Genomic DNA, 57,671 nt, shown 5'->3' with positions numbered 1-57,671 from the left:
GAGCAGCCGCTCGAAGAGCTTGACATCGACAGCTACACCACCGAGTCCGAGGTCCCCGTCGAGGGTGAGTACACCTCGGAGTCCCTGGCCTCCCGCTTCGGCGAGCCCCAGCCGGCCGCCGGCCTGGGCCGCCGCAAGAACGCCATCGCCCGCGTCCGGATCGTTCCGGGCACCGGCAAGTGGAAGATCAACGGCCGCACCCTCGAGGACTACTTCCCGAACAAGGTGCACCAGCAGGAAGTCAACGAGCCCTTCAAGGTGCTCGAGCTGGAGGGTCGTTACGACGTCGTCGCCCGCATCGCGGGTGGCGGTGTGTCCGGTCAGGCCGGTGCGCTCCGTCTCGGTGTCGCCCGTGCGCTGAACGAGGCCGACGTCGACAACAACCGCGGCCCGCTGAAGAAGGCCGGCTTCCTCACGCGTGACGACCGTGCGGTCGAGCGCAAGAAGGCCGGTCTGAAGAAGGCCCGTAAGGCTCCGCAGTACAGCAAGCGCTAAGCTTCGCTGCCTGCTCGTACGTGGTACGGGCTTCGGCTCCGCGTACTCCGAACGCCCCGGCGGCACGCCATATGTGCCGTCGGGGCGTTCGTTTATCCCAGCCAAGGGCGTATAACGACACAAGACGCTCAGAGGCTTGTGTGATCGGATGCCGAGGCGTCTGCCACCCGACGCGGCACCCCTCCGCTTCCGACAATGACGTTTCCTCAGGAGGACAAGTGGGACGACTCTTCGGCACGGACGGCGTGCGCGGTGTCGCCAACGCGGATCTGACGGCCGAGATGGCGCTCGCCCTCTCGGTCGCCGCGGCGCACGTACTGGCCGAGGCGGGCACCTTCGAGGGCCACAAGCCGACGGCGGTGGTCGGCCGGGACCCGCGGGCGTCCGGGGAGTTCCTGGAGGCGGCGGTCGTGGCCGGCCTGGCCAGCGCCGGCGTGGACGTCCTGCGTGTCGGGGTGCTCCCGACCCCCGCGGTGGCGCATCTCACCGGCGCGCTCGGCGCCGACCTCGGCGTGATGCTCTCCGCCAGCCACAACGCCATGCCCGACAACGGCATCAAGTTCTTCGCCCGCGGCGGCCACAAACTCGCCGACGAGCTGGAGGACCGCATCGAGTCGGTCTACGAGTCCCACCGGCACGGCGAGCCCTGGCAGCGGCCGACGGGCGCCGGCGTGGGCCGTGTGCGGTCGTACGAGGAGGGCTCCGAGCAGTACATCGCCCACCTGCTGTCGGTCCTGCCCAACCGGCTCGACGGACTGAAGGTCGTCCTGGACGAAGCGCACGGCGCGGCCTCGGGGGTCTCGCCGGAGGCGTTCGCCCGGGCGGGCGCCGAGGTCGTCACCCTCGGTGCCGAGCCGGACGGGCTCAACATCAACGACGGCTGCGGTTCGACCGACCTGACCCAGCTGAAGGCCGCGGTCGTCGCGCACGGCGCGGACCTCGGTGTCGCGCACGACGGTGACGCCGACCGCTGCCTGGCCGTGGACCACACCGGCGCGGAGGTCGACGGCGACCAGATCCTCGCCGTCCTCGCGCTGGCGATGCGGGAGCGCTCCGCGCTGCGCGCCGACACCGTGGTCGCCACCGTGATGTCCAACCTCGGCTTCAAGCTGGCCATGGAGCGGGCGGGCATCCGGCTCGTGCAGACGGCCGTGGGCGACCGGTACGTGCTGGAGGAGCTGAAGGAGCACGGGTACGCCATCGGCGGCGAGCAGTCCGGGCACGTGATCATCCTCGACCACGCCACCACCGGCGACGGCACGCTGACCGGCCTGCTGCTGGCGGCGCGGGTCGCGGCGAGCGGCCGCACGCTGCGGGAGCTGGCGTCCGTGATGGAGCGGCTCCCGCAGGTGCTGATCAACGTGCCCGACGTGGACAGGTCGCGGGTGGGCACGTCCGCGGACCTCGCCGCCGCCGTCGCCGAGGCGGAGCGGGAACTGGGGGAGACCGGGCGGGTCCTGCTGCGCCCCTCCGGCACCGAACCGCTGGTCCGGGTGATGGTCGAGGCCGCGGACATCGACCAGGCCCGGGCGGTCGCCGGGCGGCTGGCCGACGCGGTGAAGTCGGCGCTGGGCTGAGGCCGGGCAGAGGTGCCGGGGACCGCCGCCGGCGGGCAGTGGTCCCCGGCACCTCTCAGGCCGGCTGGCCCCGCCGCCGCCAGAAGAACTTCTGGGCGAGCAGTGTCAGCGTCCCGGCGACGATGATGCCGAAGAGGTTCAGCAGCAGCTGTTCCGAGGAACGCGCCGCCTGGTGGGTGTCGCTGTAGACCAGGGCCACGGCCGCGTTCGCGGCGGCGGGCACGGTCGTCACCGAGATGGCGACGCCGACCAGGGCACCCGACTTCGCGGACGTCAGCGACAGCGTGCCCGCGATCCCGGCGAGCACCGCCACGACGAACGAGAACCAGTCCGGGGCGTAGATGAAGCCGGTGTTGGGCCGGTCGCCCTCCAGCTGGGACTTGTGGAACAGGCCGACCGCGTCCATGAACAGGCTGAACGCGGAGGTCAGCGCCATGGCCGCCGCGAAGCCGACCACCAGCGCGACCACCGACCGCCACGCCAGGCGTGGACGGCGCCGGACCAGGGCCGTGCAGATACCGGCCAGCGGACCGAACTCCGGTCCCACCGCCATCGCGCCCACGATCAGGATGGCGTTGTCCAGCACCACACCGCAGGCCGCGATCATCGTGGCCAGTGTGATGAACGCGACATAGGTGAACGACAGCGTCGACTCCTCGTGGGTGGCCTCGGTCAGGCCCTCCCACAGCACCGCGTCCGCGCCCTCGCCCGGCGCCGCCTCCTCCGCCTCGTCGGCCCGGCGGGACAGGGAGAGATCGATGTCGTCGACGGCGATCGAGCCGGTCTCGTCCAGACCCAGGCGCCGCAGCCCGGCGATGAGCCCGTCACCCGCCTCGCGGGCCACGTCGCACAGGACGACGTCCCCGGCCGGATCACGGGCGGCACCCGGCAGCACGACGAGGTGGGCGGTGCCGACCGTCTCCTCGATCAGACGGATCACCTCGTCGGTCCGCTCCTTCGGGGTGATCAGACGCAGATGCAGCATGCGCCCCATCTAACAGGGCGGCTCACAGCTTGCGCAGGCGCAGGCGCTGCACCGTGTGGTCCGCGCCCTTGCGCAGGATGAGTCCGGCCCGGCCGCGGGTCGGGGCGATGTTCTCCACCAGGTTCGGCTTGTTGATGGTCCGCCACAGCATGCGGGCGTAGTCCACCGCCTCCTCCTCGGAGACCTGGGTGTACTTGCGGAAGTACGACGACGGGTCCTGGAAGGCCGTGCGGCGCAGCTTCCGGAAGCGGTTGAGGTACCAGCGCTCGATGTCCTCGGCGCTCGCGTCGACGTACACGCTGAAGTCGAAGTAGTCGGCGAGACCGACCCGGGTACGGCCGTCCTTGCCGGGCAGTGCGGGCTGGAGGACGTTCAGGCCCTCCACGATCAGGATGTCGGGCCGGCGGACGGTGAGCTTCTCGCCGGGCACGATGTCGTAGATGAGGTGGGAGTAGACCGGCGCGGACACCTCGGCCTTGCCGGCCTTGATGTCGGCGACGAAGCGGGTGAGGGCCCGGCGGTCGTAGGACTCGGGGAACCCCTTCCGCGACATCAGGCCGCGGGCCTCCAGCTCCCGGGTGGGCAGCAGGAAGCCGTCGGTCGTCACCAGCTCCACCCGCGGGTGCTCGGGCCAGCGGGAGAGCAGGGCCTGGAGCAGCCGGGCGACGGTGGACTTGCCCACGGCCACCGAGCCGGCCACCCCTATGACGAACGGGGTGCCGGACTGGGAGCCCTTCTCACCGAGGAAGGTGTTCAGCGCCCCTCTCAGGCCGTCCGTGGCGCCGACGTAGAGGTTGAGGAGCCGGGAGAGCGGGAGGTAGATGTCCCGCACCTCGTCCAGGTCGATGACGTCGCCGAGACCGCGCAGCTTCTCCACCTCCTCGGCGGTGAGCGGCAGCGGGGTCTTGTCGCGCAGCGCGCTCCACTCGGCGCGGGTGAGGTCGACGTAGGGAGTCGCCTCCGGCCTGTGCCGGTGGGCGCTCCGGGGCATCGGGGAGACCGGTGAGATCACAGTCCATTGTTAACGGAGTCTGAACGGGGTGGCGGGGTGGGGTGCGTCACGTGGTAGCCGGGGTTCAGGTCTGCCCCGCACGGGTTCGCCGTCTCGCTCGCGCTGTCGTCCGCCCGCTCCCCACCGCAAGACGGTTCCCCTCCCATACGCCGGGAGGGGAACCGTGGAGGACTCGGATCAGCTTGTCGCAGCGGCGTCCTCGACGGCCTTCACCAGGCCGTTGGCGAGCTCGAACGCGTTCTCGCGGTAGAAGCCCAGCTGGGTGTTGAAGGCCTCCTCGGACGCGAACATGCTGTGCACGGACAGGAGGACCGCGTGCAGGATGTGCAGTTCCCCGAGCGAGAGGACCACTTCCTCACCACCGCGCAACTTGTGATGGAGCTGTTCGAGTCGCTCTCTGCCGCATCCCGCCCACACAGTAAGGGCGGGTTCGCCTTCCCGCCGATAGGCGAGCCACGGCAGCAACGCACCGATGAGAGCCCGTTGGGCTCCGACGAAGCGGACGACGAAGTCAGTTCCTTCCCGGCGTACGGCTGGTCTGGTCCTCATGGAGTGCCGCCCCCGGAATCCTTCAGGACGAACCGCCCCTCGTGCACCGCCTTCTCGAACTGCTCGACGGTGTACTGATAGGCGTGGATGTTGTAGGGAGTCTTCACCACCAGCACCTTCTTGGCCGTGTCGTAGACGACCTCGGAACCCTTCGTGGTGTCACGGTACGTGAATTTCCCGCGCCATCCGGCGAGGTAGTCACCGAGTGCTTTCAGATCGTGCCCGATCCCAGGGATCTGGTGGTCGAGGGAGTTCGCACTCCCGTCATGCATCCGCTTGGCGTTGTAATCGACGCCGTCGGCGATGTCGACGCCGTACCGGGCCTCGATCTCGTCATAGAGCGCGTCGCTGAGCTCGCCGTCACAGTTGTGGACGAGAACCGGCGTGGCGCCGGCGAGTACGTAGAAGGTGTGCAGGTCGTCGACCGTGAGGTCCCAGACGGTTTGTGGCGCAGCCACCTTCCGCAGGCCGACGACCGTCTTCGAGCCACCATGCCGAGTGCTGAGCCGGTCGCCTCGGCTCAGTTCCGACACGGTCACCCAGCCCTGCCCGGCCGCGTACACCCGGTGTCCGGATGTCGTGAGTACCCGCTCACCGCCTTCGAGCGTCAGCTCGGTGAGCTGGTCCGCCCGGTGGGAGAAGGTCGCCGTGACCGGCGCTGCGCGGGTTCGCCCCGTTCGCGGGTCGGCCGCGAGCAGTCGGTCTCCCTTGGTGATCGCGTCGATGGCCTTGTGAGAGCCATCGGCCAACAGGACCTGGGTGCCTGCCGGGAAGCTGTTCGTCGGGCAGCCTGTGGAGAGTTTTTCGGCTTCCTTCTTGCCGATGCCGGCGATGACGTCCTCATCGAGGCCGGATTCCTTGAGGGCCTTCCAGGCATCGGCGATTCCGATGCCCGTCTTCACGGACGCGTCGACGGCCTTGACCGCGTCGGCGACCGCCTTGATGATCTTGCCGTCGAAGAAGGTGGCGACGTCGAAGCCGGCCCAGGCACAGTCGCCCCAGCTGCCCCCGTTGCCCGTCAGCTTCTCACCGCACCCGATGAAGTCGCCGAGAAGGATGTCGACGGGATCGATGTTCGAGTTGAACTCGACCTCTGAGATGGTGCGCTTGACCGTCTCGTACTGGTCCGGGACGACCTGGGTCTTCAGCAGCATCGTTTCCGAACCCGGGCATCCCGTGGCGGGGAGCTCCGCCAGTGTGCACAGGTAGATATCCAGCTTCACGTTGAAGTGGATCTTCGCCGTGATGACACAGTCCCCGAAGTGCACGATCGGATTGCAGTTCTTCTTGTCGATAACCTCCGGCTCCCCGATCGGCTCGATCTTCTGGGTCCAGAACACGCTGCCTATGCCGGAGGCGGTCCCGTCGGAGATCCGCTTGGCGTTCTTCTCCTGTTCGGCCCTGTCGGCGGCCTCCTGGGCCTCCGTGGCGTACTTGTCGGCGTCCTTCGCCGCCTGTTCGGCCTCGGTGGCGGCGGTGTCGGCGCGGTCGGCCGCCGCTCGGGCGTCCTTGGCGTCCTGTTCGGCCTGGGCGGCCGCGGTACGGGCGGCTTCGGCGTCGAGTTCGGCGGCGTCGGCGGAGTCGCGGGCGTCCTTGGCGTAGCCCTCGGCGTTGCCGGCGGCCTTGTCCGCTGCTGCCGCGTCGTCGGTGGCCTGCTGGTCGTAGTCGATGGTGCGGGCCAGCGAGGCCTGCGCCGCTGACGCGGCCTTGGCGGCGTCGGCCGCGTAGCCCAGGGCCTCCTTGGAATACGTACGCGCGTCGGCGGCGTACTTGGCGGCGTTCGCCGCGTGGGTGTACGCCTCCTTGGCGTCGCCCTTCGCCTGGTCGGCGAGGTTCTGCGCCGCGTCGGCCTCGGCGGCGGCGTTCTTGGCGTGCACGTCGGCGACGGCCTGCTGCTGGTCGGCGATCGACTTCGACGCCTGTCCGGTCAGCACGACCAGGCCGGCGGCGGAGTCGGTGTCGACGTAGGGCGAGCCGAGCTGGATCGCGTCGTTGGCGGGGGCGGCGACCTTCTTGGCCGCTTCCCCGGCGTCCACGGCCGCCTGCGCGGTGACGTGGGCGAACCCGGCGGCCTTCGCCGCGGCGGCCACGGCCTTGCCGGCCTCCGTGTTGGCGGCGTCGGCCTGGGTCCTGGCGTCCTTGGCGTGCTGTTCGGCCTCGTCGGCGAGCTTCACCGCCGCCTGTGCCTCGGTCGCGGCGTCCTTCGCCGCGTTGATCGCGTCGGCCGCCGCACTGGTCGCGGTCTTCACCGCCGCGTCGGCCTTCTCCTTGTCGGCCTGGGCGGCGTCCGCGTCGGAGCGGGCCCGCTTGGCGGCCGCCTCGGCGCGGGTGGCCGCGGCGTCGGCATCGGCCGCGGCCTTGGTCGCGGCGTCGGCCTCCGAACGGGCGCGGCCCGCCGCGGTTTCGGCGGCGTCGGCCGCCTTGTCCGCGTCGTTCGCCGCGGCGCGTGCGGCGTCGGCCGCGTCACCGGCGTCGAGGGAGTCGGCGTAGGCCTCCTTCGCGTCGGCCTTTGCGCGGGAAGCCGCCGCCTTCTGCTCGGCGTCCCACGCGTCGTCACGCATGGCCTTGGCGTGGTCCTTGGCCTTGACCGCGTCGTCCCGGCGGTCGTCGGCCGTCTTCTCGGCGGCCTCGGCCCTGTCCTTGGCGTCCTTCGCCTTCGTCGCCTCGGACTCGGCGTTCTTCTTGTGCTCGGCGGCTTCGGCCCGCTTGGCCGCCGCCTTCTCCTTCTCCGCCTTGGCCGTCTTCTCCTCGGCCTCGGCGGCGAGCCGCTTGGCGTGCGCGTCGGCGGCCGCCGCCTTGGCGTCGCCCTCGGCCTTCACCGTCACGGCGAGCTTGGCCTGCGCGGTCTCCTTGTCCGTCTTCGCGTTGTCCCGGTGGATCTTGGCGGCGTCCGCGGCGGCCTTCGCCTGCAACTCGGCCGTCTCCGCGGCCTTCTTGCGGAACTCCGCCTTCGACTGCGCCGCCTGCGCGAGAGCACGCTGCGCGATGGTGGCGCTGTCCCCGGCGGCGGCACGGGTGGCGGCCTCAGCCGTCTCGCCCGCCTTCTCCAGGGCCGCGAGCGCGGCAGCCGCGCCCTGGGTCACCTGGTCCTTCTGCTGACCGACCAGCAGACCCCGGCCCCGCGGCGCGCCGTTGGTGTCGGCGATGCCGTAGGCGGCCTGGACGGCCGTGTCCGAGGTGGTCGCGGCCTTCTGCGCGACGGCGAGCTGCGCCTTGAGCACGGCCAGCTGGCTCTTCGCGCCGGCCTGCGCGGCCGCGAGACCGGACTTGGCCTTGGTGAACTGCGCCGTGTCCGGATAGTCGAGCTTGCCGTCACCGGTGTGCCCCTGCGGCACGATCCGGAACTTCTGCGCGGCGGAGCCGTTGCACGTCGACAGCACCGCGTCCTTGCTGTTGTCGAACGTCGGCAGGTGCACGCACTTGCCGGTGGCCGCGTTGCGCAGCTCGCCCGCCGAGCGGATGTCGAACTTCCACTGCTGAGCCTTGGCGTTGCCGCAGTCCCGGATCTGGATCTTCGTGCCGTCAGCACTGTTGCCGTTCAGCACCTCCAGACACTTCCCCGCGTTGGCGTTCCACAGGGTGTAGCCGCCGTCGTAGGCGCCCCACAGCTGCCACTTCTGGGCGGCGCCGCCGTTGCAGGTGTAGATCTGGACCGGGGTGCCGTTGGCCTTGCCGCCGCCGGCGACGTCGAGGCACTTGCCGGCAGCACCCGGCACCTGGATGACCAGCGGCGCGTCACCGATGTAGCCGATGCCGCCGGGGGACCAGTAGTCCTGCCAGCGGGTGAGGTGGTCGGCGACCCAGGAGTGGCCCAGCATGTCGGAGAGGGCCTTGGCGCCCTTGGACAGCGCGTCGACCGCGGACTTGTCGGCGTCGACGATCTGGTTGCGCTGGGCGGCCTGGGAGGAGACCTCCTGCTGCCACTCACCGGCCGCGGTGGACGTGATGCCGTCCAGCACCCGGTCCGGGTCGAGCGGGTCACGCCAGGCGCAGGTAGCGAACCGTGTCTTCATGTCCTCGACCGCGATGCGGTACTCCGGCGTGCCGGGCTGCGGCGCGGTACGCGGGAAACCACCGGAGGTGAGGAAGATCCGGGCGTCGTCCGCGCCCGCGTTGGCGCCGCCGAGGCCGTGCATCCACTCGAAGGCGTCGTGCTCGTCCAGTGCCCGGTTCCAGTCCGGCCGGGTCGGGTCCGGGTCCTTGCCGTACAGCGGGTTGCCCAGGTCGTCGAGCGCCTTGAGCGTCTTGTCGTCGGCCTTCGGTGTGGAGTCCTCGTAGAAGTCGCTGTCGGTCTTCCAGAACCGGTCGGCGACCCAGGTGCTCAGACCCGTCTGCTCGTAGAAGGTCTGCTTGCCGTCGCCCGGCGACCCGGGCGGCCAGTGGAAGTCCGCGTCGGAGATGCCGACCGGGGTGGTCAGGCCCACGAGAGGCTTCTGCCATCCGTCCCGCTGAGCGGCGAGATCGTCCAGCTGCTTGTCCGCCGCGTCCCGGTCCTTCTTGTACGCGACGGCGAGCGGCGTCTGCTCCCAGTTCTTGCGGTCCGCCAGGACATGCAGCTTGTCGGCAGGCTGGTTCAGCCCGTCCTGCGCTGTCGCGGCCATCGACGGCCCGCCCAGCCGCAGTACGTCCGCCATCAGGCACTGGTCCTGGCGCAACTGCTCGGTGGCGGTGTCCTCGTACCAGGGGTCCGAGTCACTGACGCCTTCGGCGTCGAGGCGGACCGCGGCCGGCTGGACGGCGAGGCCGGCCAGCACCGCCAGCGTGGCCACCGAGGTCACGGCGGAGGTGAGCGTGGCGGATCTTCGGGTTCCGGGCAGCCGGAACCATGGTCTGGAACGCAACGAGGCATTCCTTTCTCGTTCAGGGGTGCGTGGCCGGACGGGCCGCCGGAGAGCCGGAGGACGCGGAGCGGTGAAGCGCCGTCGTCCTCAGAGGGCTCGGGCAGGCGTGCCGGTGGCTGGACCGATGCGTACGGACGGCTGGGCCGATGGCATGACCAGGCACCTTTCCCCGTAGGCGACGGTGTTCCCCCGGTCGCTGATGTGGCATGCGTGAGGACGGGATGGTCAGGTACCCGTCACGCGGCGCCACCCTAGGCGCAGGTGAACGCCGTCGTACAGGGAGTTCTTCGGTGCGGGTGGGGGTGGCCGGAATGCATCGATGTCCCGGTCCGTCACCTCCGGCTCGCCGAGCCCGGTGTTTGTGGAGCTCCTGTGCGCGAGAGCGCAACCTTGGCGTACCTGGACCACAGGGAGATGGCTGATTCCCGCCTGCGGACGTCACCTGGCCCGGGCGTCCGACGGCTGCGCGCTCCCCGGTGGATTTCCGATTTCGGGCACGCGCCGACGGTTTCGTGCCGTCATCCGCCCGTAGGCTGCCGCTCATGTGCGGAATCGTGGGATACGTAGGGTCGCAGTCGGCGCTCGATGTCGTGATGGCCGGGCTGAAGAGGCTGGAGTACCGGGGGTACGACTCGGCGGGTGTCGCCGTGCCGGCGGACGGCGGGCTGGCCGCCGCGAAGAGGGCCGGGAAACTGGTCAACCTGGAGAAGGAACTGGTCGACCGGCCGCTGCCGGCGGGCTCGACCGGCATCGGGCACACGCGCTGGGCCACGCACGGCGGCCCCACGGACGCCAACGCCCATCCGCACCTGGACAACGCGGGCCGGGTCGCCGTCGTCCACAACGGCATCATCGAGAACTTCGCCGCGCTGCGGGCGGAACTGGCCGAGCGGGGGCACGAGCTGACCTCCGAGACGGACACCGAGGTGGTCGCCCACCTCCTCGCCGAGGAGTTCTCGGCGACCGCCGACCTGGCCGAGGCCATGCGGCTGGTGTGCCGGCGGCTGGAGGGCGCGTTCACACTCGTCGCGGTGCACGCCGACGAGCCGGACGTGGTCGTCGGCGCGCGCCGCAACTCCCCGCTCGTGGTGGGCGTTGGGGAGGGCGAGGCGTTCCTGGCCTCCGATGTCGCCGCGTTCATCGCCCACACGCGCTCCGCGATCGAACTGGGCCAGGACCAGGTGGTGGAGCTGCGCCGCGACGGTGTCACGGTGACCGGGTTCGACGGCCGCCCGGCCGACGTCCGCTCCTACCACGTGGACTGGGACGCCTCCGCCGCCGAGAAGGGCGGCTACGACTACTTCATGCTCAAGGAGATCGCCGAGCAGCCCAAGGCGGTCGCCGACACCCTGCTCGGACGCATCGACCCCGTCGGCTCGCTGACCCTGGACGAGGTGCGGATCAGCCCCTCCGAGCTGCGCGAGATCGACAAGGTCGTGATCGTCGCCTGCGGTACGGCCTTCCACGCCGGCCTGATCGCCAAGTACGCCATCGAACACTGGACGCGGATCCCGTGCGAGGTGGAGCTGGCCAGCGAGTTCCGCTACCGGGACCCCATCCTCGACGCGCAGACGCTGGTGATCGCCATTTCCCAGTCCGGCGAGACCATGGACACCCTCATGGCGCTCCGGCACGCGCGCGAGCAGGGCTCCAAGGTGCTGGCGATCTGCAACACCAACGGCTCGACGATCCCCCGTGAGTCCGACGCGGTGCTGTACACGCACGCGGGCCCCGAGGTCGCCGTCGCCTCCACGAAGGCGTTCCTGACCCAGCTGGTCGCCTGCTACCTGGTCGCCCTGTACCTGGGCCAGGTCCGCGGCACCAAGTGGGGCGACGAGATCCAGGACGTGGTCAGGGAGCTGTCCCGGATCTCGGTGGAGGTCGAGCGGGTCCTGGAGACCATGGAGCCGGTACGCGCACTGGCCCGCACGCTGGGCGACAAGAACACGGTGCTCTTCCTGGGCCGGCACGTGGGCTACCCGGTGGCGCTGGAGGGCGCGCTCAAGCTGAAGGAGCTCGCCTACATGCACGCCGAGGGCTTCGCGGCGGGTGAGCTGAAGCACGGCCCGATCGCGCTGATCGAGGAGGACCTGCCGGTGGTGGTGGTCGTGCCGTCGCCGCGCGGCCGGTCCGTCCTGCACGACAAGATCGTGTCCAACATCCAGGAGATCCGGGCGCGCGGCGCGCGGACCATCGTCATCGCGGAGGAGGGGGACGAGACGGTGGTCCCGTACGCCGACCACCTGATCCGCATCCCGGCCACGCCGACGCTGCTCCAGCCGCTGGTGGCCACGGTGCCGCTCCAGGTCTTCGCGTGCGAGCTGGCGACGGCCCGGGGCAACGAGGTGGACCAGCCCCGGAACCTGGCGAAGTCGGTGACGGTGGAGTGAGCGGGCGAGGGGCGAACGGCCGGCCGCCGTCCGCCCCTTGTCCGGCTACCCCGCGCGAGTCACCAGTTGATGCAGGACTTCGGGACCCAGCCGTTCTTCTTGTCGCCGCCGTAGTACCACAGGTTGCTCTTCTTGCCGCAGGCCGTGTACGAACCGCCCTTGTAGGCCTTGCCGTCGTTGCAGACCGCGCCCTTCTTGCCCTTGCCCCAGATGCCGACGGCCGTGGCCGTCGTCCTCGGCGAGGTGCGGACGTTGACGGTCTCCTTGGCCTTGACGTTGATGATCGCCTTGCTGCAGTCCCTCGGCAGCGTGGCCGCGGAGGCGGTGCCGGCGGTGGCGACGGCGCCGGTGAGGGCCGTGCCGATGAGGGCGACGGTGGTGAGCGCGGTGCCCAGAGACTTCAACTTCAAGGCGGATTCCTCCCGTTGTGCGCGATGGCGTCCGTGCGGACACGGATCACCGGACACCAGGAAGACTAAGGCCCGCGGACCCTTGTCATGATCGCGGGTTTTCAGTGCACCGAGAAGCCGCCGTCCACGTGGACCGACTGGCCCGTGACGTAAGCGGAGGCGCGGCTCGCGAGGAAGACGGCGGCGCCCTCGAAGTCCTCGGCGAGGCCGTTGCGGCCGGCCAGGGTGCGCGCGGCCAGCGCCGACACCTTCCCGGGGTCGGCCGACAGCCGGGCGTTGAGCGGGGTCATCACGAAGCCCGGCACGAGCGTGTTGCAGGTCACCCCGTACGGCGACCAGGCCTCCGCCTGCGAGCGCGCCAGTGACTCCAGCCCGCCCTTCGAGACGCCGTACGCGCCGCTTTGCACGAACGCCCGGTGTGCCTGCTGGGAGCTGATGTGGATGATCCGGCCGAAGCCCCGCCCGGCCATACCCGGCCCGAACCGCTGCCCCAGCAGGAACGGGGCCTCCAGGTTCACCGCCAGCGTGGCGTCCCACACCTCCTCGTCCAGCTCACCCATCGGCGGACGCAGGTTGATCCCCGCGGAGTTGACGAGGATGTCCGGCTCCCCGAAGATACCCGCCGCCTCCTCGGCGACCGCGCGCACGCCCTCCCGGGACCCCAGGTCACCGCTGACCCAGGCCGCCCGGCAGCCCTCGGCGGCCAGCTCGGCGACGGTCGCGGTCAGCTGTTCCTCCCCGCGCGCCACGACCACCACCCGGGCCCCGGCCCGTGCCAGCGCACCGGCAACGGCCCGGCCGATACCGGAACTGCCGCCGGTCACCAGGGCGGTGCGGCCGTCGAGGGAGAACAGCTCGGAGAGGTACGAGGGGGAGGAAGGCATGGCGGAAGCGTAGGCGAGCGCGGGGGAGCGGTGCGGCGGCCGGCTCGGGCCCGGATGGCCGGGCACGCCGTGCCGTCGCGGTGGACGGACCGGCGGGGCCGCGGTCGTAGGGTGCACGGCATGAGCATCATCGGGGTGGGCATCGACGTCGCCGAGATCGACCGGTTCCGGGCGTCCCTGGAGCGGACCCCCGGGCTGGCCGACCGGTTGTTCGTGGAGCGCGAGCTGCTGCTGCCCAGCGGGGAACGGCGGGGGATCGCCTCGCTCGCGGCGCGGTTCGCCGCCAAGGAGGCCCTGGCGAAGGCGCTGGGGGCGCCGCCCGGTCTGCACTGGACCGACGCCGAGGTGTTCGTGGAGGACAGCGGGCAGCCCCGGCTGCGGGTGAAGGGGACCGTGGCCGCGCGGGCCGCGGAGCTGGGTGTGCGGGCGTGGCACGTGTCGCTCAGTCATGACGCGGGCGTCGCCTCGGCCGTGGTGGTCGCCGAGGGCTGACCCGTGCGGCGCCCCGGGTGTGGGCGGCCGGGATTCCGGGGCAGACTCGGTGCCATGCGTACTGCGTACAGCGTGGAGACGGTAAGGGCGGCCGAACGGGTGCTGCTGGCGCGGCTGCCGGAGGGGGCGCTGATGCAGCGGGCCGCCGCCGGACTGGCCGCCGCCTGCGCCGCACTGATGGGACGGGTGTACGGCAGCCGGGTGGTGCTGCTGGTCGGCAGCGGGGACAACGGCGGGGACGCCCTGTACGCGGGGGCGCGGCTGGCCCGGCGCGGGGCCGGGGTCACCGCCGTACCGCTGTCTCCCGGACGGGTCCACCGGGCGGGGCTCGCCGCCCTGCGGCGGGCGGGCGGCGCGGTCGCCGCCGCCGAGGCCGCCGAGGACCTGATCCTGCGGGCCGACCTCGTCGTGGACGGGATCGTCGGCATCGGCGGCAAGGGCGGCCTGCGGCCCGACGCCGAGCGGCTCGCCGGGGTGGTGGCGCGGTCCCGGGCCGCCGTCGTGGCCGTGGACCTGCCCAGCGGGGTCGACGCGGACACCGGGGAGGTGCGGGGGGCCGCGCTCCGGGCCGACCTGACCGTCACCTTCGGCACGTACAAGCCGGGACTGCTGGTGGACCCCGCACGGGAGTACGCCGGCGTCGTGCGGCTCGTCGACATCGGGCTGGAGCCGCCCGCCGTACCCGAACTCCAGGCCCTGCAACACGCCGACGTGGCCCGGCTGTTGCCGGAGCCGGCGGCGGAGAGCGACAAGTACCGGCGCGGGGTCGTCGGGATCGCCGCCGGGTCGGCACGCTATCCGGGGGCCGCCGTGCTGGCCGTGTCCGGTGCGCTGCGCGGCGGGGCGGGGGCCGTGCGCTACGTCGGCCCGGCCGGGGACGCGGTCCTCGCGCGCTACCCCGAGACCCTCGTCTCCGACGCCGGTCCCGCCGGAGCCGGGCGGGTGCAGGCCTGGGTGGTGGGGCCGGGCGCCGGTGACGACGCGGCGACCGTGGCGGAGGTGCTGGCGACGGACGTACCGGTGCTGCTGGACGCGGACGGGCTGCGGCTGGCCGGGCGGGAGGCGGTACGGGGGCGTACGGCGCCGACGCTGATGACCCCGCACGCGGGCGAGGCCGCCGCGTTGCTCGGGGTACGGCGGGAAGAGGTCGAGGGCGCCCGGCTGGCCGCGGTGCGGGAGCTGGCGGCGCGGTACCGGGCGACGGTGCTGCTGAAGGGGTCGACGACGCTGGTCGCCGACTCCGGGGGCGGGCCGGTGCGGGTGAACCCCACGGGGACGCCGTGGCTGGCCACCGCGGGCAGCGGGGATGTGCTGTCCGGGCTGGCGGGGTCACTGCTGGCGGCGGGGCTGGCCGCGGTGGACGCGGCGAGCGCGGGCGCGTACCTCCACGGCCTGGCGGGCCGCCTCGCAGCCGGCGGCCCCCACCCGCACGGCGCCCCGACAGCCGCCCACGACATCGCGTCCCACATCCCCCAGGCCTGGCAGAACACCCGAACCTGACCCCCAGGGGCCCTGAGAACCGCACGCCCAGCCACGACGACCCCGCACCGGCCCACCCCCAGCACCCCCGCAAGCCCCCGCCCAGGCCCCCTGTCACGGCAGGCCCACCCTGACCCCGCCGGGGGCGCGGGGAACTGCGCGCCCAGCCACGACGACCCCGCACCGGCCCACCCCCAGCACCCCCGCAAGCCGCCGCCCAGGCCCCCTGTCACCGCAGGCCCACCCCGGCCCCGCCAGGGGCGCGGGGAACTGCGCGCCCAGCCACCACGAACCCGCACCCGGCACCGCACACCCCGCCCCGGCACCAAACCCCCCGCCCCCCGCCCGCCGCCAGGCGTCCGCGTCCGCGTCCGCCCCCCGGGTGACCCCCTCCGCGCGGCACCCCCATCTCCGCGGCTCCCCGCGTTTGGCTGATTGCATGATCAGCGGACGATTTGTGTACCGGGGTATCGCGGTGCTGCTCGCCGCCGGCACGGCATTCCCGGTGGCCGGCAGCCCCGGCACGGCCGTGGCCGCCGTAACCGCCGTACGCGCCGTACCCACCCCCCGCAGCCCGGACATCAGCCCGGCCGTCTCCCCGAAGCCACCCGCCCCCGGCCCCGCCCCCAACCATGCCGCCGCCCCCGCCTTCGTCCCCCTCTCCGACCTCGTCCCCGGCGTGCCGCCGAGCCCCGCTCAGCCCTGGCAGATCGACACGCCCGACCAGGCTCTGCCGCCGAGGGTGTACACACCCAGCGCGGCGGAGGACGCCGTGGAGCCGAGGGACGCGGCGCCGGGGACGTACGACCTCATCGAGTACGTGCCGCTGGGGGACGCCGTCGCCAAGGTCACGTGCACCAAGCGGACCGGCCCGTACCAGCGGCAGGTCGAACGGTGGCTGAAACTGAAGGTGGACGGCAGACAGTCCGCCTCCGACTGCAAGACGATCCGGGCGTTCCAGATCGCGTACCGGATCAAGCCGGCCGGCGGGTTCGCCGGACCCGTCACCTGGTCGACGATGATGCTGATCTCGGCGGGGAAGAACCCGAACGCCGCCGGGAAGTGCCCGGTGCGGTCCTACCGGGTCGCCTGTGTCGATCTGGACCGCCAGCTCACCTGGGTGCAGAAGGGCTCCCGGGTGGTGTTCGGTCCGGTGCCCATGCGCAGCGGAGGCAGGGGCCACGTCACCCGCAAGGGCTGGCACACCGTGTACTGGCGGCACAAGAACCACGTGTCGACCCTGTACGGCCAGCCCATGCCGTACGCCCAGTTCTTCGACGGCGGCGAGGCCTTCCACGCCGTGTACGGCAGCATCTACACCACCGTCGGCTCCATGGGCTGTGTGAACCTCAGGCTCGCCGACGCACGCACGCTGTGGGGCGTGCTGAAGAAGGGTGACCGCGTCTTCGTGTGGGGGCGCCGGGCGGGTACCTGACACGGCGCCCGGTGCCCGTACGGCACCCTCTGAGACACTGGGGGCGCCATGAGTGAGACTTCAGCTGTGCCGACCGCCTCCCTGCGGGCCCGCGCCGAGATCGATCTGGGCGCCCTGCGCGCCAACGTGCGGGCCCTGCGCGCCCGCGCGGGGGGCGCCGGCGTGATGGCCGTCGTCAAGTCCGACGGGTACGGCCACGGGGCGGTGCCCTGTGCCCGCGCCGCCCTCGCGGCGGGCGCGTCCTGGCTCGGCACGGCCACCGCCGAAGAGGCCCTCGCGCTGCGCGCGGCCGGGCTGCCGGGCCGGATCCTGTGCTGGCTGTGGGTGCCGGGCGGGCCCTGGCGGCAGGCGATCGAGGCGGACATCGACGTGTCGCTGAGCGGCATGTGGGCCCTGCGGGAGGTCACCGCCGCCGCCCGGGAGGCCGGGCGGGTCGCACGCGTGCAGCTCAAGGCCGACACCGGGCTCGGCCGCAACGGCTGCCAGCCCGGCGAGGACTGGGCCGCCCTGGTCGCCGAGGCGCTGCGTGCCGAGGCCGCGGGCCTGGTCCGCGTCACCGGCCTGTGGTCGCACTTCGCGTGCGCCGACGAGCCGGGGCACCCGTCCGTCGCCGCGCAGCTCGGCCGGTTCCGGGAGATGGTGGCGTACGCCGAGGAGCGGGGCGTACGGCCCGAGGTGCGGCACATCGCCAACTCGCCGGCCGCCCTCACCCTGCCCGAGTCCCATTTCGACCTGGTCCGCACGGGCATCGCCCTGTACGGGATCTCGCCCAGCCCCGAGCTGGGCACCCCGGCCGACCTCGGACTGCGCCCGGTGATGACGCTCAGCGCGTCGCTGGCCCTGGTCAAGCGGGTGCCCGGCGGGCACGGCGTGAGCTACGGCCATCACTACGTCACCCCGGGCCCGACGACGCTCGGCCTGGTGCCGGTCGGCTACGCGGACGGCATCCCGCGGCACGCCTCCGGCACCGGCCCGGTGCTGGTCGACGGCAAGTGGCGGACGGTCGCCGGGCGGGTCGCCATGGACCAGTTCGTGGTGGACCTCGGCGGTGACGAGCCGCCCGCGGGGGCGGAGGCGGTGCTGTTCGGGCCCGGTGACCGGGGTGAGCCGACCGCCGAGGACTGGGCGCAGGCGTCCGGCACGATCGCGTACGAGATCGTCACGCGCATCGGAACGCGCGTTCCCCGCGTCTATGTGAACGGGCGGCAACCCGGGTAACCCGTTCGGGAGCGGCGACCGGGACCGCCCGTCAACGGCGGTCCCGCGCGTCCTGCACCAGCACAGGGGCACCATCCGTTTCACCCCAACAGCGAACTGTCGTACGGCGAAGAGGAGCGGTACGTGAGCGAGAGCAGCGCGGAGGTCGTGGCCGACGTCCTCGCCTCGGCGGCTGCTGCCTCCGCCGCGGGGGCGGCCGGGAGCTGGCGCAGGGCGACCGGCGTCGCCGGCACCGCGATAGGCGTCCTCGCCGCGGGAGCGGCGGCCGGTGTCGCCATCGAGCGGATGACGGTCGGGCGCGGGATGCGCCGCCGGGCCCGGCTGGCGCTGGACTCCACCGGGCCGTACGGCACCCTGCGGGGCACCCCGGGCAAGGCGCACGCCGACGACGGCACCGAGCTGTACTACGAGGTCGACGAGACCGAGCCGGACGTGGGCCCGGACGTCTCCCCGCGCCGGCGCCGGCTCTTCGGCCGCAAGGCGCCCGCCCCGGTCACCGTCGTCTTCTGCCACGGCTACTGCCTCAGCCAGGACTCCTGGCACTTCCAGCGGGCCGCCCTGCGCGGGGTGGTGCGCACCGTGCACTGGGACCAGCGCAGCCACGGGCGGTCCGCGCGGGGCGTGGCCCAGACCCGGGACCGGGTGCCGCTGACCATCGACCAGCTCGGCCGCGACCTCAAGGCCGTGCTCGACGCCGCCGTACCGGAGGGGCCGGTGGTGCTGGTCGGCCATTCCATGGGCGGCATGACCGTCATGGCCCTCGCCTCCCAGTACCCCGAGCTGATCCGGGACCGGGTCGTCGCCACCGTCTTCGTGGGGACGTCGTCCGGGCGGCTCGGCGAGGTCAACTTCGGGCTGCCGGTGGCCGGTGTCAACGCGGTGCGCCGGATCCTGCCCGGGGTGCTCAGGGCGCTGGGGCAGCAGGCGGAGCTGGTGGAGAGGGGGCGCCGGGCCACCGCCGACCTGTTCGCCGGGATCATCAAGCGGTACTCGTTCGCGGGGCGGGACGTCGACCCGGCGGTGGAACGGTTCGCCGAGCGGATGATCGAGTCGACGCCGATCGACGTGGTCGCCGAGTTCTACCCGGCCTTCACCGACCACGACAAGACCGAGTCCCTCACCTCCTTCCGGGACATGCCCGTGCTGGTGCTGGCCGGGGTGCGGGACCTGGTCACGCCGAGCGAGCACAGCGAGGCCATCGCCGACCTGCTCCCGGACGCCGAGCTGGTGCTCGTGCCGGACGCCGGGCACCTGGTGATGCTGGAGCACCCGGAAGTGGTCACCGACCGCCTCGCCGACCTGCTCACCCGCGCGGGCGCGGTACCCGCAGGAGCTACCGTAAGTGGCTATGGAACGACCAGCAGCACCCGCGGCACCGCACCGAAGCACTGAGACCCGGCTGACGGTCACCTCGCCCGAGCAGATGCGTGAGCTGGGCCGCCGGCTCGCCGCGCTGCTGCGCGCGGGTGACCTCGTGATGCTCACCGGGGAACTGGGCGCGGGCAAGACCACGCTGACCCGCGGGCTCGGCGAGGGCCTGGGCGTGCGCGGCGCGGTCACCTCGCCGACGTTCGTCATCGCCCGGGTGCATCCCTCCCTCGGCGACGGCCCGCCCCTGGTCCATGTGGACGCCTACCGGCTCTCCGGCGGCCTGGACGAGATGGAGGACCTGGACCTCGACGTCTCCCTGTCCGACTCGGTGATCGTCGTGGAGTGGGGCGAGGGCAAGGTCGAGGAGCTGACGGAGGACCGGCTCCAGATCGTCATCCACCGTGCCGTCGGCGACACCACCGACGAGGTGCGGCACGTGACCCTGGCGGGGCTGGGGGAGCGGTGGTCCGGCGCCGGTCTGGACACGCTGTCCGGCTGAGGCCGGCGGACTTCCCGACAAGCTGTCGGCACCGTATTGCGCGGGACGTCCCGGGCGTGGTCACATGGTACCCAGCCCGTGGTTAGGTGTGCCTAACTGCGCCCGCCCCCGCACTCCAGGAGGCGTCCATGACCGCAGCCCGGCCCACGCACCGGCCCACCGTCCCCGCCGGGGTGTCCATGCGCGATCTGCTGGCGTCGTGCGCCGCCGCGGACGCCGTATCCCGGCCACCGCGGGACGCGGAACCGCGCCGGAAGCCGGAGCCCGTGGTCCTGCCCGTGCGCAAGGCGCGCCCCCGGGCGGCCTGAGCCCCCCGGCGGCCTGGAGCCCGCTAGCGGATCACGACCACCCGTACGCCGATCGTCGCGAACCGCCACATCGCGTCCCCGTCCTCCCGGTTCTCCCGGATGCCGCCCGTCTTCACGCCCGGGTCGGGCGCCGGACCGGTGCCGTCGCCCACCGCCGCGCTGAACCCGATCGCCACGCCCTGCACGCTGGTGAAGCGCACCACGTGCTCGACGGGGCGGCCGTCGGTCCCGGTGACCGCGTGGGAGCGGGAGGTCACCCAGTAGGTGCCGGGCGGCGGGTCCACGTTCCCCGGGCGCACCGGGAACGTGCGCTGCATCCGGCCGCGGTCGTCGACCAGCCAGACCCGGTCGTCGTCCACCGAGTACACCACCCGTTCACCCGTGCCGGAGCCGCCCGGCAGGGCTGTCGGGTTGTGCCGGTCCCGGGGTGCCTTGGACGCGGACGCCGAGGGGGACGCGTGCGCGGCGGGCGTGCCGCCCAGGGCCGCCGGAGCGGTCGTCTGGGCCCGGTAGGCGAGGAAACCGACCGTGCCGAGGGCCGCGGCGGTGAGGACGGCCACGGCTGCCGAGCTGGTCCCTGCCACGTGCGCCCACCTCTGCTTCATCCGATATGTCGTACTTCGTACAGACCGTAGCAGTCGGTGACCGTACGACCCGGACGGCCATGCGGGCGGCGCGGGCGCCGTAGGCTGTTCGCGTGCTCTTGCTCGCTCTGGATACCGCAACACCCGCCGTCACCGTCGCGCTGCACGACGGCACCGACGTCATCGCCTCGTCGAGCCAGGTGGACGCGCGCCGGCACGGAGAGCTGCTGCTGCCGGCCGTCGACCGCGTGCTCACCCGGGCCGGACTGAAACTGGAGGCGGTCACCGGGATCGTCGTCGGCACCGGTCCCGGCCCCTACACCGGCCTGCGTGTCGGCCTCATGACCGCAGACACCTTCGGCCTGGCGCTCGGCGTCCCGGTGTACGGCGTGTGCACGCTCGACGGCCTCGCCCACGCCGCCGGCATCGAGTCGGGCCCCTTCGTCGTGGCGACCGACGCCCGGCGCAAGGAGGTCTACTGGGCCACGTACGCCGACCCCCGCACCCGCCTGACCGGCCCGGCCGTCGACCGCCCGGCCGACATCGCCGGACAGGTCGCCGGGCTCCCGGCGGCCGGCGCCGGCGCGCTGCTCTACCCGGACACGTTCCCGGACGCCCGCGCGCCCGAGCACGTGTCCGCCGCCTCCCTCGCCTCGCTCGCCGCCGGGAAGCTGGCCGCGGGCGAGGAACTCCCGGCACCCCGGCCGCTGTACCTGCGCCGGCCCGACGCCCAGGTCCCCAAGAACTACAAGGTGGTCACCCCCAAGTGACACAGCCGGCAGCCCCCGTCCTGCGTGAGATGCGCTGGTGGGACATCGACCCGGTCCTGGTGCTGGAGAAGGACCTCTTCCCCGAGGACGCCTGGTCCCGGGGCATGTTCTGGTCCGAGCTGGCCCACTCCCGGGGCCCCGACGCCACCCGGCGCTACCTCGTGGCCGAGTCCGGCGGCCGCGTCGTCGGCTACGCCGGCCTCGTCGCCGCCGGCGAGCAGGCCGACGTCCAGACCATCGCCGTCGCCCGCGACCACCAGCGCACCGGCCTCGGCGCCCGCCTGCTCACCGAGCTGCTGCGCGCCGCGACCGCGTTCGAGTGCCACGAGGTGATGCTCGAGTGCCGGGTCGACAACATCCGCGCCCAGAAGCTCTACGAGCGCTTCGGCTTCGCCCCCATCGGCTTCCGGCGCGGCTACTACCAGCCGGGCAACGTCGACGCCCTGGTGATGCGCCTGACCACGGAACCCGGCAGCGGCTCCGCCGCGGGCTCCGCCCCCGTACAAGGAACCGATATCAATGACTGACGAACCCCTCGTCCTCGGCATCGAGACCTCCTGCGACGAGACCGGCGTCGGCATCGTCCGCGGCACCACCCTGCTGGCGGACGCCATCGCCTCCAGCGTCGACGAGCACGCCCGCTTCGGCGGAGTCGTGCCCGAGGTGGCGTCCCGGGCGCACCTGGAGGCGATGGTCCCCACCATCGACCGCGCGCTGAAGGAGGCGGGCGTCTCGGCCCGCGACCTCGACGGCATCGCGGTCACCGCCGGTCCCGGGCTCGCGGGCGCGCTGCTCGTCGGCGTCTCGGCGGCCAAGGCGTACGCCTACGCCCTCGGCAAGCCCCTGTACGGCGTCAACCACCTCGCCTCGCACATCTGCGTGGACCAGCTGGAGCACGGCCCGCTGCCCGAGCCGACGATGGCCCTGCTGGTCTCCGGCGGCCACTCCTCGCTGCTGCTGTCCTCGGACATCACCTCCGACGTCCGCCCGATGGGCGCGACCATCGACGACGCGGCCGGCGAGGCCTTCGACAAGATCGCCCGCGTGCTGAACCTGGGCTTCCCCGGCGGCCCGGTCATCGACCGGTACGCGAAGGAGGGCGACCCGCGGGCCATCGCCTTCCCGCGCGGCCTGACCGGCCCGCGCGACCCGGCGTACGACTTCTCCTTCTCGGGTCTGAAGACGGCCGTGGCCCGCTGGATCGAGGCCCGGCGCGCGGCCGGCGAGGACGTCCCGGTGCGCGATGTGGCCGCGTCCTTCCAGGAGGCCGTCGTCGACGTCCTCACCCGCAAGGCCGTCCGCGCCTGCAAGGACGAGGGCGTCGACCACCTGATGATCGGCGGCGGGGTGGCCGCCAACTCCCGGCTGCGCGCCCTCGCCCAGGAACGCTGCGAGGCGGCCGGCATCCGGCTGCGCGTGCCCCGCCCCAAGCTGTGCACGGACAACGGCGCGATGGTGGCCGCGCTCGGCGCCGAGATGGTCGCCCGCAACCGGGTCCCCTCCGCCTGGGACCTGTCGGCCGACTCCTCCCTGCCGGTGACCGACCCGCACGTACCGGGCCACGACCACGATCACGTGCACGAGGTCAGCAAGGAGAACCTGTACTCGTGACCGTCGCGCTGATGTGGGAGGCGCGGGCCGCCGAGGGCCGCGGGGAGGACCTGCTGGCCTGGGTCCGCGGACAGGCCCTGACCCCCGGGCCGGCGCGGCGCGAGACCTTCCGCGCGCCGCAGGACCGGGTACTGGTCGTCACGTGGTGGGACGCGCCGTACGACGCCCCGCTGCCCGAGCTGCCCGAACCGGACGCGGATCTGGTGAGCCGCGCCGTGCACCGCTGGCGGTTCGAGGCGGTGACGGACGGCGGCGCGGACGGCTGAGCGGCCGGGTTGATCCTTCCGGCCGGACTGCGCTATGATCATCACACAGCGAACGGCCGGAACACCGGCCCGGACGCAGTGCGTTGGTGGTCCAAGGAAAGACGTCCCGCTTCCTGCGGGGAGATGCAGGTGCAAGGCCTGCCCGGCGCTCCACTCGATACCCCGCCCCCGGATTCCCGGAGGCGGGGTATCGGCGTTACGGCGTCCCCGGCCGACGGTGTCCGCGCCGCCGGACCAGGTTGTCATGCTCAGGGCGGCCCGCCGGTAGCGGCCGCCGGGCCGTGATGCAGGATCGCCCCGTGAACACCAGCAGCAGACGCACCGTCCTCGCCTCCGTCGCCGCCGTGGCCGCGGGCCTGCCCACCCTCAACGCCGTGCTGGGCAACGGCGCCACGCCGGCCGCGGCGGCCGACCGGTACACGTCCAACACCGACCTGTACACCCGTACCGCGGCCAAGGAGGGGACCGACTGGTCGCGCCGGTTCCGCATAGGGGCGCCGGTGCCGGTCACGGACAACGTCCGCGGCACAAGCAGCCCCGTCACCAGCACGGCGGTGATCGCGCCGCACGGCGGCGGGATCGAGGCCGGCACGAGTGAGCTGTGCCTGGCCGTCGCCGGTTACACGCCCTTCGACGCGGGCACCGACCCGGCGAGCGCGGCGGTGCCGGGAGAGCCGCAGCGCGACTACTGGATGTTCGAGGCCCTGGCCAACTCCGCCGCGCAGCACGTCACCGCCACCCACTGCGACGACCCGGCCGCCCTCGCCGTCTGCGCCGGGAACCTGTACGCCGTCTCCCTGCACGGTTTCGACGACACGACCACGAAGAAGATCATCATCGGCGGCCGGGACGAGCGGCTCAAGCGCAACCTGCTCGCGGCCTTCACGAAGTACGGCCTCTCCTCCCCGGCGGCCGACGCCGACCGGAACGTCACCGTGGTCTTCGCGGGCGCCACGGACCCCATCAACGGCGACGACCCGGCCAACATCGTCAACCGCACCCGCACCGGCGCCGGTGCCCAGATGGAACTGTCCACGGCACTGCGCAAGGCGATGTTCGGTGACTTCTCCGGCGCCGCCGCACGCAGGGCGACGGCCGGTGTGCCGAGCGCCGACAGCCCCCACGCCGACCACTTCTGGAACGGCTTCGTGGGCGCCGTCCGTGAGGCCGTCAGGAACCACGAGCTGGGCCTCGACGCCCTCTAGGTCACCGCGCAGCGCCCGTCACCGCTCGTGACACCGGTAGGTGAACGCGGCGCGTTCCGTACCCTGGCGGCATGCGCATGCGCCCCACTCTGAGCTGGACCCCCACCGAGGACCTGCCCGCGGGCACCACGGACCCGGAGCCGGTCGCCGCCGCGCTGGGCACCGGCGGTGTGCTGGTGCTCAGCGGGGCGGGCATCTCCACGGAGTCGGGCATTCCCGACTACCGGGGCGAGGGCGGGAGCCTGAGCCGGCACACCCCGATGACCTACCAGGACTTCACCGCCGACGCCGGGGCCCGGCGCCGGTACTGGGCGCGCAGCCACCTCGGCTGGCGCACGTTCGGCAGCGCCCGGCCCAACGCCGGGCACCGGGCCGTGGCCGCCTTCGAGCGGCACGGCCTGCTCTCCGCAGTGATCACCCAGAACGTGGACGGTCTGCACCAGGCCGCCGGCAGCGAGGGCGTCGTGGAACTCCACGGCAGCCTGGCCCGGGTCGTCTGTCTTTCCTGCGGCACTCGCAGTCCGCGCCGTGAACTCGCCCGGCGGCTGGAGGAGGCCAATCCGGGCTTCGAGCCGGTGGCCGCCGGGATCAACCCGGACGGTGATGCCGACCTCACCGACGAACAGGTCGGCGACTTCCGCGTGCTGCCCTGCACGGTCTGCGGGGGCATCCTCAAACCGGACGTGGTGTTCTTCGGCGAGGCCGTTCCGCCCCAGCGGGTGGAGCACTGCCGGGAGCTGGTCCGGGCCGCGTCCTCGCTACTGGTCCTGGGATCCTCGCTGACGGTGATGTCCGGGCTCCGGTTCGTCCGCCAGGCGGCCGAGGCCGGGAAACCGGTGCTGATCGTCAACCGGGACCCGACCCGCGGCGACCGGCACGCCCTCACCCGGGTCGCGCTGCCGCTGGGAGCGACCCTCACCACCGTGGCCGGCCGGCTGGGCCTGCCCGTCGACGGCAAAGCAGCGGCCTGAACCCGCCATGGCCGGAGGCCCTGTCGTCGAATGTTTCTAACTCTGTAGCGAATGTTGCGAGGCTCCGTGCCGGGCATGACGCTTCGTCGCGGGGGGCCCTGGGGTTACGATCGCGGGCATGAAGCCTTCGAAGCCCGCAGAGACGCAGACGGCGACCCTCGCCGAGATCGCCCGTGAGGCCGGGGTGTCCGCTCCGACTGTTTCGAAGGTCCTCAACGGCCGGGCCGACGTCGCCCCCGCCACCCGCGCCCGCGTCGAGGAACTGCTGCGCGCCTACGGCTACCGGCGCCGGCGCGCCGAGGCCTCCCGGTCGCCGCTGATCGACCTCGTCTTCCACGAGCTGGAGAGCGCCTGGGCGATGGAGGTCATCCGGGGCGTGGAGAACGTGGCCCGGGACGCGGGTCTGAGCGTCGTCCTGTCCGAGTCGGCCGGGCGGCTCACCCCGGGCCGGACCTGGGCCGACCAGGTCGCCGCCCGCCGCCCGCACGGCGTGGTGCTGGTGCTGTCCGGGCTCGACGAGTCCCAGCGGGCGCTGCTGACGAGCCGGTCCATCCCGTTCGTGGTAATGGACCCGGCCGGCGACCCGGGCCCGGACGTGCCCTCCATCGGCGCCACCAACTGGCAGGGCGGGCTGGCCGCCACCCGGCACCTGGTGGAACTCGGCCACACCCGGATCGGCGCGATCAGCGGACCCTCCCGGATGATGTGCAGCCGGGCCCGGGTCGACGGCTACCGGGCGGCCCTGGAGACGGCCGGCGTGTCCGTGGACCCCTCGCTCGTCGTGACCGGCGACTTCCACCACGACGCGGGCTACCGCCTGGGCCTGGAGCTGCTGCGCCGCCCGGACCGGCCGACCGCCGTCTTCGCGGGCAACGACCTCCAGGCGCTCGGCCTGTACGAGGCCGCCCGCGAACTCGGTCTGCGCGTCCCGGAGGACCTGAGCGTCGTCGGCTTCGACGACCTGCCGGTGGCCCGCTGGGTGGGCCCGCCGCTGACGACCGTACGGCAGCCGCTGACCGAGATGGCCGAGGCCGCGGCCCGGCTGGTGCTGGAGCTGGGGCGCGCCGAGGGGGACCGGGCGGCGACCCGGGTGGAGCTGGCGACCAGTCTGGTGGTGCGGTCCAGCACGGCGGCGCCCGCCGCGGTCTGAGGGCCGCGACGTATTGACGGGTGCCGGGCACCACCCCACACTGCTCCGAGTCAATCGGTTGTTCGACCGAAACTTTCGGAGGCGCCCGCCATGAGATCCCTGAGGACCGGTTCAGCCCGCGCGTCCCTCGCATCCCTCGCATCCGTGCTGACCGGCGCCGCGCTGCTGTTCACGGCGCCCGCCGCGCACGCCGCCGACCCCCCGCTGCGCGACCTCGCGGCGGCGAAGGGCAAGGTCGTCGGCACCGCCGTCACCGGCTCCCGGCTCACCGGGGCCTACGGCGACATCGCCGGAGGCCAGTTCGGTTCGCTCACCCCCGGCAACGCCATGAAGTGGGAGACCGTCGAGCCCACCCGGGGCGGCTTCGACTGGACCGAGGCCGACCAGATCGTGGCCTTCGCCCAGGCCCACGACCAGCAGGTGCGCGGTCACACCCTGGTCTGGCACAGCCAGAATCCGGGCTGGCTCACCAACGGCACCTGGACCCCCGCCCAGCTCGGCAGCCTGCTCCAGAACCACATCAGTACCGAGGTCGGCCGCTACAAGGGCAAGATCGCCGCCTGGGACGTCGTCAACGAACCCTTCAACGAGGACGGCACCTACCGCTCCGACCTCTGGTACGACGGCCTCGGCCCGGACTACATCGCGAACGCCCTGACCTGGGCCCACGCGGCCGACCCGGACGCCAAGCTGTACATCAACGACTACAACGTCGAGGGCGTCAACGCGAAGTCCACCGCCCTGTACAACCTGGTGAAGTCCCTCAAGGCGCAGGGCGTTCCGATCGGCGGCGTCGGCCTCCAGGCCCATCTGATCCTCGGCCAGGTGCCGTCGACGCTCCAGCAGAACATCCAGCGCTTCGCGGACCTCGGCGTCGACGTGGCGATCACCGAGCTGGACGTCCGCATGCAGCTGCCGGCCGACAGCACGAAACTCGCCCAGCAGGCGGCCGACTTCAAGTCCGTCGTGGCCGCCTGCGCGGCCGTGGCCCGCTGCGTCAACGTCACCGTCTGGGGCTTCACCGACGCCGACTCATGGGTGCCGAGCACCTTCCCGGGCTACGGGGCGGCGACCCCGTACGACGAGAACTACCAGCCCAAACCGGCGTACCACGGCATCGCGGAGGCGCTCGGCGGCTCCACCACCACCCCGCCCCCGGGTCCCGGTGCCTGCACCGCCGCGTACACCGTCACCAGCCAGTGGAACGACGGCTTCACCGGGCAGGTGAAGATCTCCTGCTCCGGCGCCTCGCTGTCCTCGTGGAAGGTGAGCTGGAACTACGGCGCGGGCCAGCGGATCACCCAGGCCTGGAACGCCGCCTGCACCCAGTCCGGGACGGCCGTATCGTGCGCCAACGCCTCCTACAACGGCGCCGTCCCGGACGGCGGTTCGGTGACCTTCGGGTTCAACGCCTCCTGGAGCGGCGGCAATCCCGTGCCGGCGGTGACACTGGGATGAGCGGCGGGCCGGTGGTCGGTCGTGGCTGAGGACCGCCGGCCTCGCCCCGGCGGGCGCCCCTGGTGCCGGGCACGGTGCCGGGCACGGCGGCGGGCTTTGGCGAACGCCGGGAACGCGGGGGCGAGGAGTTCGCGGTCGCGTGCAACCCCGGACGATGCGCGTTCCGTGTAGGACGTAGGGAGAAGCGGACCTGGGCCGGCTTCGATCCCGACGCAGGTGACGCCTGGACGCGTGAGACGAGGACGAGCGTGACCGATCATCCCCGCGAGACCGACTTCCGTACCTGGGTGCTCGAACACCGGACGCGCCTGCGTACGACGGCGTTCCTGCTCTGCGGTGACTGGTACCTCGCCGATGACCTCGTCCAGGACGCGCTCGGACGGCTCTACTCCCGATGGGGCAGGGTGGTGGCGGCCGGTGATCCGGGTGCGTACGTCCGCCGGATCCTGTGCAATCTCCACACCGACCACCGGCGCCGGCCGGCCAGACGTGAGATCAGCGAGGCGGACGTGGCCACGCTGCACGCACACCCGCAGACCCGCATGGACGAACGTGACGACGATCTGATCGCCGCCCTGCTGAGGGTCCCGGCCGGCCAGCGGGCCGTGCTCGTCCTGCGCTTCTTCGAGGACCTGTCCGTCCAGCAGACCGCGGCCCTGCTCAGGACGAGTCCGGGCAACGTCAAGAGCCAGACGTGCCGCGGCCTGGAGGCTCTGCGTTCCGCCCTCCGGACCCGACCGGCCGAGACCGCGGGACCGGCCGAGACCCAAGGAGCATCGTGAACCCCGACCAGACGCCGGAAGAACTCGCCGTGCGTATCGCTTCCCTCGGCATCAGCGCTCCTGCCGGCCGCGTCGACATCGACGAGGCGGTCCGCGCCGGGACCAGGCGGCGCCGGCGCCGGCGGTTCGCCGTCGCCGGGGTGTTCGCCTGCGTCGTGGCCGTCGCCGGGTCGGTCGCCGTCGCGACGCGGCCCGGCCACGACAGGAGCGACACCATGGCGGCTCCCGGCTTCCGCGCCGCGGCCCCGACCGCGGAAGGCCTCGGCGGACGATGGATCGCCGTCCGGATCGACGGTCGCGACGTCTCGTCGTGGCACGACGCGAGCGGCCTCCCGGCGAACCTCGTCATCGGCGCCGACGGGGCGCCGAACGGCTGGCAGGTGAACAGGCCCTGCGGTCCGCTGGCCGGCGGCAGCTTCGCCCTGCGGGCGGACGGCTCGTTCACCGCCGCGGTGCCGCCGCGGCGTTTCCAGTCCTGCCCGATGCTCACCACGCCGGCTCCCGACCTGCTGGACGCGGTCGCGCGTACCGCCCGCGTCGCCGTGGAGGCGCCGGGCGGCTCGGCCGCCCGGACGCTGCGCTTCCTGGACAGCCGCGGACGGGTCGTCGCACTGTGGCGCGAGGACACCTCGACCAGGTCGCGCGCGGCCGTGTGCGAGAAGGCGCTCGGCCACGGGGCCACCGCCGACGGCACCTTCACCACCGTGGAGCACGTCCGCGCGAAGCACCTGGCCGCGACGACCGCCGAGCCGGAGGACGTTCTGCCCGGCGTGCCCGGCGGCACCCTCGCCGTCCACTGCTCGGTCACCGGGAAGGGCTCACCCGTCAGGTACGCCGTCACGGCCCGCGGACAGAAGGTGAGGCTCCGGCCGGCCGAGTGACCGGCCGGCGGGTGCCGCCCGGCCGCACTACGAGCAGCGCTTCCAGGTCTGGTAGAACGCGCTGGAGCTGGAGCGGGTGTCGGTGAGCAGGGCAGCACCGGAGGAGGCGCCGTTGCTCGTCAGCCGCACCTCGGTGCTCGGCAGCCTGAAGAGGTCCTTGAAGGTGCTGCCGTACCTGGCGCCCGCGGCGCTGAACGTCTGCCGGCTGAACCTGCGCAGCTTGACGCCGTACACGCGCTCGTTGATGTAGTCCGCGGTGGTCCCGTCGTAGTAGCCCGACAGGCCGGACACGTTGACGGGGGACCAGCCGGCTCCGGCGGTGCGGTCGTACCAGTGGAACCCGACCCGGCCGGAGCCGTAGGTCATGTACTGCGAGATGACGTGCCCGGTCCTCGTCGTGTGCCCGATGTAGACGGGCGGGTTCTGGTGCTGGGCGTTGAGGTACTCGTACCACAGCGAGGCGCCCTGGACGGTCCCGCCCACCGACGAGCCCGAGGCGAAGCCCTGCTGGATCAGCTTGCTGGAGCGGGCGCCGCCGAGCCCGATCCACGGGGCCGCCAGCGTGCTGCCCGCGGGTCCGCAACTCGTGTAGTAGGTGGGAATGTTCTGGTCGTCGTAGACCTCGTTGTAGTTGGAGTGGCCGGTGGCCGTGTAGCCGCCCCAGTTGCTGCTGTAGGTGGTGGCGAAGCGCAGTGCCGACCTGCCGGACGGTCCCACGCACGGCACCGACGGGACGGTCTCGCGCCACCCGTCGTACCTCGCCCGCCACGCCGCCAGTGCCTTCGGGCTGTCCGGGGCGTCGAAGCCGTAGGCCCGCGCCGTCGCGGGCGCCGCCGTCTGCGGCCGGAAACCCCGGGGCGGGACGACCGTCGACATGGTCGCGCCGCCCGGCAGGCGGTACGTCAGTTCCGTGGCCGCCGCGGCTCGCACGGCCTGCGCGGCCGACGGCGACACGGTCCTCCCGTCCGCCCCGACCGACCGCGTCCGCGCGGGGCTGAGGGTTCTGCACCCCGTGGCCGGTGCGGAAGCGGCGGTCACCGGTGCGGCGTTCGCGGGGGTCACGGGGACCGCGGCACAAGCGGCGGCCGCGATCGCCGTCGAACTCGCGGCGACCAGGACTTTGTGGACCCCAGAGCCTGTAGTTGCCCGTAAGGACCTCATGTTTCTCCTTCGGTGTGGGAAGAGGACACCGGCGGCCGGGACGCGTCCGCGCCGCAGCCGCTCGCCGATGCCGACAGGGACCGGCCCGGCCTGTCACGACCCCGCGGCGGGAATCCCCGTGGTTCCGAAGCCCATACCGATGGTGAACAGACTGTTCATGTCACCCAACCCCCGTCGTGTGCTCATCACTTATCGTATGGGGCGGTATGGAAACGTGTGGCCGCTTCTGGAAAATTTGTTCCCATATCCTCACCCGGCGGCGCGCTCCGAGGCCCCTCGCGCCGAACCGCACAACCTTCCCGGCGGCCCGCGGGTCTCCAGCGGTGACCAAGTCGCCGTACATCAGGGGGTTTTCCGTTGTTCCGCCTGCGTTCGCACGCCCGTTGGGCGCTGCCGCTGTCCCTGGGGCTGACCGCCCTCACCCTCACCGTCCCGGCCGCGTCCGCCGCCCCCTCCGGGGCGGCCCCGTCCAAGTCCGCGCCGGTCCGCGACGACTTCGACGGCGACGGGTACGCCGACCTGGCCGTCGGGGCCCCGAACGCCACCGTCGGCGGCCGGGCCGGGGCGGGCTACGTCGCCGTGATGTACGGCGGGCCGCACGGCCTGTCCACCGGCCACCGCGCGATCCTCAGCCGGGCCACCGCGGGCATCCCCGGCGACCCCGTCAAGGGTCAGGGCTTCGGACGGCAGATCTCCGAGGGCGACCTGGACGGCGACGGCTACGCGGACCTCGTCGTCGGCAGCGGTTCGCCGCGGGACGGCGGGGCCGTCGTCTGGGGCGGGCCGCGCGGGCTGTCCGGCGGCAGGCAGATCCCGGCCACCGACACCCAGACCGGTGACTTCGACGGCGACGGGCGCCTCGACCTCGCCGTGTTCAGCGCCGGTTCCGGCGGGGGCGACGACCCGGCCGGCACCACCGCCACGATCTGGAAGGGCCCGCTCAAGCGCACCGGCACCCCGGCCGCGCGGACCCCGCTCGACCCCGACCACCTCCAGTACATCGACATCCGCGACGGCGACACCGGCGACATCAACGGCGACGGCCGCACCGACCTGGTGCTCACCGGCTACTGCGGCGACGGCAACAATTGCAGCGTGCTCTACCTGAGCGGTCCCGCCGGCCTCACCCGTGTCACCGACCAGCACCCGGGCGGCGACGGCGCGGCCGCCATCGGCGACCTCGACGGCGACGGGTACGACGACCTCGTCACCGGGTTCCAGAACGACAACGCGGTCTGGGTGATGTACGGCAGCGCCGCCGGGCTGGGCGGCCGGGACACCTGGAAGCGGTTCACGCAGGACACGCCCGGCGTCCCCGGCAGCCGAGAGGAGACCGACGAGTTCGGCCAGTCGGTCGCGGTCGGCGACATCACGGGTGACGGCGTCGACGACCTCGCGGTCGGTGCGCCCGACGAGAACGGCGAGGGAGTGGTGGACGTGCTGCGCGGCAGCCGCTCCGGGCTGACCGGCACCGGTGCCCAGGCGTTCGGCCAGAACAGCAAGGGCGTCCCCGGCACCGCCGAGCAGTACGACTCCTTCGGGTACGTGGTCCGGCTGCTCGACATCAACGGCAACGGCCACGCCGACCTGGCCGCCGCCGCCCCCGGCGAGGACGGCGGCAACGGCGCGGTCTGGGTGCTGCGCGGACGCCCCTCGGGCCTGACCACGGACGCGGCCCTGGCCTTCGGCGGCAGGGCCGTGCGGGCGCCGTACACCAAGGCGGGGTTCGGTTTCGAGCTGCGGTAGCGCGGGGGCGCGGGGCGCGGGGCGTCGGGGCGGCAGGGCGGTGGGAGCGGCAGGGCGGCGGGCGGCGGGCGGCGGGAAAGAGTTCGCGCACGCCTACCCGTAGGAGGAGAGCGACCGGCACGCCGTCGGCGTCCCCGCGACGCGAGGGAACGGGCCCTGCCGCTCAGCAGGGCCCGGACGCTCCGGCGGCCCCCCGGACCGGGGCCCCGACCAGCATGGTCGGCGCTCCCGCCACCCGCGTGAGGAACACGGTGGCCGCGTTGGGTCCCTGGGGTTTCACCTTCCGGCGCAGTTCCTCCGGCTCGACCGCCGAGCCGCGCTTCTTCACGGTCAGCGTGCCGACCCCGCGCTCGCGCAGCAGCGCCTTCAGCTTCTTGACGTTGAACGGGAGCCGGTCGGTGATCTCGTAGGCGGAGGCGTACGGCGTGGGCCGCAGCTCGTCGGCGGTTACGTAGGCGATGGTGGGGTCCACGAGGCCGCCGCCGATCTCCTCGGCCACCTCCGCGACCAGGTGCGCGCGGATCACGGCGCCGTCCGGCTCGTACAGGTACCGTCCCACCGGGCGCACGCCGGGGTCGGGCAGGCCCCGGCCGGCCAGTGTGCGCGGGCCGGGCAGCAGGGTGGCCCGCACGGCACCCGGCGTCCCGGTCCCGAACCACAGCACCGCCTCCTTCACGTCGCCGCCGTCGGAGACCCACTCGGCCTCGGCGGCGTCGGGCACCGCCTCGTGCGGGATGCCCGGGGCGATCTTCAGCGCGGCGCGCGGTGCCGCGGCGGCGGTCCGGACCGCCCAGGACAGCGGCGGCGAGTACGCCTCCGGGTCGAAGATCCGGCCGCGTCCGCCCCGCCGGGCCGGGTCCACGAACACCGCGTCGTACCCGGTGACGTCGACCTCCGTGACGTCCGCCTCCCGCACCTCGACCAGCCCGGCGAGCCCCAGCGCCTCGGCGTTCGCGCGGGCCGCCGCCGCGGTCAGCGGGTCCCGGTCCACGGCCAGTACGCGGATCCCGGCCCGCGCGAGCGCGATCGCGTCACCGCCGATCCCGCAGCACAGGTCGGCGACGGAGGTGACGCCGAGGTCCGCGAACCGCCGCGCCCGGTACGCCGCCACGGCGGCCCGCGTCGACTGCTCGACCCCGTTCGGTGTGAAGAACATCCGCCCGGCGTCCTCGTCCCCGAACTTCGCCGCGGCCCGCTGCCGCAGCCGGGCCTGGCCGAGCGCGGCCGACACCAGCTCGGCGGGGTGGTCGCGGCGCAGCCGGGTGGCGACGGCGAGTTCGTCCGCCGGGGCGGTGTCGCGCACCTCGTCGAGGAGGGCGCGGCCTTCGGGGGTGAGGAGCAGAGCGAGGTTGTTCACCGGGTCATTGTGGGCCAGTCGGTGGATGGTGCGCGTCCGGCGGCGGTGTCGGCCGGGAGCGGGGGTCGCGGCCTGGGAGGATCCGACACCATGCGAGTAGTAGTACAAAATGACAAAAGTCAGGCATCGGGCGTGCCGGTGGCCGTCCGCTGCGCAGCTCTCGTCCTGGCCGCCGCCGCCCTCCTCACCGGCTGCGCCGGCGGCACCGAACCGGCCGCCGGACAGGGCGGCCCGGCCCGCGCCTCCGACCCGCGGACCCGCCAGGCCGCCGAACGTGCCCGCCAGGCCGCCGAACACGCCCGGCTGGCCGCCGCCGCCCACCGCTGGGGCCTGGCCCGCACCCCGCTCACACCCCCGGCCCCGCCCGCCAGGAAGCCCGAGATCACCGCCCGGGACGGCTTCGAGGTGGACGGGCAGGAGGAGGAGCGGCTCCCACCGGTCTTCACGACCGTCCCCACCCGGCAGAAGGTCGTCTTCCTCACCATCGACGACGGCGCGGAGAAGGACCCCGCGTTCCTGCGCATGATGAGCGAGCTGAAGGTCCCGTACACGGCCTTCCTGAGCAACTACCTCGTCAAGGAGGACTACGGCTACTTCCGCAGGATGCAGGCGCGGGGTGTGACCCTCAACAACCACACGCTGACCCATCCCTACCTGCCCGGACTGTCCTACGACGAGCAGCGGCACGAGATCTGCGGCATGCAGGACATCATGAAGAAGCAGTTCGGCAAGGCGCCCACCGTCTTCCGGCCGCCGTACGGCAACTACAACGGCGACACCCTGCGCGCCGCCAGGTCCTGCGGGATCAAATACGCGCCCATCTGGGACGAAGAGGTCTTCGTGGACCACTGGGAGTACCGCGAGTGGGACCGCAGCCTGCACCCCGGCGACATCGTCCTGACCCACTTCCGGGGCCGGGACGACTGGAACGGCACGATGCTGGACGACATGCGCCGCTTCCTGGACAAGGTCACGCGCGAGGGCTACGCCGTGGCCCGCCTGGAGGACTACCTGTGAGGCCGTGGGGCCCGGCCGCGGTCCTCGCCGCGGCCCTGCTCCTGACGGGCTGCGCCCCGTCCGTCGACCCCATCGAGCGGCTCGGCAAGAAGGCCGCCGAAGGGGTGCGCCCGCACGGCCCGGCCCCCGACCGCGGCTACCGCCGCTGGGGGCTGGCCGAACCGCTCGCCCGCTCCCCGCTGCACACCGCCCGGCCGCTGTCCGCGCACCCGGGGGCACACACCCTGCCCCCGGTGGCCGACCACGTCCCCACCCACGACCGGGTCGTCTTCCTCACCTACGACGACGGCGCCGAACAGGACCCCCGCTTCGTCGACATGGTCCGCGAACTGCGGCTGCCGGTCAGCGTGTTCCTCACCGACAGCGTCGCCGGCCCCGGCTACGGCCACTTCGCCCGCCTGCGCGCGCTCGGCGCCGGCATCGAGAACCACACCCTCGACCACCGGGCGTCGGCCGGGACGCCGTACGCCTCCCAGCGCGCCGAGATCTGCGGCCAGCAGCACCGGCTCCACGCCCGCCTCGGCGTCCGCCCGCGCCTCTTCCGCCCGCCGTACGGCTCGTACGACACCACCACCCTGCGCGCGGCGGCGGACTGCGGCATCACTGCGGTCGCCCTGTGGCGCGCCGCCCTGACCCCGGCCGGCCTCGTCTACACCCACGGCCCGCGCCGGCTGCGCCCAGGCGACATCGTCCTGGTGGGCCCGGACGAGTCGACGGGCCTGTCCCTGCGCGAACGCACGGCGCGGGTGCTGCGCAAGGTGCAGGAGCGCGGGTTGACCGTCGGCCGTCTCGAGGACTACCTGTAGGGCCGGCACCGGCCCGCCCGCAGGTCAACGGCAGGCCCCGGCACCCCCCGAATCGGGGCGACGCGCCGCGCGCACTGGCACTCCGCTTGACCGAGTGCTAACCGCGGTCATAGTCTCAGCTCTGGCACTCGGCAGTCGAGAGTGCCAACAAAGCGACGGGCAGGTCCGGCACCCGCGACGACGGATCCACCTGGTCGCCACCTCAGACAGTCAACCCCGAGATCTCCGAAGGGGGAGGTCGGATCGTGACGACCACCAGCTCCAAGGTTGCCATCAAGCCGCTCGAGGACCGCATTGTGGTCCAGCCGCTGGACGCCGAGCAGACCACGGCCTCTGGCCTGGTCATCCCGGACACCGCGAAGGAGAAGCCCCAGGAGGGCGCCGTCCTCGCCGTGGGCCCGGGCCGATTCGAGAACGGCGAGCGCCTGCCGCTCGACGTCAAGGTCGGTGACGTCGTCCTCTACAGCAAGTACGGCGGCACCGAGGTGAAGTACAACGGCGACGAGTACCTCGTACTCTCGGCTCGCGACGTCCTCGCGATCATCGAGAAGTAATCACCTCAAACACTTCGTTGCTCTGAGCTGCGCCCCTGGCCCCCGCGAATCGACAAGAAGCCGGGCGCCCGGGGCGCAGTCTCTTTTCACCCACTGATTTCGGAGAGGGCTCGCTTTCATGGCGAAGATCCTGAAGTTCGACGAGGACGCCCGTCGCGCCCTTGAGCGCGGCGTCAACAAGCTTGCCGACACGGTGAAGGTGACGATCGGCCCCCGCGGCCGCAACGTCGTCATCGACAAGAAGTTCGGCGCCCCCACCATCACCAACGACGGTGTCACGATCGCCCGCGAGGTCGAGCTCGAGGACCCGTACGAGAACCTCGGTGCCCAGCTGGTGAAGGAGGTGGCGACCAAGACCAACGACATCGCTGGTGACGGCACCACCACCGCCACCGTGCTCGCCCAGGCGCTGGTACGCGAGGGCCTGAGGAACGTCGCCGCCGGCGCTTCCCCGGGTGCCCTGAAGAAGGGCATCGACGCCGCGGTCAAGGCGATCTCCGACGAGCTGCTCGCCACGGCCCGCCCCATCGACGAGAAGTCCGACATCGCCGCCGTCGCCGGGCTGTCCGCCCAGGACTCGCAGGTCGGCGAGCTCATCGCCGAGGCGATGGACAAGGTCGGCAAGGACGGTGTCATCACCGTCGAGGAGTCCAACACCTTCGGTCTCGAGCTGGACTTCACCGAGGGCATGGCCTTCGACAAGGGCTACCTGTCGCCGTACTTCGTGACGGACCAGGAGCGCATGGAGGCCGTCCTGGAGGACCCGTACGTCCTCATCCACCAGGGCAAGATCGCCGCCATCGCCGACCTGCTGCCGCTGCTGGAGAAGGTCATCCAGGCCGGTGCCTCCAAGCCGCTGCTGATCATCGCCGAGGACGTCGAGGGCGAGGCCCTGTCGACCCTGGTCGTCAACAAGATCCGCGGCACCTTCAACGCCGTCGCGGTGAAGGCCCCCGGCTTCGGCGACCGCCGCAAGGCCATGCTCCAGGACATCGCCACCCTCACCGGCGGCACCGTCATCTCCGAGGAGGTCGGCCTCAAGCTCGACCAGGTCGGCATCGACGTGCTGGGCTCGGCCCGCCGCATCACCGTCACCAAGGACGACACCACGATCGTCGACGGCGGCGGCAAGACCGAGGACGTGCACGGCCGCGTCGCGCAGATCAAGGCCGAGATCGAGAACACCGACTCCGACTGGGACCGCGAGAAGCTCCAGGAGCGCCTCGCGAAGCTGGCCGGCGGCGTGTGCGTGATCAAGGTCGGCGCCGCCACCGAGGTGGAGCTGAAGGAGAAGAAGCACCGCCTGGAGGACGCCATCTCCGCGACCCGCGCCGCGGTCGAGGAGGGCATCGTCTCCGGTGGCGGTTCCGCCCTGGTGCACGCCTCCAAGGTCCTGGCGGGCAACCTGGACAAGACCGGCGACGAGGCCACCGGTGTCGCCGTGGTCCGCAACGCCGTGGTCGAGCCGCTGCGCTGGATCGGCGAGAACGCCGGCCAGGAGGGCTACGTCATCGTCTCCAAGGTCAAGGACCTGGAGGCGGGACAGGGCTACAACGCCGCCACCGGCGAGTACGGCGACCTGATCAAGGCCGGCGTCATCGACCCGGTCAAGGTCACCCGCTCCGCCCTGGAGAACGCCGCCTCCATCGCCTCCCTGCTGCTCACGACCGAGACCCTGGTCGTCGAGAAGAGGGAAGAGGAGCCGGAGGCCGCGGGCCACGGCCACAGCCACGGCCACGCTCACTGAGCGAGCACGCGCCCGAGTGAAGGCCCGGTCCCGGCAGGGGACCGGGCCTTCGCCCTGTTCACCGTGTGTGTCACCGTCCGCCGCCCCCGGCTCCGCGCGGCCCGGCCGCCCGGTCCGGTGCCGTCCCACCCGCTCCCCCCACCGGGACGCCGGGAGACCGGAAGACCCGGATACCGGGAGACCCGGAGACCCGGATACCGGGACGCCGGGACGGCGGCGTCCACCGTCCGCTACTGCGGCCCGTACTTGCGCCCGGTCTTCGCGCTGATCCCGCCCAGCAGCCCGCGCGGCGCCACCTTCACCAGCCCCATCAGCGCCTTGTACCGGGGATCGGGGACGGACACCGTCCTTCCGCGCGCGAGGTCGGCCAGGGCCGCCGCGACCAGCTTGTCGGCATCCAGCCACATCCAGCCCGGGATGTTGTCCGTGCCCATGCCGGCCCGCTGGTGGAACTCGGTGCGCACGAAGCCCGGGCACAGCGCCATCAGCCGGACCCCGCTGCCGGCCAGGTCCTTCGCCGCCCCCTGGGTGAACTGCACGACCCACGCCTTGGACGCGCCGTACGTGCCGCGCGGGACGAAGGCGGCCACGGAGGCGACGTTCACCACCCCGCCCCGGCCCCGCTCCCGCATCGCCGCGGTCGCCGCCGACGTCAGCCGGAGCACCGCCTCGCAGTGCACCTTGAGCATCTTCAGCTCGTCCGGCATGGGCACGTCCAGGTAGCGGCCCTTGTTACCGAAGCCGGCGTTGTTCACCAGCAGGTCGACCGGGTTCTTCCGGTCGCCGAGCCGGTCGGCGACCGCCTCGATGCCCTTGTCCTCGGACAGGTCGGCGGTCAGCACCTCCACCTCGATGCCGTGCCGGTCGTGCAGTTCGGTCGCCTGCTCGCGCAGCCGCCCGGTGTCCCGGGCCACCAGGACCAGGTCATGCCCGTCAGCCGCGAGCCGCCGCGCGAACGCGGCACCGATTCCCGCGGTCGATCCCGTAATCAGAGCCGTTGTCATGGCCCAAGCGTAGTGACCCGGGCCCACGCGGTCCGCTGCGGCGACGGCCCTCAGCCGCTCCGCGCGGCCAGGTACGCGCGGGCCGCCGCCAGCGTCTCCGGGTGCAGCGCGTCACCCGCGGCCAGCAGCCCCGGCAGCAGGTCCCGGTCGGTGGTGACCGCGCGGAACTGCAACGCCGCCGTCACCCCGTGGTCCGGCCGGCGCACGATCTCCACGGCGTCGCCCGCCTGGATCTCGCCCGGCTCGATCACCCGGAGGTAGGCACCCGATGCGCCCTTCCGTGTGAACCTCCTGACCCAGCCGCGCTCGCCCAGATGGCCCTGGAACGTACGGCACGGGACACGGCCCGAGGTCACCTCCAGCACCACTGCGGGACCGATCCGCCAGCGCTCGCCGATCAGCGCCCCGGAGACGTCCAGGCCGTCCGTCGTCAGGTTCTCGCCGAAACAGCCGTTGGGCAGCGGCCGGCCGAGTTCGCGCTCCCACGCGTCGAGGTCCTCGCGGGCGAACGCGTACACCGCCTGGTCGTTCCCGCCGTGGAAGCGCCGTTCGCACACCGCGTCCCCGGCGAGCCCGCTCCCGCCGGTCCCCTTGGGCCCGGGCGCGGCCACCCGCACCGGCCCGTCGGCCGGCCGCTTGTCGATACCGGTCAGCCCGTCCGGCTGACCCGTGTAGGGCACGCGCCGGGGGCGGCCCACATTCACCGAGAGCACCTTCATCCCCCGCACGGTACGGGACCGGAGCCCAAAGCGCCGACGCGCGATCGGACGTCCCACCCAAGGTTGCCTTATGCTCCAGTAGTGATCGAGGCCCGTCATCTCCGTGTCCTGCGCGCCGTCGCCACCACCGGCTCCTTCTCCGCGGCGGGGCGCCAGCTGGGCTGCACCCAGCCGGCCGTCAGCCAGCAGATGAAGGCCCTGGAAGCCTCCGTCGGCACCCCGCTGCTCGTCCGCGCGGGCCGCGAGATGCGCCTCACCCAGGCGGGCGAGGCCCTCGTGCGGCACGCCTCCGGCATCCTCGCGGGGCTCACCGCGGCCGAGGAGGAGGTCGCCGCCATCGCCGGTCTGCGCGCAGGCCGGGTCCGGCTGGTCTCCTTCCCCAGCGGCAGCTCCACACTGGTCCCGACCGCCCTGGCCGCTCTGCGCGCCGCCCATCCCGGCACCCGCGTCTCCCTGGAGGAGGCGGAACCCCCGAGATCCGTCGAACTGCTGCGCGAGGGTGACTGCGACCTGGCCCTGGCCTTCCGCTACGAGGGCGCGGCGGTCGCCGAGGACTGGGACGACCTCGTCGTACGGCCCCTGCTGACGGACCGTCTCGTCGCCCTGGTGCCCGAGCGGCACCGGCTCGCGCGCGCGGAGGACGTCGCCATCAAAGAGCTGGCCGCCGAGCCGTGGATCGCGGGCTGCCCGCGCTGCCGCGGCCAGCTGGTCGAGGTGTGCGAGAAGGCGGGCTTCACTCCGCGCATCGACTTCGCCACGGACGACTATCCGGCGGTGGTCGGCCTGGTCGGCGCGGGTCTGGGGGTCGCCGTACTGCCGCAGCTGGCGGTGGAGTCGGTACGGCCGAGGGGTGCGCGGACGGTACGGCTGGAACCGGCGGTACGGCGGGAGATCGTCGCCCTCACCCTGCCCGACCTGGCACAGGTGCCGGCCGTGGCGGCGACGCTGGAACAACTGGCCCGCACGGCGCAGGCGGCCGGGCGCGGCTAGCGCGGCCCGGTCGCGGGCACGCGCGCGTGCCGCTCGCTGAGGGGTGGGGGCCGCAATCCCTACAGAAACGTTCCTTCAGTGCTCAGTGCTCAGTGCTCAGTGCTCAGTGGTCAGTGCCGAGTGCGCTCAGTGCTCCGGGGCCCTGTCGCCATGGGTGGTCGACGCCGACACCAGGCGGTTGCGGGCCCGCCCCATCAACTCTTCGCGCTCGTCCTCGGTCAGGCCGCCCCAGACGCCGTACGGCTCGCGCACCGCCAGTGCGTGCGCGGCGCACTGCGCACGGACCGGGCATCTCATGCAGACCTCCTTGGCCGAGTTCTCGCGGGCACTCCGAGCCGCCCCGCGCTCGCCCTCGGGGTGGAAGAAGAGCGAGCTGTCCACGCCGCGACAGGCAGCCAGCAGCTGCCAGTCCCACAGGTCCGCGTTCGGTCCGGGAAGGCGGGAGAAATCTGCCATTACGTGACCCCTTGTAGCCGTTCTGGGCGGAAGCGGTGCCGACGACCGTACGTCTCCGGTCTAAGGAGATGAAAATATGACTCATTGCGAATCTAGTACCGGACACTACGAAACGGGAAGAAAAGGGGCTGAATGGGTCATAGGTTGTGATGAAAAGTTGAGAGTCCGACGGGCATGTCTGCACCGTGTCGACGCCCTCACATAGAGTGCCGAAGACGGCACGCGGCCCCGTAACTCTTTCGAGTGACCGTCGTTGAGAGTGCGGAGGCGGTTGAAAAAACAAGCGCTCGGGCAGGCGTCCGAGACGGTCGACCGCACAGGTGACGATTCCGTACCAGCCTGGAGGCTCAAGGTGACGCGCATCAGCTGCGGAGGGCGGTCATGACATCCGTCCTCGTCTGCGACGACTCCCCGCTTGCCCGAGAGGCGCTCCGCCGCGCGGTCGCGACCGTGCCCGGTGTCGAGCGCGTGACGACGGCGGCCAACGGCGAGGAAGTCCTCCGCCGCTGGGGCGCCGACCGCTCCGATCTCATCCTCATGGATGTGCGCATGCCCGGCCTGGGCGGCGTAGAGACCGTGCGCCGGCTGCTGTCCGCCGACCCGGGCGCGCGCATCATCATGCTCACCGTCGCCGAGGACCTCGACGGTGTGGCCCTGGCGGTCGCCGCGGGCGCCCGGGGCTACCTGCACAAGGACGCGTCCCGCGCGGAACTGCGGGCCACGGTCACCCAGGCCCTCGCCGACCCCACCTGGCGACTCGCCCCGCGCCGCCTGCGCTCGGCCGAGATGGGCGCCGCGCCCACGCTCACCGCGCGCGAGATCCAGGTGCTGGAGGGCATGAGCCACGGCCGGTCCAACGCCGAGATCGGCCGCGAGCTGTTCCTCTCCGAGGACACCGTGAAGACGCACGCCCGGCGCCTGTTCAAGAAGCTCGGCGCCTCCGACCGGGCGCACGCGGTCGCCCTCGGCTTCCGCTGGGGACTGGTCCGGTAGCGGGTGAGCGGCCCCGCGGGGCGCCCCCTGCCGGGTCCGCCCGGCAGCGCCCCGCCCCCGCCCCGCTCTCCGTTCCCCCTTCCGGCTCCCTCGCCGCCGACCGGCCGACCCGACGGCGCAGGGGCCGCCCGGGTCAGCGGAACCGGTGCCGCCCGGGGCCGGGCCGGTGCCGGCAGGTCGCCGGACGTGCGGTGGAACGCCGGAGGACGCGTCCGGCCGCCGCGCCTCGCTCTTGGGTCCCCGTGAGTTTCTTCGCGGTGCGGTGGGGGACGCGGACGCCGTGCGGCGTCGGCAGCCCGGCACACACCGTCGTCCCCGGCTGCCCGGATGCCGGGTCGGCGCGGCCGCTCCGGGCTCCTCTCCCGCACGGTCCGTACGGCGGGAACGCTTCCCGCGCCCGCCGCGGGATGGTGCCCAGCCCGGGTCCGGGTGGGCGTCCGGTGTCCGTGCCCGTATGGTTTCCCAAGGTAACGGCGGTCGGTGCGGTCGCTTCCGGCATCCGGCCCGGGTACGCCCCGCGGCGCCCGTGGCCGTACGGGACACGTCGGCGGCAACCGCCCGCGGCGCACGCCGCGGGGCCGCGCGCTCCGGGCGTACGCCCCCGGAACACCAACCCGCCCCACCTCCCGACAGGCGAGGTGCAAGGCGGCCCGCCGGACGCGCGCTGCTCGTTTCGGCGCGGATGCCGCATCCTTGAGGGTGTGGAGTCTCTCGGGGACGAGTCGGTCGAGCGGAAGGGGAGGGCGCAGGGAATGAGTGCCGGCGCACCTGCTCATAACGCTTCGGTGCACAACCACGGACACGATGCGACGGACCGGACGGCCGCAAGGCACCATGGACCGATGCGCGACGACGAGGCGGGCACGGCCCACGGGGGGATCGGCGCGCTCGTGCACCGGGCCGTCGACGGCGACGCGCAGGCCACGCACGATCTGCTCGCCCATGTGCACCCGCTGGCGCTGCGCTACTGCCGCACCCGGCTGTCCCGGCTCCCCGGCGACGCGCGCCACTTCGTGGAGGACCTCGCCCAGGAGGTCTGCGTGGCCGTGCTCCTCGCCCTGCCCCGCTACCGCGACACCGGCCGCCCCTTCGAGGCGTTCGTCTTCGCCATCGCCTCCCACAAGGTCGCCGATCTCCAGCGGGCGGCCATGCGCCATCCCGGGTCGACCGCGGTGCCGTCCGACGAGATGCCCGAGCGGCCCGACGACTCCCTCGGCCCCGAGGAGCGCGCCCTGCTCAGCAGCGATGCCGAGTGGGCCAAGAAACTGCTGGCCAACCTCCCCGAGAACCAGCGCGAGCTGCTTCTGCTGCGCATCGCCGTGGGCTTGACCGCGGAGGAGACGGGGCAGATGTTGGGAATGTCACCCGGTGCGGTCCGCGTGGCCCAGCACCGGGCCCTGAGCCGCCTGCGGGCGCTCGCCGAACAGTAATCGCCCCTGTGCGGAGCCTCCGTGGCCCGTCGCTGAACAGGCGCGCCGCCGTTTCCGTACGAACGTACGAAGCCTGAAGCGACCCCGTACCGTGGAATTCGCTGGCGATGCTTCCCGTTAGCATGGACATCCGCACCGAGCAAGGCCATTTGGGGAAGGTGTCATGACTGCCAACGTCGACGGAGTGCCCGGAAAATTCGCGACACTCGGGCTGACCTACGACGACGTGCTGCTGCTGCCGGGCTCGTCGGACATGGCACCCGATGAGATCGACACCGCCTCGTACGTCTCCAAGAACGTGCGGGTCAACATCCCGCTGCTGTCCGCCGCCATGGACAAGGTGACCGAGGCCCGCATGGCGATCGCGATGGCCCGTCAGGGCGGCGTCGGCGTCCTGCACCGCAACCTCTCCATCGAGGACCAGGCCAACCAGGTCGACCTGGTGAAGCGCTCCGAGTCCGGCATGGTCACCGACCCGATCACCATCCACCCGGAGGCGACCCTCGCCGAGGCGGACGCGCTGTGCGCGAAGTTCCGCATCAGCGGTGTGCCGGTGACCGGCGGGGACAAGAAGCTCCTCGGCATCGTCACCAACCGCGACATGGCGTTCGAGAACGACCGCAGCCGCCGCGTGCACGAGGTCATGACCCCGATGCCGCTGGTCACCGGCAAGGTCGGCATCTCCGGCCCCGAGGCCATGGAACTGCTGCGCAAGCACAAGATCGAGAAGCTGCCGCTGGTCGACGACGAGGGCGTCCTCAAGGGCCTGATCACGGTCAAGGACTTCGTCAAGGCGGAGAAGTACCCGAACGCCGCCAAGGACGCCGAGGGCCGTCTGCTCGTCGGCGCGGCGGTCGGCGTGGCCGGTGACGCCTTCGAGCGCGCCCAGGCCCTGGTCGAGGCGGGTGCCGACTTCATCGTCGTGGACACCGCGCACGGCCACTCCCGGCTGGTCGGCGACATGATCGCCAAGATCAAGTCGAACTCCGCCGGTGTCGACGTGATCGGCGGCAACGTCGCCACGCGCGACGGCGCGCAGGCCCTGGTCGACGCGGGCGCCGACGGCATCAAGGTCGGCGTCGGTCCCGGCTCCATCTGTACGACCCGCGTGGTCGCCGGCGTCGGCGTCCCGCAGGTCACCGCCATCTACGAGGCCGCGCTGGCCGCCAAGGACGCCGGTGTCCCGGTGATCGGCGACGGCGGCCTCCAGTACTCCGGCGACATCGCCAAGGCCCTGGTCGCGGGCGCCGACACGGTCATGCTCGGCTCGCTCCTCGCGGGCTGCGAGGAGTCCCCGGGCGAGCTGCTGTTCATCAACGGCAAGCAGTTCAAGTCGTACCGCGGCATGGGCTCGCTCGGTGCCATGCAGACCCGTGGCGAGCGCAGGTCGTTCTCCAAGGACCGCTACTTCCAGGAGGGCGTCGCCTCCGACGAGCAGCTGATCCCCGAGGGCATCGAGGGCCAGGTGCCCTACCGCGGCCCGCTGTCCTCCGTCGTCCACCAGCTGGTCGGCGGTCTGCGCCAGTCGATGTTCTACGTCGGCGGCCGGACCGTGCCCGAGCTCCAGGCGGGCGGCCGGTTCGTGCGGATCACCTCGGCGGGTCTGAAGGAGAGCCACCCGCACGACATCCAGATGACGGTCGAGGCGCCGAACTACAGCAGCAAGAGGTAGCTCTCCGGCAGTACGCACGCGCGTCCACGCGCGCGTGCCGGCCGTCGACGGCGGCCCCGCGGCACGCGGGGCCGCCGTTGCCGTGTCCGTCGGCGATACTGGAAGACGCTGAAACGCATCAGGGAAAGGCCCAAGACGTGACTGAGATCGAGATCGGGCGCGGCAAGCGCGGCCGCCGGGCGTACGCCTTCGACGACATCGCCGTCGTCCCCAGCCGCCGTACGCGGGACCCGAAGGAGGTCTCGATCGCCTGGCAGATCGACGCCTACCGCTTCGAGCTGCCGTTCCTGGCCGCCCCGATGGACTCCGTGGTCTCCCCGGCCACCGCGATCCGCATCGGTGAGCTGGGCGGCCTCGGCGTGCTGAACCTCGAGGGTCTGTGGACCCGGTACGAGGACCCGCAGCCGCTGCTGGACGAGATCGCCGAGCTGGACGCCGAGACGGCCACCCGCCGCCTCCAGGAGGTCTACTCCGCTCCCATCAAGGAGGAGCTGATCGGCGCCCGCATCAAGGAGGTGCGCGACTCCGGTGTGGTCACCGCCGCCGCGCTCTCCCCGCAGCGCACCGCCCAGTTCTCCAAGGCGGTCGTGGACGCGGGCGTGGACATCTTCGTCATCCGCGGTACGACGGTGTCGGCGGAGCACGTGTCGTCCTCGCACGAGCCGCTGAACCTGAAGCAGTTCATCTACGAGCTGGACGTGCCGGTGATCGTCGGCGGCTGCGCCACGTACACCGCCGCGCTGCACCTGATGCGCACCGGCGCGGCCGGTGTGCTGGTCGGCTTCGGCGGCGGCGCCGCGCACACCACGCGCAACGTCCTCGGCATCCAGGTCCCGATGGCCACCGCCGTCGCCGACGTGGCCGCGGCCCGCCGTGACTACATGGACGAGTCCGGCGGCCGGTACGTGCACGTGATCGCGGACGGCGGTGTCGGCTGGTCCGGCGACCTGTCCAAGGCGATCGCCTGCGGCGCCGACGCGGTGATGATGGGCTCCCCGCTGGCCCGGGGCACCGACGCGCCCGGCAAGGGCCACCACTGGGGCATGGAGGCCGTCAACGAGGAGCTGCCCCGCGGCCAGAAGGTCGACCTCGGCACCGTCGGCACGATCGAGGAGATCCTCACCGGCCCGTCCCGGATCCCCGACGGCTCGATGAACTTCTTCGGCGCCCTGCGCCGCGCCATGGCCACCACCGGCTACAGCGAGCTGAAGGAGTTCCAGCGGGTCGAGGTCACGGTGGCGGACTCCCAGCACCGCCGCTAGCTCCTGCGACGCCCGAGGGGCCGGCCACCCGGAGGGGTGACCGGCCCCACGCGCACGTCCGGGCCCGGGTGCATGCCCCGGCCGGTGCGCGTGGGCGTGCGCCTGCGCGTTGCCGGGTGGCGGGCCCCGCCGCGGGACACGCGCCCGGTCACAGCCGGTGCGCCGCACCCGTGGGCGTCGCGCCCCGCGTGTCCAGCAGCAGCTGCGCCTTCACCGACAGGCCCTGGAGGTCGTAGGTGCGGTGCTGCTGGAGCAGGATCGTGAGGTCGGCGTCGGCGGCGGCCTCGTAGAAGGAGTCCACGCGCGGGACCGGGCGGTCCAGGACGCTCCACGCGGGCACGTACGGGTCGTGGTAGCTGACGGCCGCGCCCAGCTCCATCAGCCGTACGGCGATCTCCTGGGCCGGTGTGCCCTGCTGGTCGGCGAGGTCGGGCTTGTAGGTGACGCCGAGGAGCAGGATGCGGGCGCCGCGCGCGGACTTGCCGTGCTCGTTGAGGAGCGTGGCGGCGCGCCGGACGACGTACCTGGGCATCCGGTTGTTGACCTGCTGGGCCAGTTCGACCATGCGCAGGGTGCGGGTCGCGTGGCCGGTCAGGTCCTGGGGGACGCCGTGCCCGCCGACGCCCGGACCGGGCCGGAACGCCTGGAAACCGAAGGGCTTGGTCTCCGCGCAGCGGATGACGTCCCACAGGTCAACGCCCAGCTCGTGGCAGAGGACGGCCATCTCGTTGACGAGCGCGATGTTGACGTGCCGGTAGTTGGTCTCCAGCAGCTGCACGGTCTCCGCCTCGCGCAGCCCGCGCGCGCGGACGACCTTGTCGGTGAGCCGGCCGTAGAACGCGGCGGCCGACTCGGTGCAGGCGGGGGTGAGGCCGCCGATGACCTTCGGCGTGCCGGCGGGGGTGTGGTGGCGGCTGCCGGGGTCGACCCGGCTGGGGGAGTAGGCGAGGTGGAAGTCGCGGCCGGCGCGCAGGCCCGAGCCCTTCTCCAGCAGCGGGCGCAGGAACTCCTCCGTGGTGCCCGGCAGCACGGGTGACTCCAGGATGACCGTGGTGTGCGGGCGGAGCCGCTCGGCCAGGGTGCGGGCCGCCCCCTCGACCTGGCCGAGGTCGAGCCCCCCGTCGGCGCCGCGCGGGGTGGGCGCGCAGATCACCGCGGTGCGCACCCGGCCGAGCTGGGCCGGGTCGGTGCCGGGCCGGAAGCCCGAGGCGTGCATCCGGCGCAGCTCGGCCGGGCTGAGCGAGCCGGCCTCGGGGCCGGTGGCGTAGCCGATGGTGGCGATGCCGGCGGCGACGGCGGCCTGGGCGAGCGGCAAGCCGTAGGGGCCGAGTCCGATGACGGCGAGGTCTGCGGGCATGGCGTGGGCCGTCCTTCCCAGTAGCCGAAGCGGAACAGGTACGCAACCGCTGTGGACAAGACGAGCGAGTGCAGTGTCAGACTAGGTACACATATGACCGTTATGTGTGATTGTGTTCGTGTGTCTTCCGGGGGTTCTGCGCGAGTTGTCCACAGGGTGTCAGCGCGTGGTGGCCGAAGTCGGACGACGCGGACAGAATTTGGGCATGAGGAGGGGATGAACCGGGCTTCGCCCACCGGGTGCGGCCGACGTGAGCACGTCTTGCGACATCGGGAGGCAGCGGTGAGGACAGCGACTCTGGGGCCGGCGCAGCGCGCCGAGGCACTGGCGGCGATGGCGGAGCGCGAGCTGGACGTCCTGGTGATCGGCGGCGGAGTGGTCGGCGCCGGCACCGCACTGGACGCCGTCACCCGCGGCCTGTCCACCGGCCTCGTCGAGGCCCGCGACTGGGCGTCCGGCACGTCCAGCCGGTCCAGCAAGCTGATCCACGGCGGCCTGCGCTATCTGGAGATGCTGGACTTCGCGCTCGTCCGCGAGGCCCTCAAGGAGCGCGGCCTGCTCCTGGAGCGGCTCGCCCCGCACCTGGTCAAGCCGGTGCCGTTCCTCTACCCGCTCCGGCACAAGGGCTGGGAGCGGCTGTACGCCGGCTCGGGCGTGGCGCTCTACGACGCGATGTCCATGGCCCGCGGCCACGGCCGCGGCCTGCCCGTGCACCGCCACCTGACCCGCCGTCACGCCCTGCGTGTCGCCCCCTGCCTGCGCAAGGACGCCCTCGTCGGCGCGCTCCAGTACTACGACGCCCAGGTCGACGACGCCCGCTTCGTGACCACCCTGGTGCGCACGGCGTCGTCGTACGGCGCGCGGGTGGCCAACCGCGCGCGCGTGACCGGGTTCCTGCGCGAGGGCGAGCGCGTCGTCGGCGCCCGGGTGCGGGACGTGGAGGCCGGCGGGGAGTACGAGATCCGGGCCCGGCAGGTCGTCAACGCCACCGGTGTGTGGACCGACGACACCCAGGGCATGGTGGGCGAGCGCGGCCAGTTCCACGTCCGCGCCTCCAAGGGCATCCACCTGGTCGTCCCCAAGGACCGCATCCACTCCACCACCGGCCTGATCCTGCGCACCGAGAAGTCCGTCCTGTTCGTCATCCCCTGGGGCCGGCACTGGATCGTCGGTACCACCGACACCGGCTGGGACCTCGACAAGGCCCACCCGGCCGCGTCCAGCGCCGACATCGACTACCTGCTGGAACACGTCAACACGGTGCTCGCCGTGCCGCTGTCCCGCGACGACGTACAGGGCGTGTACGCCGGGCTGCGCCCGCTGCTGGCCGGCGAGTCCGACGCCACCAGCAAGCTGTCCCGCGAGCACACGGTCGCCCACCCGGCGCCGGGGCTCGTGGTCGTGGCGGGCGGCAAGTACACGACGTACCGGGTGATGGCGAAGGACGCCGTCGACGAGGCCGTGCACGGTCTCGACGCGCGGGTCGCCGACTGCGTGACGGAGGAGACCCCGCTGCTCGGCGCGGAGGGCTACCAGGCGCTGTGGAACGCGCGAGCGCGGATCGCCGCCCGCGCCGGACTGCACGTGGTCCGCGTGGAACACCTGCTGAATCGTTACGGCTCGATGGCCGAGGAGGTCCTGGACCTCATCACCGCCGACCCGGCGCTCGGTGAGCCGCTGCGGGCCGCCGACGACTACCTGCGCGCCGAGGTGGTCTACGCGGCCTCGCACGAGGGTGCCCGGCACCTGGACGACGTCCTCACCCGCCGCACCCGCATCTCCATCGAGACGTTCGACCGGGGCACGCGCAGCGCCCGGGAGGCGGCCGAGCTGATGGCGCCGGTGCTCGGCTGGGACCAGGACCGGATCGAGCGCGAGGTCGAGCACTACGAGAAGCGCGTGGAGGCCGAGCGGGAGTCCCAGCTCCAGCCGGACGACCAGACGGCGGACGCGGCCCGGCTGGGAGCGCCGGACATCGTGCCGCTCACCTGAGCCCAGCCCTGTCGGCGCCCCCGGCCGGGCAGCTTTCATCCGAATGAGTGTCGTGAATCGGGATATTCGTTCGGAACCGGCTCGTTCCACCGGGTGTGAGGGCGGACTCAGCCGAGTGCAGGGCCGTATGGAAGGGGTCCCGGCCGGCCGTGGCGGCGGTGCGCGGCACGGGGGCCCGGAGAGGGGAGCGTGATGCGTGTGGCCTGAGCCGGGGTCAGCGCCGGGGCGGCCCCGCCTACTTCCGGAAGCCGGCCCGCCTGCCGGTGCGGGGAGAGGGCCGGGTCCGATGTGCCGCCGTCGGTGACGCGACGGTGGCGCAGTGCGGTCGGGCGCCGGTATGGCCGGGAGTGTCCGAAGCGTCGGCATCCCGGTTCCTCCCCTCTTGCGGCCCATCGTCCCGGTAAGCGGAACGCCCGCTTCACCAGGGCTTCGAGGGCGCGGGGGGCGGACTTCGGCCACGGGCACCCTGGGCATCGGCCACTTGCGGGGTAAGAGACAATGGAGGCTCTGTCAGGGCGGGTTGTATGAGGGGACGCATGTCGGAGACGGAGCGGGCGGGAACACCCCGTCAGGAGACTCGTCAGGGCAATGGCGAGCGGCGTCTCCTCGCCGGGCGGTACCGGCTGGGAGACGTGCTGGGCCGCGGCGGCATGGGCACGGTCTGGCGCGCCGAGGACGAGACCCTCGGCCGGACGGTCGCCGTCAAGGAACTGCGGTTCCCGACGAACATCGACGAGGAGGAGAAGCGGCGCCTGATCACGCGCACCCTGCGCGAGGCCAAGGCGATCGCCCGGATCCGCAACAACAGCGCGGTGACGGTCTTCGACGTGGTCGACGAGGACGACCGGCCCTGGATCGTCATGGAGTTGGTGGAGGGCAAGTCCCTCGCCGAGGTCATCCGCGAGGACGGGCTGCTGAAGCCGAAGCGCGCCGCCGAGGTGGGGCTCGCCGTCCTCGACGTGCTGCGCTCCGCACACCGCCAGGGCATCCTGCACCGGGACGTGAAGCCGTCCAACGTGCTCATCGCCGAGGACGGCCGGGTCGTGCTCACCGACTTCGGCATCGCGCAGGTCGAGGGCGACCCGTCCATCACCTCCACCGGCATGCTGGTCGGCGCCCCCTCCTACATCTCCCCGGAGCGCGCCCGCGGCCACAAGCCCGGACCGGCGGCCGACCTGTGGTCGCTCGGCGGCCTGCTGTACGCGGCGGTCGAAGGGGTGCCGCCCTACGACAAGGGCTCGGCGATCGCCACGCTCACCGCCGTGATGACCGAGAACCTGGACGAGCCCAAGCACGCGGGACCGCTGCGGGACGTCATCTACGGCCTGCTCACCAAGGACCCGGCCCAGCGGCTCGACGACGCCGGGGCCCGGGCCATGCTCAACGCGGTGATCCACGCGCCCGAGCAGGAGCCGATGGACGCCACCCGCGTGGTCCCGCTGCCGGCGCAGCCGGGTCCGTCCGAGGGCAAGCGCGGTGAGGAGCCCGGGGAGAAGCTGCGCGGCGCACTGCGTTCGGTCCGCAAGGCGGCCGGGGCGGCCGGCGCGGCGGCGTCGCGGCCGAGGAGCACGAGCGAGACCGCGGCTCCGGCCGCCGGCGGCGCGGCTACCGGAGCGCGGTCCGCCGCCGCCGGACCCTCGGGCACCGGCCCGGCCGGGAGGCCGGCCGTCCCGGCACAGGGTTCCGGATCCGTGCCGGACTCCGGTTCGGCGAAGCGGAGTTCCGGCTGGCCCGTCGTGCCGCCGCCGGATCTGGACCTGCCGCCGCGGCCGGTTCCCAGGGCGCCGCTGACCGATGTGGTGCCCAGGCGCACGCTCGTCATCATCGCCGTGGTCGTCGCTCTCGCCGTGCTCGGCACCGTGCTCGCCCTCACGCTGAGCGGCGACGACAAGAACGGCAGGAGCGGCGGCACCAGGGCTGCCGCCAGCGCCGGCGCGTCCACCAAGGAGGACAAGAAGCCGGACGGCGGCACGGCCACCGGGACGCGGACGGACGGCGCGAGTGCGGCACCGGCCGGCACCGGTTCGGCGTCGGCCACCGGGCCGGACTCCGGCGCCGGACCGTCCGCCGACGACTCCGGCACCTCCGGCGGGAAGGGCGGCGGCAAGGACGGCGGGAGTGCTCCGGCGGTCACGACCCGCAAGAGCGGCCAGGGGTACTCGATCGGACTGCCGAAGGGATGGCAGTACCGGTCCACCGGTGCCGCCGGTGACCGCTACACCGGGCCCGCCGGGCAGAAGCTGCTCGTCGCCTGGACCGGCACGCCCAAGGGTGACCCGGTGGCGGACTGGAAGAACCAGGAGCGCTACATGGTGCGCTCCCAATACCACAGGATACGTATCGAGAAGGTCGGCTACCGCAGCTGGAACACGGCCGACTGGGAGTTCACGTACAACGACGGCGGCACCGGGTACCGGACGATCGACCGGGGCTTCGTGGTGAACGACCACCAGGGTTACGCGCTGATGTACACGGCGAAGGGCGCCGACTGGCACGGCGATCTGCGCAAGGACACCTGGAAGACACTCACGAAGTCGTTCACGCCCAAGTCCTAGGCGGGGCAGGCCGGTCCGGTGCGCCGGAATCCGTCATCCGCTCGGTGCGGGTTGCCTCCGGCACGTATCGTGAATGGTCGCGGACCGTACGCAGCCGCATGCGTGTGCGAAACGGGCCGTACGGCGAACGGAAGTGACGGATCTCGGGCGGCCGGGGGAGGCCAAGTGGACGACTACGCGGGTCGGGTGCTCGCCGACCGCTACCGCCTGCCACTGCCGCCGTCCGACGCCTACGAATTCACCGAGACCCGCGCCTTCGACACCTACAGCGGTCAGGAGGTCCTGGTCCGGCAGGTCCCGCTGCCCGAGGTCGTCGAGGCCGAGGTTCTCGACGCGGAGGGGCTGCCCGAGGGGTTCACCGCCCGGGAGCGCGTGTCCCGCCGGACACCGGAGGCCGGAACCGCCACCCGGCGGCCCGCCGACCCGGCGGTGCGGCGCGCCGTCGAGGCCGCGCAGGCCGCGGCCCGTATCCCCGACCACCCGCGCCTCGACCAGGTCTTCGACGTGTTCGCCGAGGGCGGCTCACTCTGGATCGTCAGCGAGCTGGTGGCCGCGCGCCCGCTGGCCGCCCTCCTCACCGAGGCACCGCTGTCGCCGTACCGGGCGGCCGAGGTGGCCTCCGACGTCCTCATGGCGCTCCGGGTGCTGCACGCCCACGGCTGGGTGCACCGCAACCTCACCGCCCGCACGGTCCTCGTCTGCGACGACGGCCGCGTGATGCTGACCGGCCTCGCGGTCGGTGCGGCCGAGGAGGCACTGAGCGGGTACGACCCGGTGCCGGCTCCGGACGGGCCCACGGCGGACGCGGTGGACGCACGTGCGGGTGATCCTCCGGGAGGCGGGCCGGACGCGGGAACCCCCGGCGCGCCCGGTGTTCCCGGCACATCCGGCAGGCCCGGGGTTTCCGGCAGGCCCGGGGCGTCCGGCGTACCCGGTGCCCTCGGTGTGCCCGCGGTCCCCGGTGGTGCCGGGGGCTTCGCCGGGGCCGGTCCGGGCGGCGGGCCGGCCGCGGGGGCCGACCCCGAGGCCGCGCGCCGGGCCGCGATCCAGGCGCGGGCGGCCGGCGGACTGCCGGCTGCGGGGACGGGCGAGGTGACCGGTGCCGGTGCGTCCGGGCCGACGGGACAGCGGGCCCTGGAGAGCGGGGGGGACGTCCGCGCCGCCCGGGCCGGGGCCATCGCCGCGTACCGCGCGGGCGCCCGGGCCGCCGCCCGGGTGCAGGAGACCCGGCAGAACGGGCGCGCCGCCCTGCCCGCGGCCCGCCCGCCGGCCGGGGACGAGACCGGGGCCGGTGGCGGCGCCGGCCGAGGCGATGTCACGGCACCGCCGCCGTACGGCCCCGAGACGCGCGGCGCGACGCCGTCCGAGCGGGCGGCCGATCCGTACGGACTGCGCGGCACCCCCTGGCACGGTGCCGCACCGCGCACCGGACCGGACGCCACGGCCCCGGCTCCGGCCCCGGACGACGGAGCACAGGGACGTGGCGCCGGTCGGCACGGGGAGCTCCCCGCTGTCGCCGGCGGCAGGGGCGACTCCGTCGGCGTGCCCGCGCCGTCGGCCGCCCGCTGGGACGAGGGGGGTGCCGTGCGGCGGGGGCCCGGTACGGCGTTGGCCGCGGAGCGGGCCCGGCAGGTACGGATGGCCGTCGTGGGGCCGGTGACCGAGCGGTGGGCGCCCGAACAGGCCGGCCCCGTGCACGAGAACTGGCAGCTGGCGGCGCCGATCGGTCCGGCCACCGATCTGTGGGCGCTGGGCGCGCTGCTGTTCCGGGCGGTGCAGGGGCACGCGCCGTACCCGGAGGAGTCGACGGCCGAGCTGGTCCAGCTGGTCTGCGCCGAGCCGCCCGCCTTCGCCGAGGAGTGCGGCCCGCTGCGGCCGGTCGTGGAGTCGCTGCTGCGTCAGGACCCCACCGAGCGCCCCGAGACGGAGGAGCTGAGCGGCTGGCTGCGGTCGCTGGTGCGTTCCGCGCCCGAACCGGACGCCGGCACCCACGTCGTGCCCCTGCCGCCCGCCGACCCGCGCCGGCTGCCGATCGTCCGGCGCCGCGGCGAGCTGGTGCGCCGGCGCCGCGCCGGACTGCCCGCGGCCCATCCGCACGGCCGGCACAAGCGGGCCCGGGAGGACGCCGGTTCACCGCGCAGCCTGGGCCGCACCCTGCTCCTGCTGATCCTGCTCCTGCTGGCCGGCGCGGTCGCCTACGCGCTGCTCTTCATGCCGGAACAGGGCGAGAGCGGAGCGGCGGACCGTGGCCGTACCGGGGCGGCCGGGCGCACCGGCCCCGCGCCGTCCCACTCCGCGGCGGCGTCGGACGGGCAGAGCGCACCGGACGACGACCCGTCCGCCTCCGCCTCCGAGCCCGCGACCGAGACACAGACCGGCGGCGACCCCGCCGTGGCCGACGGATTCACCCTGCGCAAGGACCCGGACGGATTCCAGGTCGCCGTCGCCGAGGGCTGGCACCGCACCCCGAAGAACGGCAGCGGCCAAGTGGTCTACGCGCACGGGAACTTCGAGCTGATCGTCGTACCGGGACGTGACGGCACCTCGGCGTTCGGCAGCGATCCGATGGTCTACCAGCGGGACAAGGAGCGCGAACTCCAGCCGTACCGGGACTCCAGCTGGGCCACGGCCACCGGGCTGCGGACCATCGAGGTGGGCGGACGGACCATGGCGGAGGGGCAGTTCACCTGGACCGACGGGCAGGGACGAGACCTGTTCGTGCGGAACATGGCGCTGCTGCTGAACGGGCGTTACCACGTCATCCAGGTGCGCGGCCCGGAGGCCGAGCGCGACGAGGTGACCCGGCTGTACGAGCAGGCGACCACGACGTACGGACTCCGCGGTTGAGCTGGTCACGGGGGGTTGCCGGCGGGACGGTCGCGCAGATCACGGGCGGCGCACGGGCCGTACCGGCACGCCGCCGGGCGGGCCACCGCCACGTACCGCCACCGCAGTTGAGCGGTCCGTGTGGCGGCCGGACGGTGCGGAGCGATTCGCGCACGCGTGCGGGGTTGTCAACCGTCACAGTGCTGTCACCTTGGCACCCCGCCGGTTCCCTGGGGGCAGACCGGTCCTTAGTCTGAGCCTGTCAAGAGCATTGCGGGGCAACGTGAATCAGATGCAGGGCCTGCTCATAGCGGGCCGCTACCGGCTCGCCGACTCCATCGGCAGCGGCGGCATGGGCCGGGTGTGGCGCGCCCACGACGAGGTGCTGCACCGGCAGGTCGCCGTCAAGGAGTTGACCGCCGCGCTCTACGTCTCCGACAGCGACCGGGCCGTCCTGCTCGCCCGCACCCGGGCCGAGGCGCGTGCCGCCGCGCGCATCAACCACTCCGCCGTCGTCACCGTGCACGACGTCCTGGAACACGACGGCCGCCCGTGGATCGTGATGGAGCTGGTCGAGGGCAGCTCGCTGGCCGACGCGGTCAAGGAACGGGGCCGCATCGAGCCGGCGGAGACCGCGCGGATCGGGCTGTGGGTGCTGCGCGCGCTGGGCGCCGCGCACTCCGCCGGGGTACTGCACCGGGACGTCAAGCCCGGCAACGTCCTGCTCGGCGTGGACGGCCGGGTCCTGCTCACCGACTTCGGCATCGCCCAGATCGAGGGCGACACCACCATCACGCGTACCGGCGAGGTCGTCGGCTCGGTCGACTACCTCGCGCCCGAGCGGGTCCGGGGCCACGATCCCGGCCCGTCCTCGGACCTGTGGGCGCTCGGCGCCACCCTGTACACGGCCGTCGAGGGCCGCTCGCCGTTCCGGCGCACCTCGCCGCTGAGCACCATGCAGGCGGTCGTCGAGGAGGAGGCCGACGAGCCGCGCCACGCCGGTCCGCTCGGGCCGGTCATCGCCGCACTGCTGCGCAAGGACCCGGCGCGGCGCCCGGGCGCGGGGGAGGCGGAGCAGATGCTCGCCGAGGCGGCGGAGGGCCGCCGGCCGCGCTCGGCACAGGCGTTCGTCCCGACCCAGGGCTCGGGCGTGCGCCCGGACGGCGGTCACGTCCCGGGCGGACGCTACGACTCCGGTACCCCGGCGGACGGCTACGGCCCCGCACCGGCGGGCCCCGGCTACGGCTCCGACGCGGGCCACCCCGGCTACGGCCCGGGCGCAGGCGCGCACACGGGCCGTTCCGTGACCGGCCCGACGGCGACGGCACCCACCACCGGCACCCCCCTGTCCGCTGCGCCCACGGGCGGCACCACCACGCCCGGCGGGCCGACGGCGGGCGCGGTCACCATGGTGGAGCCCACCGCAGGGGGCCGGGCGGGCGGCCGGCCCCACCGCCGGCTGCGCACCCTCGCGCTGGTCGTGGCCGTCGCGGCGGTCCTCGGCGGCGGCGCGGCGGCGGGCATCCAGCGGTGGAACGGGATGGAACAGGACAGCGGGACGAACGGCGACTCGCGCCCGGCCCCGCGGCCGGCGGTGAGCGGCAGCGGCACGCCCGGCTCCGCCGGCACGGTCCCCGCCGGCTGGCGGACGTACCACGACCCGCTGGGCTTCAGCCTCTCCCTGCCCAAGGGCTGGACACGCAAGGTGTACGGCATCCAGGGCGACCTCAAGCAGATCGACTACACGCCCGACGGCGGCAGGCACTTCGTGCGCATCGCCATCGACACCGCGTCGGACTACGCCAAGCCCCTCTCCCATCAGGAGGACCTCGAGCGGCAGCTCCAGCGGCTGGTCGACTACCGGCGCGTCACCATGAAGGAGAACATCTACCGCGACCGCGACGGCGCGTTGTGGGAGTACACCTGGACCGCGCTGAAGAAGGACCCGCCCTACGTCGCCGGGCCGCGCCACGCCGTGGAGGAGACGTACTTCTCGCCCCGGGGCACCGAATACGCGATCTACATGTCGTCGCCGGCCGCCGACTGGGCGAGGACCGGCAAGCAGTTCACGTGGGTGCTGCGGAGCTGGCAGCAGCCGAACGAGGGCTGATCCGGGCGCGGCGGACGGGACGGACGGCCGAAACAGGCAGGCTGTGCGGGGTGGCTTGGCCGGTCGGCGCCCCGGAGGGCAGGCCCGTGGTGCGGCATGATGGGGCGCATGGGGACCGAGGGAGCCGGCTTCCGGCTGATCGCGGGCCGTTACCGCCTGGAGGAACGCATCGGGCGCGGCGGCATGGGCGTCGTCTGGCGGGCGAGCGACCAGGTGCTGGGCCGTCACGTGGCGGTCAAGGAACTCCTGCCGGACGACGCGCTCCCGGACGACGACGCGCGCCGCCGCCGGGAC

At 73.0% G+C, this 57,671-nt stretch carries 48 protein-coding genes (2 of these 48 only partly in view); 35 read left to right on the top strand and 13 right to left on the bottom strand.

The features are described 5' to 3' along the window. Window positions 1–495, top strand: partial view of a 30S ribosomal protein S9 gene (gene rpsI, locus ABZ117_RS08670; RefSeq protein ID WP_301972785.1) — the 3' portion only. It extends 18 nt beyond the left edge of the window; 495 of the gene's 513 nt are visible here — the last part of the coding sequence; its start codon lies beyond the left edge, outside the window; the stop codon is at window positions 493–495. A gap of 218 nt (window positions 496–713) precedes the next feature. Continuing rightward, window positions 714–2,072, top strand: a complete 1,359-nt coding sequence (glmM, locus tag ABZ117_RS08665) for a phosphoglucosamine mutase (RefSeq protein WP_356818706.1) — start codon at window positions 714–716, stop codon at window positions 2,070–2,072. A gap of 55 nt (window positions 2,073–2,127) precedes the next feature. Here the strand turns inward: glmM and ABZ117_RS08660 are convergent, their stop codons facing one another. From ABZ117_RS08660 to ABZ117_RS08645, 4 genes are all read right to left on the bottom strand, one after another. Continuing rightward, on the bottom strand, window positions 2,128–3,057 hold the full coding sequence (locus ABZ117_RS08660) for a DUF389 domain-containing protein (protein ID WP_356818704.1): 930 nt from the start codon (window positions 3,055–3,057) through the stop codon (window positions 2,128–2,130). Between the two features lie 22 nt (window positions 3,058–3,079). Next, window positions 3,080–4,048, bottom strand: coding sequence for a type I pantothenate kinase (gene coaA, locus ABZ117_RS08655; protein ID WP_356818838.1), 969 nt, complete (start codon window positions 4,046–4,048; stop codon window positions 3,080–3,082). Window positions 4,049–4,246: 198 nt separating this feature from the next. Next, entirely contained in the window at window positions 4,247–4,438 is a 192-nt protein-coding gene (locus ABZ117_RS08650; protein WP_356818702.1) for a hypothetical protein, read from the bottom strand. Between the two features lie 176 nt (window positions 4,439–4,614). Further along, on the bottom strand, window positions 4,615–9,252 hold the full coding sequence (locus ABZ117_RS08645) for an RICIN domain-containing protein (RefSeq protein WP_356818836.1): 4,638 nt from the start codon (window positions 9,250–9,252) through the stop codon (window positions 4,615–4,617). Window positions 9,253–10,001: 749 nt separating this feature from the next. On the opposite strand from ABZ117_RS08645, the gene glmS reads away from it, so the two are divergent. Next, window positions 10,002–11,849 (top strand): glutamine--fructose-6-phosphate transaminase (isomerizing), encoded by a 1,848-nt coding sequence (gene glmS, locus ABZ117_RS08640; RefSeq protein ID WP_356818700.1) that lies wholly within the window; start codon window positions 10,002–10,004, stop codon window positions 11,847–11,849. A 59-nt stretch (window positions 11,850–11,908) separates the two neighbouring features. On the opposite strand, the gene ABZ117_RS08635 is transcribed toward glmS, so the two are convergent. Both ABZ117_RS08635 and ABZ117_RS08630 read right to left on the bottom strand, forming a co-directional pair. Next, window positions 11,909–12,259: a hypothetical protein gene (locus tag ABZ117_RS08635; protein WP_356818698.1), complete on the bottom strand. Its 351-nt coding sequence runs from the start codon at window positions 12,257–12,259 to the stop codon at window positions 11,909–11,911. A 101-nt stretch (window positions 12,260–12,360) separates the two neighbouring features. Further along, window positions 12,361–13,143 (bottom strand): SDR family oxidoreductase, encoded by a 783-nt coding sequence (locus ABZ117_RS08630; RefSeq protein ID WP_356818696.1) that lies wholly within the window; start codon window positions 13,141–13,143, stop codon window positions 12,361–12,363. A 120-nt stretch (window positions 13,144–13,263) separates the two neighbouring features. Here ABZ117_RS08630 and ABZ117_RS08625 point away from each other — a divergent pair, with 120 nt between their 5' ends. From ABZ117_RS08625 to ABZ117_RS08595, 7 genes are all read left to right on the top strand, one after another. Beyond that, entirely contained in the window at window positions 13,264–13,635 is a 372-nt protein-coding gene (locus tag ABZ117_RS08625) for a holo-ACP synthase (RefSeq protein ID WP_356818695.1), read from the top strand. Between the two features lie 54 nt (window positions 13,636–13,689). Next, the gene (locus tag ABZ117_RS08620) at window positions 13,690–15,135 is read left to right on the top strand and encodes an NAD(P)H-hydrate dehydratase (protein WP_356818693.1); all 1,446 of its coding nucleotides are present in this window, start codon (window positions 13,690–13,692) and stop codon (window positions 15,133–15,135) included. Between the two features lie 418 nt (window positions 15,136–15,553). Then, window positions 15,554–16,549, top strand: a complete 996-nt coding sequence (locus ABZ117_RS08615; protein ID WP_356818691.1) for a L,D-transpeptidase — start codon at window positions 15,554–15,556, stop codon at window positions 16,547–16,549. 48 nt (window positions 16,550–16,597) lie between these two features. Continuing rightward, the gene (alr, locus tag ABZ117_RS08610; RefSeq protein WP_356818689.1) at window positions 16,598–17,767 is read left to right on the top strand and encodes an alanine racemase; all 1,170 of its coding nucleotides are present in this window, start codon (window positions 16,598–16,600) and stop codon (window positions 17,765–17,767) included. Between the two features lie 123 nt (window positions 17,768–17,890). Then, the gene (locus ABZ117_RS08605; RefSeq protein WP_356818687.1) at window positions 17,891–19,159 is read left to right on the top strand and encodes an alpha/beta hydrolase; all 1,269 of its coding nucleotides are present in this window, start codon (window positions 17,891–17,893) and stop codon (window positions 19,157–19,159) included. Beyond that, window positions 19,116–19,637 carry a tRNA (adenosine(37)-N6)-threonylcarbamoyltransferase complex ATPase subunit type 1 TsaE gene (gene tsaE, locus ABZ117_RS08600; RefSeq protein WP_356818685.1) on the top strand — a complete coding sequence of 174 codons (522 nt, stop codon included), beginning with the start codon at window positions 19,116–19,118 and terminating at the stop codon, window positions 19,635–19,637. The genes ABZ117_RS08605 and tsaE overlap by 44 nt, the downstream gene beginning before the upstream one ends. A 128-nt stretch (window positions 19,638–19,765) precedes the next feature. Next, window positions 19,766–19,945 carry a hypothetical protein gene (locus tag ABZ117_RS08595; protein ID WP_356818684.1) on the top strand — a complete coding sequence of 60 codons (180 nt, stop codon included), beginning with the start codon at window positions 19,766–19,768 and terminating at the stop codon, window positions 19,943–19,945. 23 nt (window positions 19,946–19,968) lie between these two features. Here ABZ117_RS08595 and ABZ117_RS08590 read toward each other — a convergent pair whose 3' ends face one another. Then, on the bottom strand, window positions 19,969–20,529 hold the full coding sequence (locus tag ABZ117_RS08590) for a hypothetical protein (protein WP_356818682.1): 561 nt from the start codon (window positions 20,527–20,529) through the stop codon (window positions 19,969–19,971). Window positions 20,530–20,642: 113 nt separating this feature from the next. On the opposite strand from ABZ117_RS08590, the gene tsaB reads away from it, so the two are divergent. The 10 genes from tsaB (at window position 20,643) to ABZ117_RS08540 (ending at window position 29,623) form a co-directional block, all read left to right on the top strand. Beyond that, window positions 20,643–21,299: a tRNA (adenosine(37)-N6)-threonylcarbamoyltransferase complex dimerization subunit type 1 TsaB gene (gene tsaB, locus ABZ117_RS08585; protein WP_356818681.1), complete on the top strand. Its 657-nt coding sequence runs from the start codon at window positions 20,643–20,645 to the stop codon at window positions 21,297–21,299. A 29-nt stretch (window positions 21,300–21,328) separates the two neighbouring features. Next, complete coding sequence (gene rimI, locus ABZ117_RS08580; RefSeq protein WP_356818834.1) at window positions 21,329–21,826, top strand: ribosomal protein S18-alanine N-acetyltransferase; 498 nt, start codon at window positions 21,329–21,331, stop codon at window positions 21,824–21,826. Next, window positions 21,819–22,910, top strand: coding sequence for a tRNA (adenosine(37)-N6)-threonylcarbamoyltransferase complex transferase subunit TsaD (tsaD, locus tag ABZ117_RS08575; protein ID WP_356818679.1), 1,092 nt, complete (start codon window positions 21,819–21,821; stop codon window positions 22,908–22,910). The genes rimI and tsaD overlap by 8 nt, the downstream gene beginning before the upstream one ends. After that, window positions 22,907–23,176, top strand: a complete 270-nt coding sequence (locus ABZ117_RS08570) for a hypothetical protein (RefSeq protein WP_356818677.1) — start codon at window positions 22,907–22,909, stop codon at window positions 23,174–23,176. The genes tsaD and ABZ117_RS08570 overlap by 4 nt, the downstream gene beginning before the upstream one ends. A gap of 299 nt (window positions 23,177–23,475) precedes the next feature. Continuing rightward, the gene (locus ABZ117_RS08565) at window positions 23,476–24,381 is read left to right on the top strand and encodes a poly-gamma-glutamate hydrolase family protein (RefSeq protein ID WP_356818675.1); all 906 of its coding nucleotides are present in this window, start codon (window positions 23,476–23,478) and stop codon (window positions 24,379–24,381) included. Window positions 24,382–24,452: 71 nt separating this feature from the next. Then, window positions 24,453–25,352, top strand: coding sequence for an NAD-dependent protein deacetylase (locus tag ABZ117_RS08560; RefSeq protein WP_356818673.1), 900 nt, complete (start codon window positions 24,453–24,455; stop codon window positions 25,350–25,352). A 118-nt stretch (window positions 25,353–25,470) separates the two neighbouring features. After that, window positions 25,471–26,502: a LacI family DNA-binding transcriptional regulator gene (locus tag ABZ117_RS08555; protein WP_356818671.1), complete on the top strand. Its 1,032-nt coding sequence runs from the start codon at window positions 25,471–25,473 to the stop codon at window positions 26,500–26,502. Between the two features lie 90 nt (window positions 26,503–26,592). Continuing rightward, window positions 26,593–27,960 carry an endo-1,4-beta-xylanase gene (locus ABZ117_RS08550; protein WP_356818670.1) on the top strand — a complete coding sequence of 456 codons (1,368 nt, stop codon included), beginning with the start codon at window positions 26,593–26,595 and terminating at the stop codon, window positions 27,958–27,960. 248 nt (window positions 27,961–28,208) lie between these two features. Beyond that, window positions 28,209–28,742, top strand: a complete 534-nt coding sequence (locus ABZ117_RS08545; protein WP_356818668.1) for a SigE family RNA polymerase sigma factor — start codon at window positions 28,209–28,211, stop codon at window positions 28,740–28,742. Beyond that, complete coding sequence (locus tag ABZ117_RS08540; protein WP_356818666.1) at window positions 28,739–29,623, top strand: hypothetical protein; 885 nt, start codon at window positions 28,739–28,741, stop codon at window positions 29,621–29,623. The genes ABZ117_RS08545 and ABZ117_RS08540 overlap by 4 nt, the downstream gene beginning before the upstream one ends. Before the next feature lie 27 nt (window positions 29,624–29,650). Here the strand turns inward: ABZ117_RS08540 and ABZ117_RS08535 are convergent, their stop codons facing one another. Then, window positions 29,651–30,577: a hypothetical protein gene (locus ABZ117_RS08535; RefSeq protein WP_356818664.1), complete on the bottom strand. Its 927-nt coding sequence runs from the start codon at window positions 30,575–30,577 to the stop codon at window positions 29,651–29,653. Window positions 30,578–31,141: 564 nt separating this feature from the next. Between ABZ117_RS08535 and ABZ117_RS08530 the strand changes: the two genes are divergently transcribed. Then, window positions 31,142–32,530, top strand: coding sequence for an FG-GAP-like repeat-containing protein (locus tag ABZ117_RS08530; protein WP_356818662.1), 1,389 nt, complete (start codon window positions 31,142–31,144; stop codon window positions 32,528–32,530). A gap of 163 nt (window positions 32,531–32,693) precedes the next feature. Here the strand turns inward: ABZ117_RS08530 and ABZ117_RS08525 are convergent, their stop codons facing one another. Then, window positions 32,694–33,887 (bottom strand): class I SAM-dependent methyltransferase, encoded by a 1,194-nt coding sequence (locus ABZ117_RS08525; RefSeq protein WP_356818660.1) that lies wholly within the window; start codon window positions 33,885–33,887, stop codon window positions 32,694–32,696. A gap of 90 nt (window positions 33,888–33,977) precedes the next feature. Here ABZ117_RS08525 and ABZ117_RS08520 point away from each other — a divergent pair, with 90 nt between their 5' ends. The 4 genes from ABZ117_RS08520 (at window position 33,978) to groL (ending at window position 38,011) form a co-directional block, all read left to right on the top strand. Continuing rightward, window positions 33,978–34,904 carry a polysaccharide deacetylase family protein gene (locus tag ABZ117_RS08520; protein ID WP_356818658.1) on the top strand — a complete coding sequence of 309 codons (927 nt, stop codon included), beginning with the start codon at window positions 33,978–33,980 and terminating at the stop codon, window positions 34,902–34,904. Further along, window positions 34,901–35,710, top strand: a complete 810-nt coding sequence (locus tag ABZ117_RS08515; protein ID WP_356818656.1) for a polysaccharide deacetylase family protein — start codon at window positions 34,901–34,903, stop codon at window positions 35,708–35,710. The genes ABZ117_RS08520 and ABZ117_RS08515 overlap by 4 nt, the downstream gene beginning before the upstream one ends. 245 nt (window positions 35,711–35,955) lie before the next feature. Beyond that, the gene (gene groES, locus ABZ117_RS08510) at window positions 35,956–36,264 is read left to right on the top strand and encodes a co-chaperone GroES (RefSeq protein WP_066995800.1); all 309 of its coding nucleotides are present in this window, start codon (window positions 35,956–35,958) and stop codon (window positions 36,262–36,264) included. A gap of 118 nt (window positions 36,265–36,382) precedes the next feature. Further along, a complete protein-coding gene (gene groL, locus ABZ117_RS08505) occupies window positions 36,383–38,011 on the top strand; it encodes a chaperonin GroEL (protein ID WP_356818655.1) in 1,629 nt (542 codons plus the stop codon). Window positions 38,012–38,241: 230 nt separating this feature from the next. On the opposite strand, the gene ABZ117_RS08500 is transcribed toward groL, so the two are convergent. Both ABZ117_RS08500 and ABZ117_RS08495 read right to left on the bottom strand, forming a co-directional pair. Then, entirely contained in the window at window positions 38,242–39,015 is a 774-nt protein-coding gene (locus ABZ117_RS08500; RefSeq protein ID WP_356818653.1) for an SDR family oxidoreductase, read from the bottom strand. A 50-nt stretch (window positions 39,016–39,065) separates the two neighbouring features. Then, on the bottom strand, window positions 39,066–39,734 hold the full coding sequence (locus tag ABZ117_RS08495) for an MOSC domain-containing protein (RefSeq protein WP_356818651.1): 669 nt from the start codon (window positions 39,732–39,734) through the stop codon (window positions 39,066–39,068). 81 nt (window positions 39,735–39,815) lie between these two features. Here ABZ117_RS08495 and ABZ117_RS08490 point away from each other — a divergent pair, with 81 nt between their 5' ends. Then, window positions 39,816–40,724 (top strand): LysR family transcriptional regulator, encoded by a 909-nt coding sequence (locus ABZ117_RS08490; protein WP_356818649.1) that lies wholly within the window; start codon window positions 39,816–39,818, stop codon window positions 40,722–40,724. A gap of 126 nt (window positions 40,725–40,850) precedes the next feature. On the opposite strand, the gene ABZ117_RS08485 is transcribed toward ABZ117_RS08490, so the two are convergent. Then, window positions 40,851–41,180 carry a WhiB family transcriptional regulator gene (locus ABZ117_RS08485; protein WP_356818647.1) on the bottom strand — a complete coding sequence of 110 codons (330 nt, stop codon included), beginning with the start codon at window positions 41,178–41,180 and terminating at the stop codon, window positions 40,851–40,853. Window positions 41,181–41,561: 381 nt separating this feature from the next. Between ABZ117_RS08485 and ABZ117_RS08480 the strand changes: the two genes are divergently transcribed. The 4 genes from ABZ117_RS08480 (at window position 41,562) to ABZ117_RS08465 (ending at window position 46,537) form a co-directional block, all read left to right on the top strand. Beyond that, window positions 41,562–42,173, top strand: coding sequence for a response regulator transcription factor (locus tag ABZ117_RS08480; RefSeq protein WP_003948568.1), 612 nt, complete (start codon window positions 41,562–41,564; stop codon window positions 42,171–42,173). An 842-nt stretch (window positions 42,174–43,015) separates the two neighbouring features. Then, complete coding sequence (locus tag ABZ117_RS08475) at window positions 43,016–43,603, top strand: sigma-70 family RNA polymerase sigma factor (protein WP_356818645.1); 588 nt, start codon at window positions 43,016–43,018, stop codon at window positions 43,601–43,603. Window positions 43,604–43,766: 163 nt separating this feature from the next. Beyond that, entirely contained in the window at window positions 43,767–45,275 is a 1,509-nt protein-coding gene (guaB, locus tag ABZ117_RS08470; protein WP_356818643.1) for an IMP dehydrogenase, read from the top strand. 137 nt (window positions 45,276–45,412) lie between these two features. Continuing rightward, window positions 45,413–46,537 carry a GuaB3 family IMP dehydrogenase-related protein gene (locus ABZ117_RS08465; RefSeq protein ID WP_356818642.1) on the top strand — a complete coding sequence of 375 codons (1,125 nt, stop codon included), beginning with the start codon at window positions 45,413–45,415 and terminating at the stop codon, window positions 46,535–46,537. Between the two features lie 148 nt (window positions 46,538–46,685). Here ABZ117_RS08465 and ABZ117_RS08460 read toward each other — a convergent pair whose 3' ends face one another. Continuing rightward, on the bottom strand, window positions 46,686–47,894 hold the full coding sequence (locus ABZ117_RS08460) for a nucleotide sugar dehydrogenase (protein WP_356818640.1): 1,209 nt from the start codon (window positions 47,892–47,894) through the stop codon (window positions 46,686–46,688). 282 nt (window positions 47,895–48,176) lie between these two features. Here ABZ117_RS08460 and ABZ117_RS08455 point away from each other — a divergent pair, with 282 nt between their 5' ends. The 5 genes from ABZ117_RS08455 to ABZ117_RS08435 all read left to right on the top strand — a co-directional run. Continuing rightward, complete coding sequence (locus ABZ117_RS08455) at window positions 48,177–49,886, top strand: glycerol-3-phosphate dehydrogenase/oxidase (protein WP_356818638.1); 1,710 nt, start codon at window positions 48,177–48,179, stop codon at window positions 49,884–49,886. Window positions 49,887–50,422: 536 nt separating this feature from the next. Further along, on the top strand, window positions 50,423–52,441 hold the full coding sequence (locus tag ABZ117_RS08450; protein WP_356818636.1) for a serine/threonine-protein kinase: 2,019 nt from the start codon (window positions 50,423–50,425) through the stop codon (window positions 52,439–52,441). 165 nt (window positions 52,442–52,606) lie between these two features. After that, window positions 52,607–55,288 (top strand): protein kinase, encoded by a 2,682-nt coding sequence (locus tag ABZ117_RS08445; RefSeq protein ID WP_356818634.1) that lies wholly within the window; start codon window positions 52,607–52,609, stop codon window positions 55,286–55,288. Window positions 55,289–55,559: 271 nt separating this feature from the next. Next, window positions 55,560–57,377 carry a serine/threonine-protein kinase gene (locus ABZ117_RS08440; protein ID WP_356818833.1) on the top strand — a complete coding sequence of 606 codons (1,818 nt, stop codon included), beginning with the start codon at window positions 55,560–55,562 and terminating at the stop codon, window positions 57,375–57,377. A 108-nt stretch (window positions 57,378–57,485) separates the two neighbouring features. After that, window positions 57,486–57,671, top strand: partial view of a serine/threonine-protein kinase gene (locus tag ABZ117_RS08435; RefSeq protein WP_356818632.1) — the beginning only. Its footprint extends 1,572 nt past the window's final position; only the first 186 of its 1,758 coding nucleotides appear in the window; it begins with the start codon at window positions 57,486–57,488; the stop codon falls past the right edge of the window.

It is taken from the genome of Streptomyces sp. NPDC006309, from assembly GCF_040613095.1.
Taxonomy (GTDB): domain Bacteria; phylum Actinomycetota; class Actinomycetes; order Streptomycetales; family Streptomycetaceae; genus Streptomyces.
The sequence above is the reverse complement of the archived record's forward strand: the minus strand, read 5'-3'. Positions and strand labels throughout refer to the sequence as shown.

Bases quoted from the DNA above. Each gene is read 5' to 3' on its own strand.
- ABZ117_RS08485 (WP_356818647.1), bottom strand. From the start codon at position 41,180: ATGGCAGATTTCTCCCGCCTTCCCGGACCGAACGCGGACCTGTGGGAC.
- ABZ117_RS08645 (WP_356818836.1), bottom strand. From the start codon at position 9,252: ATGGCGGACGTACTGCGGCTGGGCGGGCCGTCGATGGCCGCGACAGCG.
- coaA (WP_356818838.1), bottom strand. From the start codon at position 4,048: ATGCCCCGGAGCGCCCACCGGCACAGGCCGGAGGCGACTCCCTACGTC.
- tsaE (WP_356818685.1), top strand. From the start codon at position 19,116: ATGGAACGACCAGCAGCACCCGCGGCACCGCACCGAAGCACTGAGACC.
- ABZ117_RS08625 (WP_356818695.1), top strand. From the start codon at position 13,264: ATGAGCATCATCGGGGTGGGCATCGACGTCGCCGAGATCGACCGGTTC.
- ABZ117_RS08450 (WP_356818636.1), top strand. From the start codon at position 50,423: ATGTCGGAGACGGAGCGGGCGGGAACACCCCGTCAGGAGACTCGTCAG.
- ABZ117_RS08500 (WP_356818653.1), bottom strand. From the start codon at position 39,015: ATGACAACGGCTCTGATTACGGGATCGACCGCGGGAATCGGTGCCGCG.
- ABZ117_RS08660 (WP_356818704.1), bottom strand. From the start codon at position 3,057: ATGCTGCATCTGCGTCTGATCACCCCGAAGGAGCGGACCGACGAGGTG.
- ABZ117_RS08595 (WP_356818684.1), top strand. From the start codon at position 19,766: ATGACCGCAGCCCGGCCCACGCACCGGCCCACCGTCCCCGCCGGGGTG.
- ABZ117_RS08520 (WP_356818658.1), top strand. From the start codon at position 33,978: ATGCGAGTAGTAGTACAAAATGACAAAAGTCAGGCATCGGGCGTGCCG.
- ABZ117_RS08460 (WP_356818640.1), bottom strand. From the start codon at position 47,894: ATGCCCGCAGACCTCGCCGTCATCGGACTCGGCCCCTACGGCTTGCCG.
- guaB (WP_356818643.1), top strand. From the start codon at position 43,767: ATGACTGCCAACGTCGACGGAGTGCCCGGAAAATTCGCGACACTCGGG.
- ABZ117_RS08550 (WP_356818670.1), top strand. From the start codon at position 26,593: ATGAGATCCCTGAGGACCGGTTCAGCCCGCGCGTCCCTCGCATCCCTC.
- ABZ117_RS08480 (WP_003948568.1), top strand. From the start codon at position 41,562: ATGACATCCGTCCTCGTCTGCGACGACTCCCCGCTTGCCCGAGAGGCG.
- ABZ117_RS08440 (WP_356818833.1), top strand. From the start codon at position 55,560: ATGCAGGGCCTGCTCATAGCGGGCCGCTACCGGCTCGCCGACTCCATC.
- groL (WP_356818655.1), top strand. From the start codon at position 36,383: ATGGCGAAGATCCTGAAGTTCGACGAGGACGCCCGTCGCGCCCTTGAG.
- tsaD (WP_356818679.1), top strand. From the start codon at position 21,819: ATGACTGACGAACCCCTCGTCCTCGGCATCGAGACCTCCTGCGACGAG.
- alr (WP_356818689.1), top strand. From the start codon at position 16,598: ATGAGTGAGACTTCAGCTGTGCCGACCGCCTCCCTGCGGGCCCGCGCC.
- ABZ117_RS08495 (WP_356818651.1), bottom strand. From the start codon at position 39,734: ATGAAGGTGCTCTCGGTGAATGTGGGCCGCCCCCGGCGCGTGCCCTAC.
- ABZ117_RS08620 (WP_356818693.1), top strand. From the start codon at position 13,690: ATGCGTACTGCGTACAGCGTGGAGACGGTAAGGGCGGCCGAACGGGTG.
- ABZ117_RS08615 (WP_356818691.1), top strand. From the start codon at position 15,554: ATGATCAGCGGACGATTTGTGTACCGGGGTATCGCGGTGCTGCTCGCC.
- ABZ117_RS08560 (WP_356818673.1), top strand. From the start codon at position 24,453: ATGCGCATGCGCCCCACTCTGAGCTGGACCCCCACCGAGGACCTGCCC.
- rimI (WP_356818834.1), top strand. From the start codon at position 21,329: ATGCGCTGGTGGGACATCGACCCGGTCCTGGTGCTGGAGAAGGACCTC.
- ABZ117_RS08630 (WP_356818696.1), bottom strand. From the start codon at position 13,143: ATGCCTTCCTCCCCCTCGTACCTCTCCGAGCTGTTCTCCCTCGACGGC.
- ABZ117_RS08555 (WP_356818671.1), top strand. From the start codon at position 25,471: ATGAAGCCTTCGAAGCCCGCAGAGACGCAGACGGCGACCCTCGCCGAG.
- ABZ117_RS08475 (WP_356818645.1), top strand. From the start codon at position 43,016: ATGCGCGACGACGAGGCGGGCACGGCCCACGGGGGGATCGGCGCGCTC.
- glmS (WP_356818700.1), top strand. From the start codon at position 10,002: ATGTGCGGAATCGTGGGATACGTAGGGTCGCAGTCGGCGCTCGATGTC.